Genomic DNA, 57,671 nt, shown 5'->3' on the forward strand with positions numbered 1-57,671 from the left:
GACGTTCGGCGAGCAGGTCGGCGAGGCCGAGGCCTTTGCCATCATGGACCGCGCGCTGGAGCGCGGCGTGGACTTCTTCGACACGGCCGAGATGTATGCCGTGCCCGCACGCGCCGAAACCTGCGGCGCCACCGAAACCATCATCGGCCGCTGGTTCGCCCAGCGCCCCGGCGCGCGCGCCAAGGTGGTGCTGGCCACCAAGGTGGCCGGTCCTTCGCGGGGCATGCCCTGGGTGCGTGACGGCAAGGGCATGACGGCGGCCGACATCGCCGCCTCCTGCGAAGGCAGCCTGCGCCGCCTGGGCACGGACGTGATCGACCTCTACCAGATCCACTGGCCCGAGCGCAATGTGCCGGCCTTCGGCCAGCTGTACTACGACCCGGCCAAGGAAAGCTCGCAGACCGGCATCCACGAGCAGCTCGAGGCGCTGGGCCGCCTGGTCCGGGAAGGCAAGGTGCGCCACATCGGCCTGTCCAACGAAACGCCCTGGGGCGTGCACGAATTCGTGCGCCTGGCCGAGCAGCACGGCCTGCCGCGCGTGGCCTCGGTGCAGAACGCCTATTGCCTGCTCAACCGCAGCTGGGAAAACGGCATGGACGAAAGCTGCCACCGCCTGGGTGTCTCGCTGCTGGCCTATTCGCCGCTGGCCTTCGGCCTGCTCACGGGCAAGTTCGACGTGCATGCGCCCACCGATCCCGCTGCGCCTCAGGCCGCACGCATTGCGCGCTACGAGTCCGTGCGCAAGCAGCGCTGGGGCCGGCCCGAAGCCCTGGCCGCCGCGCGCCGCTACAACGCGCTGGCGCGCGAGCACGGCATGACGCCCACGCAGCTGGCACTGGCGTTTTGCTACACCAAGTGGCAGGTGGCCAGCACCATCATCGGCGTGACCTCGGTGGCCCAGCTCGATGAGGACCTGAACGCCTGGGGCACGCAACTGTCGCCTGAACTGCTGTTGGCCATCGACGCCATCCGCTGGGAAGTGCGCGACCCTGCGCAATAGGCCTAGGCTCCGCGCCTTCAGCGGCTGCACTCGCCCTTGAGCGCAGCGGCCGCCAGCATGGGCAGGCTCAGCAGGCCCATGCCGCCGCCCTTGAACTCGCCCTTCATGCAATCGCCCTGGGCGGCCTCGCGCATGCCGCTGGCCAGCGGGTCCTCGCGCTGCGCATGGATCTGGGGCCTGACCAGGCCCTGCCGGGCCGCCGACTGCACGGCCTCGCGGCCTGCGGCCGAGTCCAGCAGGCGGCCCATGGCCCTGGCGCTGCGCGCGGTGTCCGGGACGGCCTCGGTGTCGGCGGGGACAGACGCTTGCGGCGCGGCGGCTGTCGCGGCCTGCTCCGTGGCCTTTGCAGCCCCTGCGCCTTGCCTTGAAGGCGGTGCGACGGCGGCGGTGTCCGGCCGTCGCGCAGGCTTGTGCCTGGGCGCGGGCGCGGGCGCCGGTCCGGGCCGGGCAGCCGCTGGAGCAGGAGAGGGTGCCGGCGTCGGCGTCGAAGTCGGCGTCTCGACCCAGACCACCTGAAGGCGGTGCGCCTCGGCCTGCCCGGTGCCGGGCCGCGCAATGTCCGGGGCCAGACCCTGCCACAGCAGCGCCCCATGCAGCAGCAGCGACAGCAGCAGGCCCGCGATCAGCCGCAGCCGCCCGCTGCTCAAGCCTCGGGCCCTGCCACCCATTCCAGCAGGTCGCCGGGCTGGCACTGCAGTGCCTCGCAGATGCGCTCCAGCGTGTCGAAGCGCACGCCGCGCACCTTGCCGCTCTTGAGCAGGGAAATATTCTGTTCGGTGATGCCGACCATCTCGGCCAGTTCGCGCGAGCGCATCTTGCGGCGCGCCAGCATCACATCGAGGTGGACGATGATGGGCATGCTCAGACGAATCCCGCGTTCTCGTCAGCGATGCGCCGCGCCTGCAGCATCACATGGGCGATGGAGACCAGCACCACGCCGAGCAGGACCAGCAGGCCATCGTGCCAGTACAGGCCCAGCGTGACGAAGCGCTGCCCTGGCGGATTGCCCATGCTGGCCGCCACCGACATCAGCGCGCGCGTGAAGGGCAGGGCCAGCGCGCCCGCCAGCACCGTCCAGGCAAAGCGCATCAGGGCGTGCTGCGCCTGCTGGCCGAAGACACGGCCCTGCAGATACTCGCCGAACAGTGTCCACAACTGGCGCAGCGCATACAGCCCGCAGCCCACGGGCAGCAGGCTGACCAGTGCGGTGCGCCAGCGCGCAGCCATGTCCAGCGGCTGGCCGGGCGGCATGCCCAGCAGGCCTTCCGCCTGGCCCGAAAGATCTTGCGGCGACAGCAGGGCGGCTGCCGGCAGGGACAGCAGCGCGACGGCACCGAGGGCAATCAGGATGCGCGCCGCCAGGGAGTGGCGCCTCAGGGCGTTGCCCGCGGCGTGGGGCGTATAGTTCATGGCACAGCCTTGTATTGATGAATCGATAAAAAATTATTGTAAAACGATAAAAAATTCATGTCCAAGAAAAACTCTCATGTCAGCGAGACACCGGCCACGCAGCTGCTGCGCGCCCACAAGGTGGAGTTCACCGAGCATCCCTATGAGTACCTGGAACACGGCGGCACCGAGCACAGCGCGGCCAGCCTGGGCCTGGACGAGCACATGGTGGTCAAGACCCTGGTGATGCAGGACCAGGACGCCAGGCCGCTGATCGTGCTCATGCACGGCGACTGCAAGGTCTCCACCAAGAACCTGGCGCGGCAGATCGGCGCCAAGAGCGTGGAGCCCTGCAAGCCCGAAGTCGCCAACCGCCACAGCGGCTACCTGGTCGGCGGCACCTCGCCCTTCGGCACGCGCCGCGACATGCCGGTCTATATCGAAGAGAGCATCCTGGCGCTGCCGCGCATCGCCATCAACGGCGGGCGCCGGGGCTTTCTGGTGCAGCTGGACCCGCAGGTCTGCGTGCAGCTGCTGGATGCACGGCCCGTGCACTGCGCGCTGGCAGAATAGATGCCCTGAAGAAATGAACATGACTTGCGCACACGGGAAGGCGGCCACCGCCTCCAACGGGTTCGCGCAGGTCCTGATGAAAAACATGTGTCGGCGATCAGGGAGGGCGGGCCATCATGGCCGGCCGGATCGCGCGCCGGCGCTCCACAGACCGGCCAAGGACTTCAATTGAACGCGCTCTACCCCCTTCTCGCCACCGTGGCGGCCTACCTGATCGGCTCGCTGTCGTTCGCCGTCATCGTCAGCCGGGCCATGGGCCTGAATGATCCGCGCACCTATGGCAGCGGCAACCCCGGCGCCACCAATGTGCTGCGCTCCGGCAGCAAGGCGGCCGCAGCCGTCACCCTGCTGCTGGACGCCGCCAAGGGCTGGCTGCCCGTGGCCCTGGTGCAATGGTTCGGCAGCCGCTTCGGCCTGGGCGACGGCACGGTGGCCATGGTGGCGCTGGCCGCCTTCCTGGGCCACCTGTACCCGGTGTTCTTCCGCTTCAAGGGCGGCAAGGGCGTGGCCACGGCACTGGGCGTGCTGCTGGGCATCAGCGTCTGGCTGGGCCTGGCGGTGGCGCTGACCTGGCTGATCATTGCCGTGTTCTTCCGCTATTCCTCGCTGGCGGCCCTGGTGGCCTCCGTGTTCGCCCCCGTCTACTACCTGCTGTGCAGTGGCGTGGTCTGGTATGCCGAGACGCCGATTGCCGCCGCCATCGTCGCCATGGCGGCCCTGCTGATCTGGCGCCACCGCGAGAACATCCAGCGCTTGATGGCCGGCAAGGAATCCAGGCTGGGCAGCAAGAAGGCCGACCCGGCAGCCGCCGCGGCCAAGCCCGGCACGGCCAAAGGCAAGCCGCATTGACCGCCGCCACCGCGCTGCGCTCCACGGGCGCAGCTTGCGTGAATGGCGTGGCCGGCCAGCCGCGCTCCAGGCCCTCTCACCACTGACGACCTTCCCACATGGCATCGAGTCCATCGCAGCGCGTCTACCGCGCACCTTGCCCCGGCTGCAGCGCGCCCGTGGAATTTTCCAGCGCGCAGGCCAGCTACGCCGTCTGCGAGTTCTGCCGCAGCACCGTGGTGCGCCAGGGCGATGTGCTGCAGCGCCGCGGCTCCATGGCCGAGGTCTTCGAGGACTACAGCCCCCTGCGCATCGGCGCCACGGGCCAGATGCTGCGCAACGGCAAGCCCGAGCACTTCACCCTGGTCGGGCGGCTGCAGCTCAAGAGCGAGGCGGGCGCCTGGAGCGAATGGGTGGCCGCGTTCAGCGATGGTGCGCTGGGCTTCCTGAGCGAGGACAACGGCCAGTTCGTCTGGTCCTGGCCCTGGGAGGCCGAGGCCCTGCGCAACGGGCCGTTCAAGGCCTCCGACTGGCTGCTGGGCTCGCAGCGCGTGCTGGGCGGCAAGAGCTTCACGGTCAGCAGCGTGCAGAACGCGCGGCTGGTATCGGCCCAGGGCGAACTGGCGCAGCTGCCCGAGCCCGGCACGCCGTACCGGCTGGTGGAGCTGCGCAGCGAGCAGGGCCAGGTCCTGTCCGTGGACTTCTCGTCCCAGCCGCCTGCGCTGAGCCTGGGCGAACGCGTGGTGCTGGACGACCTCAGGCTGCAGGGCCTGCGCGACGGCGCCTCGCTCAAGGGCGAGCAGGGCAGGCACTTCAACTGCCCCAAGTGCGGCGCCGTGGTGCCTGTGCGCTTTTCCACCACCAAGAGCCTGAGCTGCCCCAGTTGCGGATCGCTGGTGGACCTGAGCCAGGGCATTGGCAAGGAACTGTCCTATGCCGAACAGAACGAGCCCGTGCGCCCCGCCATCCCCCTGGGCAGCAAGGGCGCATTGGAAGGCCTGCAGTGGCAGGTGGTGGGCTTTCAGCACCGCATGGGCGAGGAGGCCGGCGACGACGAGAGCTTTGGCTGGGAGGAATACCTGCTGTTCAGCCAGAAGGCCGGCTTCGCCTTCCTGGTCGATTCCTCCGATGGCTGGAGCATGGCCCGCGTGACCACGGGCGTGCCCAAGCTCTCCAAGAACCGCAGCACGGCCAAGTACATGGGCCGGCAGTACCAGCTTGAATCGCGCTACACGGCCGAGACCACCTATGCGCTGGGCGAGTTCTACTGGCCCGTGCAGCGCGGCCAGACCACGCGCAATGTGGACTATGTGAGCGCAGGCGCGCAGAACAAGGCCTTTCTGGCCAGCGAGACCGAGAACGGCGAGACCACCTGGTCGCATGGCAGCGCCGTCTCGGCCACCACGCTGGCCACGGCCTTCGGCCTCAAGCAGCTGCGGGACCGCTCGCAGGTCGGCGTGATGTCGGGCAGCCGCTTCGGCCTGTGGACCATCGTCATCGGCGTGGTCATCCTGTGGCTGGTGTTCGTCATGCTGCGCGGCTGCATGTCGCGCCCGAACTGCAACCCGAACACCGATCCCAACTGCAACAGCTACACCCGCAGCAGCGGCGGCTCCTGGGGTGGCTACACCTCGGGCGGCAGCCACAAGTAAACAACGGAGAAACTGATCATGAACTTCGACTGGTTCAACCCCGCCGCCTTCTTCGGCTCGATCCTCTATGCGCTGGTGGGCGTGGTGGTGTTCTGGCTGTGCTTCATCATCATCGACAAGATCACGCCCGTGGACATGTGGGCCGAGATCGTCGAGAAGCACAACAAGGCGCTGGCCATGGTGGTGGCCGCCATGTGCCTGGGCATCAGCATCATCGTCGCTGCCGCCATCCACTGAACGGGGCCGCCTGGCCCCCCTGCACTCCCCATCTCCCGCCGACACGCAGCCCGCCTGAAAAGGTGCGGCTGCGCTGTGCATGGCGGCGTTGCTGCGTGGCAACAAATTCCTTGTTGATAGTGAGTTTGCAAATGATATTCGTTTGCATTCTAAATAGAATCGCCCCCTTCATTCGAAGAGAGGGTTTCCATGACAGACCATCAAGCCGCCCGCAGGGCAAGGCTTTCAGCGGGTGTGACCGCTGGCATCATCACCACCGCGCTGGCGGGCGCGGTCCATGCCCAGGAGGCCGCTCCAGCCGATCCGGCCCAGACGCAGACGCAGCCGCAACAGGCCCACACCCTGCCCACGCTGCAGGTCAACGCCTCCCAGTACGACCCTGACGACGTGCGCCCCGAAGGCGTGACCACGGCGACCAAGACCTACCTGGCGCCCAAGGACATCCCGCAGACCATCGATACGCTGGAGGTCAACAAGTACAAGAGCTACGGCATCAACGACCTGGCCACCATGCTGGACGGCGTGCCGGGCGTGAACACCACTTACGACATGCGTGGCGAGGGCGTGTACATCCGCGGCTTCAAGGCCGACGAGAGCGACATCTACCGCGACGGCGTGCGCGAAAGCGGCCAGGTGCGCCGCAGCACGGCCAATGTGGAGCGCATCGAGATCCTCAAGGGACCGGCCTCGGTGCTCTATGGCCGCAGCGCGGGCGGCGGCGTGGTCAACATGGTGAGCAAGCAGGCGCGCTTCGACGCCAAGAGCAGCATCACGCTGCGTGGCGGCTCCTGGGACAACGTGGGCGGCACCATCGACATCAACCGCGTGCTCAACGAGAACGTGGCCGTGCGCCTGACGGCCGACCGCGAGCAGGCCCACAGCTTCCGCGAAGGCATACGCAACCGCAACGAGATGGTCTCGCCCAGCATCCTGGTTGACACCCGCACGGGCTGGCGCTGGACCGGCCAGTACACCTATGACAACGTCTGGCGCGTGCCCGATCGCGGCCCGGTCTATGACCAGTTGCCAGCCGGCGTTTCCATCCGCAAGGGCTTCGCGGCACCGGGCGACTACGTGGAAGATCGCCTGCGCGTGCTGCGCTCCGACCTGTCCTATGACTTCAACAACCGCTGGAACCTGCGCTGGGTGGCCAGCAAGCGCGAGGCCAGCCAGGACTTCGACCACTATTTCGCCGGCACCTACCGCGCCGCGACCGGCAAGATCACGCCCAACTACGCCTGGCAGCAGACCCGCAACACCACGCTGTCCAACACGCTGGACCTGACGGGCAAGTTCAGCACGGGCAGCATCAAGCACGATCTGCTGGTGGGCCTGGAGGCCAGCGAGGAAGAGCGCGCGCCGCGCGTCGGCCAGCCCGGCAGCACCTTCTCCTACGATCCGTTGCAGCCCATCGTCTGGCCCAGCCGTCCGGCGCAGGGCAATCCGACCCAGGACAACTATCACAAGGGCAAGGGCCAGGCGCTGTACATGCAGGACCTGGTCAGCCTGACCGAGCAGTGGAAGCTGCTGCTGGGCCTGCGCTACGACAGCTACGACTTCCAGAGCACCAACAGGATCGCCAACCTCACGCGCAAGACCGACGGCAACGGCTTCAGCCCGCGCGTGGGCGTGGTGTGGCAGCCGGTGCGTGAGCACAGCTTCTATGCGTCCTGGAACAAGAGCTATTCGCCCTATGGCGGCCGCGGCATCCTGACCGTGGAAACCGCCGTGGGCGCGGTGCCGGACGATGAGCCCCAGTACTCGCGCCAGTCCGAGGTCGGCGTCAAGAGCGACTGGCTGGGCGGCGCGCTGTCCACCCAGGTCTCCGTCTACCAGCTGGAGAAGTACAACATCCGCTACCGCCCCGATCCCGAGAACGATCCCTACACCTGGGCCATCCGGGGCAAGGACCGTTCGCGCGGCATCGAGTTCAGCGCGGCGGGCCGCGTGGCCAGTTCCTGGTATGTGCGCGGCGGCGTGGCCTTCATGGAGGCCAAGGTGGCTGAAGACGCGCAAAACCCCGCCAACGTGGGCCTGTACCTGCGTGACACGGCCAAGCGCAACGGCAACCTGTTCCTGCGCTATGCGCCCAAGGGACCCTGGTACGGCGAAGTCGGCGTGACCTACACGGGCAGCCGCTTCACCAACGCCGCCAACACGGCCCTCCTGCCCGGCTACACGCGCTGGGATGCGCTGGTGGGCTGGCGCCAGGACGCCTGGACGGTGACCGTGGCGCTGTCCAACCTGTTCGACAAGCAGTACTGGCGCTCCAGTTCCATGCCAGGCGCACCGCGCAGCGTTCTGGTCAGCGCCAACTACCAGTTCTGACGGCGGCGCCCGAGGCGCTGCGCTCCTTCCTGCTTTGCACGGTGTCCGTTGCACGCGGGAAGGGGCGCATCGCGCACAATACCGGCCGTGCAAACCTCAGCCCCTCTTGCCGGCGCGCAGCCGGCGCGTCCCATCGACATCGCCCTGCTGGTCAGCGTTTTCGTGATCGCGGCCTGCGGCCTGCTTTACGAACTGGCTGCGGGTGCGCTGGCTTCCTATCTGCTGGGCGATTCGGTCCTGCAGTTCTCCACCATCATCGGCAGCTACCTGTTCGCCATGGGCATCGGCTCCTGGCTGTCGCGCTATTTCGAGGACCATCTGCCCGCGCACTTTCTGCGCATCGAGCTGATGGTGGCCCTGGTCGGCGGCGCGCTGCCGGCCACGCTGTTCATTGCCAATGCCTACGCGCCCGGCGCGTTCCGGTTCCTGCTGTACGGCATGGTGCTGGTGGTGGGCACGCTGGTGGGGCTGGAGATTCCGCTGGTGATGCGCATCCTCAAGCGCAATGTGACGCTCAAGGACCTGGTGTCCCAGGTGCTGACCTTCGACTACCTGGGCGCGCTGGCCGTGTCGCTGGCATTTCCGCTGCTGCTGGTGCCAAAGCTGGGCCTGGTGCGCACGGGGCTGCTGTTCGGCTTCATGAATGCGGCGGTGGCGGTCTGGGCACTGCTGCTGTTTCGGCATGAGCTGCGGCGCCCGCGTGCCCATGCCCTGGCCTGCGCGGCCGTGCTGGCCCTGCTGGGCACGGGCATCTGGGGCGCCGACCATCTGACGCGCCTGGCCGACGACCATTTCTACCAGGACCGCATCGTGCTCTCCAGCAGCTCGCCCTACCAGCGCATCGTGGTGACGCAGGGGCGCCAGGGCGCGCGGCTGTACCTCAACGGCAACCTGCAGTTCGCGCAAAGCGACGAGTACCGCTACCACGAGGCCCTGGTCCACCCCGTGATGGCCGCGCATGGCGCGCCCAAGCGCGTGGCCGTGCTGGGCGGCGGCGACGGCATGGCCGTGCGCGAGGTGCTCAAGTACCCCTCGGTGGAGTCGGTCACCCTGGTGGAGCTGGACCCGGCCATGACGGACCTGTTCAAGGACAACGCCATGCTGCGCCGGCTCAACGGCGAAGCGCTCAGCGATGCGCGCGTGCACATCCTCAATACCGATGCCTTCCACTGGCTGCAGCAGGGCGGCGATACCTTCGACGTGGTCATCGTCGATTTCCCCGACCCGACCAATTTCGCCATCGGCAAGCTGTTCACCAACAGCTTCTATGCCTTGCTGGACAAGCGCCTGGCGGCCAGCGGCTACGCCGTGGTGCAGACCACCTCGCCCCTGATCGCACGCAAGAGCTACTGGACCGTGGTGCAGACCATCGAATCCATCGGCCTGCAGGCCACGCCCTACCACGCGCATGTGCCCAGCTTTGGCGAATGGGGCTTCGTCATCGCCAGCCACCGGCCTTGGCGCGAGCCCGATGCCCTGCCTGCGGGCCTGCGCTTTCTGAGCGCGCAGACCATGGCGCTGATGTTCGACTTCCCGCTGGACATGGCGCGTGTGCCGGCCGAGGTCAACCGCCTGTCCAACCAGGTGCTGGTCAACACCTACGAGCGCGAATGGGGCAGGGTGGAGCGTTGAGCACCGGCCTCTCGCCCCTGTGGAGGCGGCGCCAATGGCTGCAGGGCCTGGCTGGCGGCGCGGCCCTGGGCCTGGGCCTGTCCGGCTGCACGCCAACGCCACCGCGGCTTGAAGACCTGCCCGGCGGATTCAGCGGCGTGGCGCTGGAGCGCGGCCATGCCTTGCGCGCGTTCTGGCAGCGGCTGGCCCAGGGCCTGGCGCTGCCGGCGCCGGCCGTGGTGCACCGTGCCAAGGTGGTGATTGCCGGCGGCGGCATGGCAGGACTGGCCGCCGCGCGCGCACTGGAGCTGGCGGGTGTGCAGGGCGTGGCCCTGCTGGACACGCAGCAGGCCATGGGCGGCAACAGCCAGGGCGGCAGCATTGCGGGCCTGCCCTGTCCGCTGGGTGCCCACTATCTGCCCCTGCCCGGCGACGATGCGGCCGAGGTGCAGGACTGGCTGGAGGCCCTTGGCCTGCGCCAGCGCCGTGCGGGCCGCTGGCAGTACGACGAGCGCCATCTGTGCCACAGCCCGCAGGAGCGCCTGTTCTGGCAGGGCGCCTGGCATGAGGGCCTGCTGCCCGTCGATGGCGTGGCGCCGCGCACGCTGGAGCAGTACGAACTCTTTGCGCGCAGCGTGGCCCAGGAGATGGACAGGGCGGCGTTTGCCATGCCGTCCATCCGTGTCTGGCAGCGCGAGGGCCGGCTGCCCGCCGCCCATGCCGCGCTGGACGGCCAGACCATGCAGGCCTGGCTGACCAGCCAGGGCATCGATGATGCGCAGCTGATCTGGTATCTGGAGTACTGCTGCCGCGACGACTTTGGCGCGGGCCTGGCGCGCGTATCGGCCTGGGCAGGCATTCACTATTTCGCCAGCCGCCATGGCTTCTCGGCCCCGCGCCGCCAGGACGAGCGCACGGCAGAAGAGGCCGGCGACGCCGTGCTGACCTGGCCCCAGGGCAATGGCTGGCTGTCGCAGCAGCTGGTGGCAGGGCTGGGCTCCACCGACCTGCAGACGGATTGCAGCGTGCTATCCATCGCCGAAGGTGCCGACGGTGTGGAGATCGACGTCTACCACCATGGCCGCCAGCAGCACGAGCGCTGGCTGGCCGCGCGCTGCGTCGTGGCCCTGCCCAGCTTCATCGCGGCTCGCGTGGTGCGCGATGCGCCGGACTTCCTGCGCGCGGTGGCCGGCCGACTGGACTGGGCGCCCTGGCTGGTGGCCAACATCCATCTGCAGCGGCCGCTGGCCGACCGGCCCGGCGCCGATCCTGCCTGGGACAACGTGCTGTTTGCCGATCCGAATGCGGGCGGTCTGGGTTACGTGGACGCGGGCCACCAGGGCCTGGACCGGCTCACGCCCCGGCCCACGGTGCTCAGTTACTACCAGGCGCTGGGCGACTGGCCTGACGGGCGCGCGCAACTACTGGGCCAGCCCTTCGGCTTCTGGCGGGACCGCATCGTCGGCAGCCTGCTCGTCCCCCATCCCGACCTGCTGCACAAGGCCACGCGCATGGAGATCACGCGCTACGGCCACGCCATGGCCATTCCCCGGCCTGGCGACCAGCAACTGCTCAGCCAGGTGGCGCTGCAGTCGCTCCACCGGGGCCGCAGCGCGCAGTGCGCCGGCGAGCGCGTGACCCTGCTGCCCACGCCGGGCACGAGACGCCTGTGGTTCGCGCATTCCGACTGGGCCGGCTACTCGGTGCTGGAAGAGGCCTTCACGCGTGGCCACCATGCGGGCCTGTGGGCCGGAGCGCGGACCTGAGGCTGTTCGCGGTGGCCACATGCGCGGGGCAGGCGCTTCAGATGTTGCCCGGCACCTGCACCATGCGGTACAGCGACTGGCTGCCGCGTGCGGCCAGCACGCCCAGCTGCGCCAGCGTGCGCGGGTCCAGCTCCAGCGTGATGGCGGCGCGCGCCAGTGCCGAGCGGATGCGGGGGCCGTCCTCGCCTTCATGGATGACGGGCGGATAGAGGCTGGCGCCGTCGGCGCCGATCACGCTGGCCACCAGCGGCGGCTGCGGCGGCTCGCCACGGCGCAGCACCACGGCGATGTCGCCGTTGTCCAACCGCACGTAGGTGCCGGGCGGGCACAGGCCCACGGCGCGCACCAGCGCGAAGCCCACCTCGTCGGAGTAGCGCTGCTGCTGGGTGAGTGCGCGCAGCGACTCGGCGGCGCTGCGGCCTTCGCGTGACTTGCGCGGGCTGATCAGGGCCGCGTAGCGGTCCACCGTGCCCAGGATGCGCACCAGGCGCTGCACCGGGGGCAGTGTGGCCAAGGGCTGCTGGGGTACGGCTTCATGGTGGCGGGCCACCAGTTCCAGCCACAGCGCGTCGTTGACGAACAGACGCGCCAGCAGGGCCTGGCTTTGCAGCGGATGGCGCTGCACGGCCTGCTGCTGGGCGGGGGTCAGCGGCTCGCGCTGCAGCGCCAGTTCGTCCTGCAGCGCGTTCATGCCGATGTTCATGGTCAGCGCGCCGCGTACCAGGGTGCGGTGCTCGGTCTCGTTCAGGCGCAGCTCGCGCGCCAGCACATGGCACAGGCAGGCGCAGACCAGGGCATGGGAGGCGCTGTAGCCCACGGTGGAGGAGCAGGCGCGCTGGAACATCAGGTACAGCGCGGCATCGCTGTCGTGGGCGATCAGCTCCTGCAGCCACAGGTCGATCTGCTGCAGCTTGACCAGGAAGCCCTGCACCTGCAGCGGCGCGGACAGCAGCACGGACAGCGCGGCCTCCAGGTCGGACCACAGGCCCAGCAGGTCTTCGTAGGAATCGTCGGGGCGTCGGCTCATCGGTGGCGGGGTGCGGAAAGCGGGGCGCGTGCAGGCCGCATCAGCGCCGCTCCAGCACCATCTCGCTGCCCTGGCGGGTCATCTGGACGTGGGCCAGAAAGCTGTTTCCCAGCAGCACATAGGGCATGGCAAGAGGGGCGACCACGGCGTCCACGCCAAAGACCTCGACATCGCCCACGCGCACCGAGTCCAGCCGCAGGCTCCAGCCCTGGGCGTCGCCGTTGGCGGTGCGCATCATCACGGGCTGGCCCTTGAGAAAGGGCAGGCCCATGCGTTCGGCGTCGGACCGGCCTATGGCGACCGAGCTGGCGCCCGTGTCCACCATGTACACCATGGTCTTGCCATTGATCTGGCCGCGTTCGATGAAATGGCCCCGGTTGTCGGCCTTGAGCACCACGCGCCGGCCAAGCGCGGGATCGCCCGCTGCCGCGCCCCGGCCGCCCAGGCTGATGGGCGCTTCGCCCAGGCGCAATGTCTGGCGGCGGCCCTTGATTTCCACCTCGGCCGTGTCGCCCGATACCTGCAGCACGCGCACGTCCTGCAGGCTGTCGCCAGCCGCCAGAGCGCGTGGCGTGCCGCCGTCGATGACCAGCAGGGCCTTGCTGCCCAGCACGCCGCGGAGTGCCACGGACTGCGCTGTCGCCGGTGGCGGAGCCAGCACGGCCACGCCGGCCAGGCTCAGAAGTACGGCACGCAGGTGGCGCATGGGGCTTGTGATGGAGGGGCGGATGCCGGGCGATCAGTCGCGGAAGTTGTTGAAGGACAGGGGATGGTCGGCCAGGTCCTTGCGGATCAGGGCCATGGCCGCCTGCAGGTCGTCGCGCTTGGCGCCCGTGACGCGCACGGCGTCGCCCTGGATGGCGGCCTGCACCTTGAGCTTGCTGTCCTTGATCAGCTTTTGCAGCTTCTTGCCCAGCTCGGCCTCGATGCCGTTCTTGACCTTGATGGTCTGCTTGAGCTTGTCGCCGCCGATCTTCTGGGCCTTCTGGATGTCCAGGAAGCGCACGTCCACGCTGCGCTTGGTCAGCTTGTTGCGCAGGATGTCCTCGACCTGCTGCAGCTGGAAGTCGGCATCGCCGAACAGCGTGATTTCCTTGTCCTTGAGTTCGATGGCGGCCGAGGTGCCCTTGAAGTCGAAGCGCGTGCCGATTTCCTTGGCGGTGTTCTCCACGGCGTTCTTCACTTCGACGAAGTCGGCTTCGCACACGGTGTCAAAAGAAGGCATGGCAAATATTTCCTGTAAATGTTCTGAAAAAGTATCGCAGCGCGGGACCGGGCGATGCGGGCACGGTGCCGGAGGCGTGGGGACGCGGTGCGACAATCCGGCTGATGTTAGTCGAGAAAAATGTTCCGCTGCAGCATTGCAACAGCTTCGGCATCGCCGCCCGTGCCCACACCCTGGTGCGTGTGCGCAGCGATGAGGATATTCGCCATTTCCTGGCCGATCCGCTGTGGGGCCGCCAGCCCGTGTTCGTGCTGGGCGGCGGCAGCAACGTGGTGATCACGGGCGATGTCGATCCCGTGGTCCTCAAGATGGAGATAGCGGGCATGCGCCTGCTGCGCGAGACCGATCGCCACTGGATCGTCGAGGCCGGTGCCGGCGAGCGCTGGCACGACCTGGTGGCCTGGACCCTGTCGCAGGGCTATGGCGGCCTGGAGAACATGGCGCTGATTCCCGGCACCGTGGGCGCATCGCCGGTGCAGAACATCGGCGCCTACGGGCTGGAGCTGCAGGACCGCTTCGAGTCGCTGGATGCCATCGACCTGGCCACCGGTGAATCCTTCACGCTGGATGCCGCGCAATGCGCCTTCGGCTACCGCGACTCGGTGTTCAAGCACGCCCCGGCCGAACCCACGCCCGTGGCGCGGGCGCGCATGAGCGGCGTGCCGCCGCGCGGCATGGGCCTCAAGGGTCGCGCCGTGATCACGCGCGTGCGCCTGGCCCTGCCCAAGGACTGGAAGCCCGGCCTGGGCTACCTGGACCTGCAGCGCCGCCAGGCCGAGGCCGGCGTGGCCGAGCCCACGGCCCGCCAGATCTTCGACTGGGTCTGCGAGATCCGCCGCGCCAAGCTGCCGGACCCGGATCAGATCGGCAACGCCGGCAGCTTCTTCAAGAACCCGACGGTGACGCCCGAGCAGTGCGCCGACATCATTGCGCGCGAGCCCAAGATCGTGCACTACCCCATGGACGACGGCTCCATCAAGCTGGCCGCCGGCTGGCTGATCGATGCCTGCGGCTGGAAGGGCAAATCCATGGGCCGCGCCGGGGTGTATGACAAGCAGGCCCTGGTGCTGGTCAATCGGGGCGACCGGCACAGCGTGGACCGCAGCGTCACCGGCGGCGAGGTCATGACGCTGGCCGGCGCGATACAGACCAGCGTCTACGAGCGATTCGGCATCCGCCTGGAGCCCGAGCCCGTCGTGGTCTGATCGATCGACGGCCTCAAGAAAACAGCGGCCCGCAGACCATGGAGGCCTGCGGGCCGCTTTGCTTGCTTTGTATCAGCGCTTCAGTGCTTCAGCGCATCAGTGGGCGGAGTGGCTGCTGCGCCAGCCCATGTAGTCCTTGTCGGTCATCAGCACCCACAGCGCCAGCACCATGACCACCACGCCGGACACCACGGCATTGCGCATGGCGTCCATCTGGCCGGCAAAGCCCAGCACCCAGGGCGAGATCACCATCCACAGCCCCAGCAGGCCTTCGGTCCATTCCTCCCACGCGCGGGGCATGAAGATGGCCCCCAGCGCAGCGGCAATCAGCGCCAGGCCGATGACCACGCCATTGGCCGTGGGCGCCATCTGGTCCTGGAACCCGAGCACCCAGGGCGAGACCGCCAACCAGGCTCCCAGCAGGACATTGATCGGGTCCTGCCAATGCTTCATGTATTTCATGGCTGCACCTCCTGCCGCCACGACGAATGAGGGCGGCAATTCGTTGGATCAAGGCTGCAGCATGCAGGTTCCATGAGGATTTTTGTGAAAGTGCCTGCTTACCAGGGCATCTCGCCCTTGTTCACCTTGGCGCCAATGTCCAGCGACAGCGCCATGCCGGCCTGCGGGTAGGCCTGCTTCATGGCGCCGATCAGCTCGGCACTGTTTGCGGCCTTGGCGGCGGCGGCCTCGAAACGCTGGAGATAGTCGCGTGTATAGGCGATGGCGCTGGCGTCCATGGCGGTGCCGGCCTGCATGTGGCCGGGCACGACGACGGCGGGCTTGAGGGCCTGCATCTCGTCCAGCTGCGCCAGCCAGGCCTTGCGCTCGGCGCTCTTTTGCGTGTCCGCCGTCCAGACATGCAGGTTGCCGAACACGCCCACGTTGCCGACGATGGCCTGCAGCGCAGGCACCCAGACATAGGGGCGATGGGCCAGCGGGCCGGTGGTGCCGCGCAGCTCCAGCGTCTGGCCGTCCACGGTCACCGTATTGCCCTGCAGGGCCTCGGGCAGCACGGGATGGCTGGGGGCGTTGGCACCCATCTTGGGGCCCCAGAAGGCCAGCTTGCCCTGCAGCTTGGACTCGATTTTCTCGCGCACGGCGGGCGTGGCCACGACCTTGGCCTGCGGGAACAGGTTCTTCAGCACCTCGGCGCCGAAGTAGTAGTCGGGGTCGGCATTGCTGATGAGGATGGTGGTCAGCTGTTTGCCGCTGTCCAGCACATTGGCGGCAATGCGCAGGCCGTCGGCGCGGGTGAAGCCGCTGTCCACGACCACGGCCTCCTTGGCGCCGGTGATCAGGGTGGAGGTCACGGCAAAGCTGTGTTCGTCGGCCTGGTAGACCTTCATCTGCAGCGGGGCGGGCGCCTGGGCATGGGACAGGCCGGCCGACAGGGCCAGGGTGAGCGAAAGCACGGTGGTGCGAAGCATGTCGATTTCCTTTGAAAAAAGCACAAGACAGAAAACGGGTGGCAGCGCCGTGCTGCCATGGGTGGTACTTTAGTTTTTGAAATCGAGCAGATAAACCGCAGAATATGCGCTTGTTTGTTGCAGAAATCGAGCAGATCCATGGACCGATTGCTGGCGATGCAAGTGTTTGCCACGGTGGCCGAATGCGGCAGCTTCACGGCGGCGGCCGAGCGGCTGGACCTGTCGCGTGCCATGGCCACGCGCCATGTGGAGTCGCTGGAGCAGTGGCTGGGCGCGCGCCTGCTGCACCGCACCACGCGCCGCGTCTCGCTCACCGATGCCGGTGCGCAGTGCCTGCGCTACAGCCAGCAGATGCTCGCCCTGGCCGATGAGGTGCAAGGCGAAATGCGCACGGGCGACAGCCAGCTGCGCGGCCTGCTGCGCGTGACCTGCAGCATGTCCTTCGGCCATGCGCAGATGGCGCCGGCCATTGCGCAGTTCATGCGGCTGCACCCGCACCTCAAGATCGACCTGCTGGTGGACGACGGCGCGCTGGACCTGGTGCAGCAGCGCATCGACCTGGCCATACGCATCAGCGCCGATCCGGGCGCCGCACTCATCGGCCGGCCGCTGGCCGTGTGCGAATCGGTGCTGGTGGCCTCGCCCGCCTACCTGGACGCGGCAGGGCGGCCGCAGACACCGGCCCAGTTGCAGGCCCACCGCTGCCTGGGCCATATGCGCGTGGGCCGCAATGTCTGGCAATTGGCGCGGCGTGACGATGAGAGCGATGAGCAGCAGATCGCCGTCACCACCTGGTTCAACGCCAACGAAGCCACCGTGCTGGCCGCCGCTGCCGTCGAGGGCGCGGGCATCGCCTTCCAGCCTACCTACCTGGTCCAGCCCATGCTGAAGGCTGGCCAGCTGGAGCTGGTGCTGCCGGACTGGCGCCCGCAGCCGCTGACCGTGCATGCGCTGTACAGCTCGCGCCGCCACCTGCCGGTGGCCGTGCGCGCGCTGCTGGATTTTCTCGTGCAGCGTTTCGAGGGCGCGCGCTGGTAGCAGGGGCGTAAAAAAAGCCGCCTTGCGGCGGCTTGTGGGATGCAAGTGTGCGATTTTCTGGCCCATGGCGTCGCGTGCTTGGCGGGCGCGTCCCATGCCAGGGATGCCGAGCAAGGGCCGCCCCGCAGCGAGGGCGTCGTCCCCCTCCCTCGCGAAGCGAGTAGAGAGGGGGAAGCGGCGTCAGCCGCTCAGGGGGTGTAGGTCATTCCTTGCCGCCCAATTGGGGCAGGGCGGTGCTGGTGCCCAGCGACAGCAGGCCGGCCTTGGAGTAGATGGCCAGCTTGTCGCGCGTGTCCATCAGGTCCAGGTTGCGCATGGTCAGCTGGCCAATGCGGTCGGCGGGGCTGAAGGGCGCGTCCTCGACCTTTTCCATCGACAGGCGCTCGGGAGCGTAGGTCAGGTTGGGCGATTCGGTGTTCAGGATGGAGTAGTCGTTGCCGCGGCGCAGTTCCAGCGTCACGGTGCCGGTCACGGCGCGGGCCACCCAGCGCTGGGCGGTTTCGCGCAGCATGATGGCCTGCGGGTCGAACCAGCGGCCCTGGTACAGCAGGCGGCCCAGGCGCAGGCCGTTGATGCGGTACTGCTCGATGGTGTCCTCGTTGTGGATGCCGGTCACCAGGCGCTCGTAGGCGATGTGCAGCAGGGCCATGCCGGGGGCTTCGTAGATGCCGCGGCTCTTGGCTTCGATGATGCGGTTCTCGATCTGGTCGCTCATGCCCAGGCCGTGGCGGCCGCCGATGCGGTTGGCTTCCAGGAACAGCTCCACGGGGTCGGCGATTTCCTTGCCGTTGATGGCCACGGGGCGGCCTTCGTCAAAGGTCACCGACACTTCCTCGGCCTTGACCTCGACCTCGGGCTTCCAGAACGCCACGCCCATGATGGGGTTGACGATGCGGATGCCGCTGTTCAGGAACTCCAGGTCCTTGGCCTCGTGCGTGGCGCCCAGCATGTTGCTGTCGGTCGAGTAGGCCTTCTCGGCGCTCATCTTGTAGCCGAAGCCTTCCTTGGTCATGAAGGCCGACATCTCGGCGCGACCGCCCAGCTCGTCGATGAAGGTCTGGTCCAGCCAGGGCTTGTAGATCTTCAGCGCGGGGTTGGTCAGCAGGCCGTAGCGGTAGAAGCGCTCGATGTCGTTGCCCTTGAAGGTCGAGCCGTCACCCCAGATGTTGACGTCGTCTTCCTTCATGGCGGCCACCAGCATGGTGCCGGTCACGGCGCGGCCCAGGGGCGTGGTGTTGAAGTAGGTGATGCCGCCCGTGGAGATGTGGAAGGCGCCGGCCTGGATGGCGGCAATGCCTTCGCCGGCCAGCTGCGAGCGGCAGTCGATCAGGCGGGCCTGCTCGGCGCCGTACTCCATGGCCTTGCGGGGGATTTCGTCGTAGTCGGCCTCGTCGGGCTGGCCCAGGTTGGCCGTGTAGGCGTAGGGCAGGGCGCCCTTGTTCTTCATCCAGCGCAGGGCAGCGCTGGTGTCCAGGCCGCCCGAGAAGGCGATGCCGACCTTCTGGCCGACGGGAACGTTTTGCAGGATGGTTTCCATACGATGCTTCTCTCAATAACGATGGCGGCTGGCGTGCGGGACGCGGCTGCCGGAAAACACGGAAGGCGCCTGGGCGCCGTCAGGTCGAATGCGTCGGTCTGCTCAGGCGCTCAGGCGTAGTGGCAGATGTAGTGGTAGGCCTCGGTCACGCGGATGTCGAACTTGGAGTTCGCAGGCACCTGGAAGGACTCGCCGGCCTTGGAGGTCAGCCACTGGTCCGAACCGTCGAGCTTGTACTCGCAGGAGCCGGCCACGCATTCCATGATCTCGGCAGCGGCCGTGCCGAAAGTCAGCTGGCTGGGCAGCACCACGCCGGCAGACTTCTTCGTGCCATCGGCCAGCGTGAAGCCGTGGCTGATGCATTTGCCGTCGAAATAGACATTGGCCTTGGTGGTCAGGGTGATGCCAGAGATGGTTTCGGTGGTCATGGAAGCTGGGCAGAGGGTGGACTAAACCGCCCATTTTAGGCCAGCACCCGGCCGCTGCCCGTACGTGCTGGCCGCCGCCATGCAAAAAGCCCCTTGTCGGGGCTTGCGGGGCGAGCGCATGGCGGCCTCAGCGGCGCCAGCCATGGCGGTAGCCGCCGCGCCAGCCGTGATAGCTGGGGCGCGAGGCGTAGTACACGCCGGCAGCAAGGGCTGCACCAATCACCACGGGCGCCACATAGTCACCGGCCGAATACACCGGTTGCACCGGCTGGGCCGGGTAGTAACCACCGTCGTAGTAATTGTTTTCATAGACCACGGGCGGCGGCACGGGCGTGGTGGAGTACGCGGCCTGGGGCGGCTGGTTGGTGCTGTAGTAACCATTGCTGCCGTAGGCGCCGCTGTTGGCTGCGGGCTGCACGCTCAGTGCAATCCAGTCGCCAGGCGGCGTGGCGGTCCGCGTCGTGTAGTTGCGGCCCGCGTACTCATAGACCACGTCGTAGGCCACGGCGCGGTTCTGGTAGTAGGTCTGGGTGGTGCAGTTGCGCACCGTTTGGTATTGGGGCTGCTGTCCCGAGGCTTCAGCCTGGTTGCCCAGCATGGCGCCGCCAATCACGCCGGCTGCCGTGGCCGCAGCGCGTCCGCCGCCGTGGCCGATGGCGTTGCCCACCACGCCGCCCGCCAGGGCACCCAGCACGGCGCCCGCGCCCGAAGTGCTGCGCTGGCCCGAGTAGACGTTCTCATCGCGGCAGACCTGCTGGGGCACGGCCACCTGTTGCGTCACCGGGGTCACGGAAAGCACCCGGCCTTGCTCCTGGGCCAGGGCTACGGTGGCGGTCGTGGCCGCCAGCGTCAAAAGAACCAGGGATTTCATGATTGCACTCCTGTTGCGCTGGCGGTACTTCCTGCCAGGCTCCATGCAAGTGTATTCCTCGGGCCCGAAAAGCAGTTTGCGGCCGCGTAAATCCACGTAATAAGCTGTTCCAGGCTTGACGGCAGTGTTAGCGCTTGCCCTCGTGGGCCAGCTCTGCCCAGGCGTCGGGCGCAAAACCCACGGTGATGCGTCCCTGCGGCCATTGGACGACCGGGCGCTTGATGACGCTGGGCTGCTGCTGCATGAGGGCTGCGGCACCGGCCGCATCCTGGGCGCCGGCCTGGGTGTCGGCATCGAGCTTGCGCCAGGTCGTGCCCTGGCGGTTGAGCAGCTTTTCCCAGCCCACGGCCTGCATCCAGGCAGGCAGTTGCGCGGCAGGGACGCCCTGTTTCTTGAAGTCGTGGAATTCGTAGGCGATGCCCTGGTCGGCAAGCCAGGCGCGGGCCTTCTTGACGGTGTCGCAGTTGGGAATGCCGTAGAGCGTCACAGTGTTTGAGGTGGTCATGATTGGTTGCAGTTGCCGCAGTCCGCGGATGGCGAGGACCCCATAAGGACACTGTCCCTGGGTAACAATAGCGCGCAGTATGCACACCTCATTTCCCACATTGGATGCATGGCTCGCATATTGCGAGCGCCTGCACCCCAAGAATATCGCGCTGGGCCTGGATCGCGTGCGCGAAGTCGCCCAGCGCCTGGACCTGCGTTTCGACTGCCCCGTGATCACGGTGGCGGGCACCAATGGCAAGGGCTCGACCTGCGCCATGCTGGAGGCCGTGGCGCTGCAGTCGGGCTTTCGTCCCGGCGTCTACACATCGCCGCATCTGGTGCATTTCGAGGAGCGCTGCCGCGTGGGCGGCGAGATCGTGAAGGCCGCCGAGCTGCTGCCGCAGTTCGAGGCCGTGGAGCAGGCGCGCGTGCAGGGCACGGAAGTGGCGCTCACCTATTTCGAATTCACCACGCTGGCCATCCTGCGGCTGATGAGCCAGTCCAGGCTGGATGTGGCGATTCTCGAGGTGGGCCTTGGCGGGCGGCTGGATGCCACGAACGTGATCGATGCCGATTGCGCCGTCATCACCAGCATCGACATCGACCATGTGGAATTCCTGGGCCCGGACCGCGAGAGCATCGGCCGCGAGAAGGCCGGCATCATGCGCGCCGGCCGGCCGGTGGTGGTCAGCGATCCCATGCCGCCGCAAAGCGTGCTGGACCATGCACAGGCCATTGGCGCCGATCTCTGGCGCCTGGGCCAGGACTTCAATTTCTCGGGCGACAAGCAGCAGTGGGGCTGGGCCGGACGCGGGCGGCGCTATGCGGGCCTGGCCTATCCGGCGCTGCGCGGCGCCAACCAGCTGGTCAATGCATCGGGTGCGCTGGCCGCGCTCGAAGCCATTCGCAGCCGCCTTCCGGTCACGGCCCAGGCCGTGCGCACGGGGCTGGCCATGGTCGAGCTGCCAGGGCGTTTCCAGATCATTCCGGGCCAGCCCACGCTGGTGCTGGACGTAGCGCACAACCCGCATTCGGTGGCGGCGCTGACGGCCAACCTCGATGCCATGGGTTACTTCCCCTGCACGCATGCGGTGTTCGGCGCCATGCACGACAAGGACCTGGCGCCCATGCTGGGCAGGATCGCACCGCTGATCGACCGCTGGTACCTGACCGACCTGCCCACGCCGCGTGCCGAAAGCGCCGAAGTGCTGCGCCAGAAGATCGAAGCCTTGCCGCCCGCGCCCGGCGTGCCCCGCGAGCTGTCGGTGGCCACGTTCGCAAACCCGCAGCTGGCGCTGGATGCAGCGGTTCTGGCCGCAGGTCCCACTGATAGAATCGTGGTCTTTGGCTCGTTCTTCACGGTGGGCGGCGTGCTGCAGGACGGCCCGCCCCGGCTGAACGCCAAGCATCTGGGCACCTGAATCCAGTGATCCGCACCGCAGGCGGCCATCGTGGCCGCTGTGGTGGCCGATATGAACGAGTCCGCACTCCATGGCATTTTTCAATTTTCGTTGGCCCGGCAAAAAAGACGACGGTGATTCGTCGTCCGCATCGAGGCGGCCCACACGGCTGGGACAGGCGGAAAGCGTCGATGTCATGCGCCGCCGGGCGCGCCACCGCCTCATCGGCGCTGCCGTGCTGGTCCTGGCGGGCGTGGTCGGTTTCCCCCTGCTGTTCGACACCCAGCCGCGTCCGATTCCCGTAGACATCCCCATCGAGATTCCTGACCGCGACAAGGTTGCGCCCCTGGTCGTGCCCGGCGCCAATGCCGTGGACGCCCATTCGCATGGCGCGGCTGCGCCGACGGGCCGCGTGTCGGCCCAGGCCTCGCTGGGTGCCGATGAGGAAGAGGTTCCCATGGGCAGGCCTTCGGCGCCGTCCGTGCCTGTGGCCCCTCCCGTTTCCCAGGTGGCTCCGGTCAAGCCTGAAGCGAAGCCCGAGGCAAAGCCGGAGCCCAAGCCCGCCGCCAAGCCTGAGACCAAACCCGAGCCCAAGCCGGAACCCAAGCCCAAGCCTGAGCCGGCCAAACCCGAGCACAAGCCGGAGCCCAAGCCCGAGCCGAAACCCGAGCCCAAGCCAAAGCCCGAACCCAAGCCCGAGCCGTCCAGGAGCGACGATGCCGCGCGTGCCCGTGCCCTGCTGGAAGGACGCAGCGCGCCCGCCGCTTCAACGGCGGCCGCGGCGACGGACGAACGCTTTATCGTGCAGGTCGGTGCCTTCTCCGACGCCGGCAAGGCCCAGGAAATCCGCGCCAAGCTGGAGCTGGCGGGCCTGAAGACATTCACGCAGGTGGTGGACACCAAGGACGGCAAGCGCACGCGGGTGCGTGTGGGCCCGTTCAACGGCCGGGCCGAAGCAGACAAGGCGGCGGCGCGCGTCAAGGGCCAGGGCCTGCCGGCGTCGGTGATCAAGCTCTGACGCGGTGACGTACATCTTGCAAAGCAGCACGGGCGCACAGAAATAGCGTATGTCCACGGTGGACTGGGTTTTGCTGGCCTGCGTGCTGGCCTCGATGCTGCTTGGCGCCTGGCGCGGGCTGGTGTACGAGGTGCTGTCTCTGCTGGGCTGGCTGGTGGCCTTTGTCGTGGCCCGCATCTGGGCGGCCGACGTGGCGCTGTGGCTGCCCATGCAGGACTGGGACATGCAGCTGCGCTACGCCGCAGGCTTTGTGCTGTTGTTCGTGCTGGCGCTGTTCGGCTGGGGCCTGGTGTCCTGGCTGTCGCGCCGGCTGATCGAGGCGGTGGGGCTGAGGCCCGTGGACCGCACCCTGGGCGCGCTGTTCGGCGTGCTGCGCGGGGCGCTGCTGGCCCTGGTGGCAACGATGGTGATCAGCTACACGCCGCTGCACCAGGGGCAGTGGTGGCAGGATTCAGCCTTGGCGCCATGGCTGATGCAGGCGCTGGCTGTGGTTTTGCCACAGCTGCCGCAGGAATGGGGACGCTATCTGCCGGCTGCATGACAAGGCGCTGCAGCGCAGGAGTCGGCTGGCAGAAACAGTTTGGATAGAGAAATCGGGCGCAGGCGTGGCCAATGGGTGGCTGCTACGGCCCAGACAGCGAAGGGCGACCTTCGCAAACGGATGGAACGCAACTATGTGTGGAATCGTTGGTGTAGTCAGCACCGCGCCCGTGAATCAACTGATCTATGACGCCCTGCTGCTGCTGCAGCACCGTGGCCAGGATGCCGCAGGCATCGTGACCCAGCAGGAGCGCAAGTTCTTCATGCACAAGGCCAAGGGCATGGTGCGCGACGTGTTCCGCACCCGCAACATGCGTGCCCTGCCGGGCACGGTGGGCCTGGGTCAGGTGCGCTACCCGACGGCCGGCAACGCGACCAGCGAGGAAGAGGCCCAGCCCTTCTACGTGAACGCGCCCTTCGGCATCGTCATGGTGCACAACGGCAACCTCACCAATGCCAAGCAGCTGCGCGAGGAGCTGTCCGACACCGACCACCGCCACACCAACACCGAGAGCGACTCCGAAGTCCTGCTCAACGTGCTGGCCCACGAGCTGGCCCGCGCCAGCAGTGGCGCGCCGCTCAAGAGCGAAGACGTGTTCCAGGCCGTGAGTGCCGTGCACAAGCGCATCAAGGGCTCGTATGCGGTGATCGCGCTGATCGCCGGCTACGGCCTGCTGGCCTTCCGCGACCCGTTCGGCATCCGCCCCCTGTGCATGGGCCGCGGTGCCGACGGCTCGGTGATGCTGGCCAGCGAGTCCGTGGCCCTGGAAGGCACGCTACACCAGCTCGAGCGCGATGTCGCCCCGGGCGAGGCCGTGTTCGTGCACAGCGACGGCCAGGTCGAAACCCGCCAGTGCTCTGAAAAGAGCGAGCTGCACCCCTGCGTGTTCGAGTACGTGTACCTGGCCCGCCCGGACTCCGTGCTGGATGGCATCTCCGTCTACCAGGCCCGCCTGAACATGGGCGAGACGCTGGCCAAGCGCGTGGTCTCCACCGTGCCGCCCAACGAGATCGACGCCATCATCCCGATTCCCGAATCCAGCCGCCCCAGCGCCATGCAGCTGGCCCAGCTGCTGGGCATTCCGTACCGCGAAGGCTTCGTCAAGAACCGCTACGTGGGCCGGACCTTCATCATGCCGGGCCAGTCCTCGCGCAAGAAATCGGTGCGCCAGAAGCTCAACGCCATCGGCAGCGAGTTCAAGGGCCGCAAGGTGCTGCTGGTGGATGACTCCATCGTGCGCGGCACCACCTCCAAGGAAATCGTGCAGATGGCGCGTGATGCCGGTGCCGTCAAGGTCTACCTGGCCTCGGCAGCGCCTCCGGTGCGCCATCCCAACGTCTACGGCATCGACATGCCCACGCGCGCCGAACTGGTGGCGCATGGCCGCACGGTCGAGGAAATCCGTCAGGTCATCGGTGCCGACGCGCTGATCTACCAGGACGTGGCTGCCATGAAGCAGACCGTGGGCAAGATCAACCCGCAGGTGCAGGGCTTCGAGGCCTCGTGCTTCGATGGCGTCTACATCACGGGCGACATCTCCGAGGACGAAGTCACGGCACTCAATGAAGGCCGCAACCGCGGCGGCGAGGAAGAGTCCAGCGACGCCTCGCGCCTGTCCCTGCCCAACGCCCAGGAAGCCTGAGCCCGAGCCCGAGTCCGAGCGATTGGGCTTCAGTGACAATACGGGGGCGGGCCTGAGGCCCGCCCTTTTTTGACAAATGAGCTAAAAGCGCTGGTGCTGGAGGACTGCAGGCTGCAACGCCCAGCAAGTCCCCAGGTGACAAGTGTTTCTAGCTCCTTTTTTCCGGGCACCGCCGCCATCGGCGGGCCGCGCCCGACCCCAAGGACCATCAACGTGACGAACAAGACACTTCCCGAAGGCCTGCATCCCGATACGCTGGCCCTGCGCGTGGCCGTGGAACGAAGCCAGTGGGGCGAGCACAGCGAAGCCCTGTACATGACCAGCAGCTTCGTGCAGCCCGACTGCGCAACGGCAGCGCGCCGCTTCGCCAACGAAGAGCCTGGCTACACCTACAGCCGCACCTCCAACCCCACGGTGACCAGCTTCGAGCAGCGCCTGGCCGCCATGGAAGGCACGGAATGCGCCGTGGCCACGTCCACCGGCATGTCGGCCATCCTGCTGGTGGCGCTGACCACGCTCAAGGCGGGCGACCATGTGATCTGCTCGCAGTCCATGTTCGGCTCCACCATCAAGCTGCTGGGCGGCGAGATGGCGCGCTTCGGCATCGAGACCAGCTTTGTCTCGCAGACCGATGTGCAGGCCTGGAAGGCCGCCATCCGTCCCAACACGCGATTGCTGTTCGCCGAGACGCCGACCAACCCGCTGACCGACCTGTGCGACATCGCCGCGCTGGCCGAACTGGCGCACGCCCATGGCGCGCTGCTGGCGGTGGACAACAGCTTTGCCTCGCCCGCGCTGCAGCGGCCCGCCCAGTTCGGTGCCGACCTGGTCGTGCACTCCGGCACCAAGCTGCTGGACGGCCAGGGCCGCGTCATGTCGGGCGCCGTCTGTGGCACGACGGCACTGGTGGACAAGGTCATGGGGACCTTCCTGCGCAGCGGCGGCCTGAACCTGGCGCCGTTCAACGCCTGGGTGGTGCTCAAGGGTCTGGAGACGCTGTCACTGCGCGTCAAGGCGCAAAGCGCCGCCGCGCTGGAGCTGGCCACCTGGCTGGAGGCCCATCCCAAGGTCGCCCGTGTCTACTACCCGGGCCTGGCCAGCCACCCGCAGCACGAGCTGGCCATGCGCCAGCAAAACGGCATGGGCGGCGGCGTGCTGTCCTTCGACGTGGTGGGCGAGGGCGCCGAGCAACTGCGCGCCAACGCCTTCCATGTGGCCGACAGCACCCTGGTGTGCTCGATCACGGCCAACCTGGGCGACGTCAAGACCACCATCACCCACCCGGCCAGCACCTCGCATGGCCGCCTGAGCGAAGAGCAGCGCCGTGCCGCCGGCATCGGCCAGGGCCTGCTGCGCATCTCCGTCGGACTGGAATACCTGGGCGACATCAAGAACGATCTGTCCCGCGGACTGGATACCCTGCAATGACACAAAAAGTACGAACCCGTTTTGCCCCGTCTCCCACGGGCTTCATCCACCTGGGCAACATCCGCTCGGCCCTGTATCCCTGGGCCTTCGCGCGCGCCACGGGTGGTGATTTCATCCTGCGTATCGAGGACACCGATGTGGAGCGTTCCACCCAGGCCTCGGTGGACGTGATCATCGAAGGCATGGCCTGGCTGCAGCTGGACCATGACGAAGGTCCGTTCTATCAAATGCAGCGCATGGACCGCTACAAGGAGGTGCTGGCCGGCCTGCAGGCTTCGGGCCATGTCTACCCCTGCTACATGAGCGTGGAAGAACTCGACGCCCTGCGCGAGCGCCAGATGGCCAACAAGGAAAAGCCGCGCTACGACGGCACCTGGCGCCCTGAAGAAGGCAAGGTGCTGCCGCCCGTGCCCGAAGGCGTGCGCCCCGTGCTGCGCTTCAAGACGCCGCAGGGCGGCGTCGTGGCCTGGGAAGACAAGTGCAAGGGCCGGATCGAGTTCCAGAACAGCGAGCTGGACGACCTGGTGATCGCGCGTCCCGATGGCACGCCCACCTACAACTTCTGCGTCTGCGTGGACGATATGGACATGGCCATCACCCATGTCATCCGTGGCGACGACCACGTCAACAACACGCCGCGTCAGATCCACATCTTCGAGGCGCTGGGCGCCAGCGTGCCCGTGTTCGCCCACCTGCCCACCGTGCTCAACGAGCAGGGCGAGAAGATGAGCAAGCGCAACGGCGCCAAGGCCGTCACCCAGTACCGCGACGAAGGCTACCTGCCCGACGCCATGGTCAACTATCTGGCCCGCCTGGGCTGGAGCCACGGCGATGACGAAATCTTCAGCCGCGCCCAGTTCTTGGAGTGGTTCAACCTCGACCATCTGGGCCGCAGCGCAGGCCAGTTCGACGAGGCCAAGCTGCGCTGGGTCAACGCCCAGCACCTGAAGGCCCTGGACGATGCGGCCCTGGCAGAGCTGGTGCGCCCCTTCGTGCTCAAGACCGGCCTGGACCAGGCCCTGCTCGACGCCGACGACCGCCTGCCGCGCATCTGCGCCCTGTTCAAGGACCGCTGCGAAACCCTGGTCGATCTGGCCGGCTGGGTGCGCCTGTTCTATGTGGACGCCTTCGACCGCAACGCCGAAGACCTGGCCAAGCATGTGACCGACGCCGTGGCGCCCGCCCTGGACGCCTTCGCCGAAGGCATCGCCTCGGTGGAGTGGAGCAAGGAAGCCATTGCCGCTTTGATCAAGGAAGTGCTCAAGGCCCAGGGCCTGAAGATGCCGCAACTGGCCATGCCGGTGCGCGTGCTGACGCTGGGCACGGCGCACACGCCTTCGGTGGACGCGGTGCTGGAGCTGCTGGGTCGTGAAAAAATTCTGGCCCGTTTGAAAAACCGCTAAAAACCTGTCTATAATTCGAGTCTCTGATGCAAACGCAGCAACTAACAAGAAGCAGCGATTGCAGCATGAAGGGGGTATAGCTCAGCTGGGAGAGCGCTTGCATGGCATGCAAGAGGTCATCGGTTCGATCCCGTTTACCTCCACCAAAATTGAGACTTGGGTATTTACGCAAGTTCTAGGATTGACCCTATCGTCTAGAGGCCTAGGACATCACCCTTTCACGGTGAGTACCGGGGTTCGAATCCCCGTAGGGTCGCCAAGTTTGCAGCACTTGGCTCGAAAGAGCGCAAAAGCTGTCTGCCAGGAGTGGTAGTTCAGTTGGTTAGAATACCGGCCTGTCACGCCGGGGGTCGCGGGTTCGAGTCCCGTCCACTCCGCCAAAATTTGCCGCTTGGTATGTAAGCGCCTTTGAAAAACGAAGGCGCTTTTTTATCGGCGGATCATAGGCTGTGACCCTATCGTCTAGAGGCCTAGGACATCACCCTTTCACGGTGAGTACCGGGGTTCGAATCCCCGTAGGGTCGCCAAGTTTGCAGCACTTGGCTCGCAAGAGCACAAAAGCAGCCTGCCAGGAGTGGTAGTTCAGTTGGTTAGAATACCGGCCTGTCACGCCGGGGGTCGCGGGTTCGAGTCCCGTCCACTCCGCCAGTATCGGATTTTTGGGGGTATAGCTCAGCTGGGAGAGCGCTTGCATGGCATGCAAGAGGTCATCGGTTCGATCCCGTTTACCTCCACCAAAATTGAGACTTGAGTATTTACGCAAGTTCTAGGATTGACCCTATCGTCTAGAGGCCTAGGACATCACCCTTTCACGGTGAGTACCGGGGTTCGAATCCCCGTAGGGTCGCCAAGTTTGCAGCACTTGGCTCGAAAGAGCGCAAAAGCTGTCTGCCAGGAGTGGTAGTTCAGTTGGTTAGAATACCGGCCTGTCACGCCGGGGGTCGCGGGTTCGAGTCCCGTCCACTCCGCCAGATTCCTTGTGCAAACCCAGCGTTTGCGCAGACAAGAAGCCACCGCAAGGTGGCTTTTTTGTTTCTGCCGCGTGCAGCTCGCCTGCATGGCTGCCTCGCTTGGCGGCAGGCAAGCATGTGCGAAAAGCGGGCTTTGCCACAGATTTTTTAAGGGCAAACCCGGAACTTTGCCTCAACATTCGTAACAATAGATGGTGTCCCGATCACGGGACATTCACTTTCACTGCTCCCGCCTTCGTCTCGCCCCATGCGCCTTGCGCCATCGTTCCTGTTTTCCTTGCTGATGCTGTTGTCCATCTTCTGTGGACAGGTGGCGGCGTCGGCATCGTCCGATGGACTGGAAAGCGATGGCTTGCTGGCGCACCACCCCATCGTGACCATCGATGAGGAATTCCTCGAAGAGCTCGCGGAAGTCGAGGAAGACGACGAGACGGAGTTTGCCGAGCTGACGGCACACGGCGGCAATACCCGCCAGCTGCTGGCCCTGCTGGCCTGTGGCGAGGACCGCTCCGCCGAGATGTACTGGCCGCCCGAGCCCATCGCCGTGCAGGTGGTGTCGCTGTGGGCCCCGCCTTCGACCTATTCCCAGGCGCACCTGTCGCCCGCTCCGGGCCAGCTGCTGCGCCCTCCAAGACCTTCCCTGCTCGGCTGACCGCATATTGCGGCGCAGGCATGCCCTGCGCCCCTTGCGCCCCTTGTCGGCTGACGCATCCCACTGCCTGATCACTGCTCGTGCGCGCCTTGCTGGCGCGCATGCCATGCCGTCGTCCGCGCGCTGACTGCGCACGGCCCGGCCATGCCCGTTCCCGCGTTGTCCGCAGGGGAGGGCCCATCTCTTACTCAACCCCTCGACTGTCGTTTCGCGGCAGATGCATGCCATGGTGAATCCAACGGTATTGGCGGGAATGGCCCCCGCTCGTTTTCCATCCTTTTCGCGCAAGGCCTTGCAAGGCGCGATCTGCAGCCTGCTGGTGGGCTGGAGTGCCGGTGCCTCGGCACAGGCATCCCAGCCTCCCATGACCCAGGCGGCACCCGCCGCGGCTGCCGCCGCCGAGGCCGCAGCGGCCCGCGTCCCGGTCACGCCTAAGGCCGCATCGACAGCTTCAACGGCTTCTGTGGCTTCGGCCGCCGCACAGCGCCTGCCCCAGCTGAGCCTGAACGAGGTCGTTCGCGCCGTGCTGGACCACAACCCCGATCTGCGCGCTGTCGAGCAGTCGCGGACCACGGCGCGCGCAGGCGTGGTCAGCGCCTCGGCGCTGCCCAATCCCAAGCTCGAATGGAACCAGGGCCGCAACAGCGCCCGCGTGCCCGGCGCGGCGGCCGGCACGGTGCAGGGCTGGGCCGTGGCGTTGCCCATCGAGAACCCCGCCGTGCGCGGTGCGCGCGTGGAGGCCGCGAGGGCAGGCGAGCAGGGCTCGGTGCACTTCGTGGCGACCACGCGCAATGCGCTGGTGGCCCAGGTGCGGCTGCGCGCCTACGAAATGGTGCTGCGCGAGGCGGAGGTCGAGGCCGCCAAGGAGGCGGTGCGCCTTCTGGAGCAGGCCCATGAGCGCGTCCGCGTGCGCGTGGATAGCGGCGAGGCGGCCCGCTACGAAATCATCAAGGCCGATGCCGAAATCATCCAGGCGCGCCAGCAGGAGCAGACCGCAAGGCTGCGCGCCGAGCAGGCGCAGCTGTCGCTGGGCCGCCTGGCCGCAGGCCAGCTGCCCGTGCGCTTTCGCCTGGATGTGTCGCTGGAGGACCCGTTGCGCATCGAGGACATGGGGGAGATCGATCCCATGGAGCATCCCGAACTGCGCCAGCTCAAGGCGGAGGTCGAGCGTGCCCAGGCGCGGCTTGACGGGGCCAAGGCCTCGCGCTGGCCGGGCGTGGAGCTGCGCTACGGCCAGACGCGCGAGCCCGACGTGCGCCTGAACACGGTGGGCGTAAGCATCCAGATCCCCTTGCTCGACCAGCACCGCGGCCCCATCGACGAGGCGGCCTCCGAGCTGGAGCGCGCGCGTCTGCAGCTGGAAGGCCGGCAGATCGAGCTGCGCCAGCAGACGCTGCAGGCCTGGAAGGAGCTGGAGATGGCACGACTGCGCACCCAGGCACTGAGCCAGGGTTCGGTGCGCGAGGCCGAGTCGGCCCTGCGCGTGGCCGAGGCCGCCTACCGCTTCGGCGAGCGCGGCATTCTCGATGTGCTCGATGCGCAGCGCGTGCTGCGCTCCATCCGTGCAGACCTGCTCGATGCGCGCTACCAGCTGCAGGCGGCGCGCATACAGCTCGAATACCTCGCGGGCCGCTACGACGATCCGTCCGCGCTGTGAAGCGCGCCGTCCCTGCCTCACACCCGAAATCAGAAACGAACATGTCCTTGAATATGCATCCGAAACCCATCGCCGCCCGCGCAGGCAGCAGCACCTTGGTGAATTCCCTGGCCCTGGCCGGCCTGCTGGCCGCAACGCTGGCGCTGAGCGCCTGCGGCAAGAACGAAGAGGCCGAAGCCAAGGCGGCGCCCGCAGCGGCCGCTGCCCAGGAGCAGGACCCGATGGAGGTCCGTGTGACCGCCGAGATGGCTCCCAACTTCGCCGTCAAGCCCGTGGCGCAGGCGCAGATCGCGCTGCTGCAGGAGGTGTCTGGCCGCATCGAGGCCAATGAGCGCCAGGTCACCCGCATTGGCGCGGCCGCCACGGGGCGCGTGACCGAGGTGCTGGTCGAAGTGGGCGACCGCGTGCGCGCGGGACAGGTGCTGGCCCGCGTGGCCAGCCCCGAGCTGACCACCGCCCAGCTGGCCTATCTGCGTGCACACTCCGCCGCCACGCTGGCCGAGCGCGGCGTGGAGCGCGCGCGCCAGCTGATCGCCGCTGACGTCATCGGCTCGGCCGAGCTGCAGCGCCGCGAGTCCGAGCTGTCGATTGCCCGCGCCGAGCAGCGCGCTGCCGGCGACCAGTTGCGCCTGATCGGCATTCCCGACAGCGCCATCGCCCAGCTGCGCGACAAGGGCACGCTGCAGTCGCATGCGGCCGTGCTGTCCACAGGGGCCGGCGTGGTGATCGAGCGCAAGGTCAGCTCCGGCCAGGTGACCCAGCCCGGTGATCCGCTGTTCACCGTGGCCGACCTGAGCAGCGTCTGGGTGGTGGGCGCGATTCCCGAGCAGATGGCCAGCGGCGTGCGCGCCGGCCAGGCCGTGGAGATCGCCGTGCCCGCCCTGGGCGAGCGCGTGCTGTCCGGCCAGATCGTGCATGTGGGCGACACCGTGACGCCCGAGACCCGCACCGTCACCATCCGCACCCAGGTGGACAACACCGAGCGCGACCTCAAGCCCCAGATGCTGGCCACCATGCGCATCCAGGGCGAGGTACGCCAGCTGCTGGCCGTGCCGGCCGAGGCCGTGGTGCGCGAGAACGATCGCGACCATGTCTTCGTCAAGAAGGGCGAGAACCACTACCGCCTCACGCCCGTCGAGCTGGGCACCGCCAGCGGCGGCATGCGCCCCGTGAACAAGGGCGTGGCCGATGGCACGGTCATCGTCACCACGGGCGCCTTCCACCTGAACAACGAGCGCAAGCGCGCAGAGCTGGAGTAAGCCCATGATCGCTTCCATGATCCGGGCCGCACTGAGCCAGCGACTCATCGTGATCGTGCTCTCGCTGGTGCTGTGCGGCTTTGGCCTGCGCGCCGCCATGAATCTGTCGGTGGATGCCTTTCCTGACGTGACCAACGTCCAGGTCCAGGTGGCCACCGAGGCGCCAGGCCGCTCGCCCGAGGAAATCGAGCGCTTCGTGACCGTGCCGCTGGAAATCGCCATGACCGGCATGCCGGGCCTGGTGGAGATGCGCTCGCTCAACAAGAGCGGCCTGTCCATCATCACCCTGGTCTTCACCGATACCACCGACGTGTACTTTGCACGCCAGCTCGTCACCGAGCGGCTGATGGAGGTCACGCCGCGCATGCCCGAAGGCATCATCCCCGTGCTGGGGCCGGTGTCCACGGGCCTGGGCGAGGTCTACCAGTACACGCTGGACCATCCCGACGACGGCAAGCGGGCCCTCACGCCCGAGGAGCTGACCGAGCGCCGCACCATCCAGGACTGGGTGGCGCGCCCGCTGCTGCGCTCCATTCCCGGCGTGGCCGAAATCAACTCGCAGGGCGGCTACGTCAAGCAGTACCAGGTGGAGGTCGACCCCGGCCGGCTGCGCCACTACGGCCTGTCCGTGCGCCATGTGGTCCAGGCCATCGCCGACAACAACGCCAACGCCAGCGGCGGCATCCTGCCCCAGGTCACCGAGCAGTACCTGATCCGCGCCGTGGGCCTGATCCAGTCGCTGGAGGACATCGGCAACATCGTTCTCAAGCAGGATGGCGGCGTGCCGGTCTTCGTGCGCGATGTGGCCGAGGTCCAGCTGGGCCAGGAAGTGCGCCAGGGCGCCATCATCAAGGGCGGCTATACCGAAGGCGTCTCCGGCATCGTGCTGATGATGCGCGGCGGCAATGCCAAGGAAGTCGTCACCCGCGTGAAGGAGCGCGTGCAGGAGATCAACTCCAAGGGCATGCTGCCCGGCGGCCTGCAGATCGTTCCCTACTACGACCGTACCGACCTGGTCGACTCGGCGCTGTGGACCGTGGGCAAGGTGCTGATCGAGGGCATCCTGCTCGTGGTCGTGGTGCTCTTCGTCTTCCTGGGTGACGTGCGCTCCAGCCTGATCGTGGTGGCCACGCTGATCATCACGCCGCTGACCACCTTCATCATGATGAACCGCTGGGGCATCTCGGCCAACCTCATGTCGCTGGGAGGGCTGGCGATCGCCATCGGCCTCATGGTCGATGCCACCGTGGTGGTGGTGGAGAACGTGTTCCACAAGCTCGGCCAGGCCGGCGACAGCATGGGCGCACGCGTGCGCACCGTGCTCTCGGCCACCACCGAGGTGGCCACGCCCACCATCTTCGGCATCGCCATCATCATCCTGGTGTTCCTGCCGCTGATGACGCTGCAGGGCATCGAGGGCAAGATGTTCGGCCCGCTGGCACTGACCATCGCGATCTCGCTGGCGGTCTCGCTGGCCGTGTCGCTGTTCCTGTCGCCCGTGCTGTGCTCGTACTTCCTCAAGGGCGGCGCGGACCATGACACGCGCCTGATCGCCTTCCTCAAGCGCCACTACCTGCGCCTGCTGGACCTGGCCACCGCGCGCAACCGCGCCACGCTGGCCGTGGCCGTGGCTCTGCTGCTGGGCTCGCTGGGACTGTTCCCGCTGCTGGGCAAGTCCTTCATGCCCACCATGAAGGAGGGCGCGCTGACGCCGCAGATCAACCGCGTGCCCAGCATCTCGCTGGACGAGTCCATCCGCATGGAAATGGCGGCGATGAAGGCCGTGGCCGAGGTGCCCGGCGTGCTCAGCGTGGTCTCCAAGCTCGGACGCGGTGAATCGCCGGCCGATCCCGCAGGCCCCAACGAGTCCGACCCCATCGTGCTGCTGGACCCCGAGTCCGATCGCACCCAGGACGAGATCGACGAAGACATCCGCCAGCGCCTGTCCTCGATCCCGGGCGTACAGATCGTGCTGTCCCAGCCGATTTCCGAGCGCGTGGATGAAATGGTCACGGGCGTGCGCTCGCAACTGGCCATCAAGGTCTTCGGTGACGAGCTGGACGATCTGCGCGATGTCTCCGAACAGGTGGCCCGCATCCTCAAGAGCGTGCCGGGCAGCACCGACATCCGTGTCGAGCGGCTGTCGGGCCAGCAGGCGCTCACGGTGGATATCGACCGCAAGGCCATTGCCCGCCACGGCCTGAACGTCACCGACGTGCAGGGCGTGATCGAGTCGGCCATCGGCGGCAAGGACGTGACCACGGTCTACGAGGGCGAGCGCCGCTACAACGTGGTCGTGCGCTTCCCCGAGCCCTTCCGTGGCTCGCCCCAGGCTGTCGGCGCCACCTTGCTGACCACCAGCACCGGCGCGCAGGTTCCGCTCAACAGCGTGGCCCGCATCGAACTGGTGGACGGACCCGCGCAGATCAGCCGCGAAGGCGGCAAGCGCCGCGTGGTCGTGGGCGCCAACGTGGAAGGACGTGACCTGGGCGGTTTCGTGACCGAAGTGCAGCAGCGCATCGACAGTGAAGTGCAGTTGCCCGACGGCTACTACTTCAAGTACGGCGGCCAGTTCGAGAACATGGAGCGCGCCATGGGCACGCTGCAGGTGATCGTGCCGCTGACCATCGTGGCCATCTTCTTCCTGCTGTTCGTGCTGTTCAATTCGGTCAAGCTGGCCGGGCTGATCATCCTGGTGCTGCCCTTCGCCTCCATCGGGGGACTGATAGGCCTGTTCGTCACGGGCGAATACGTGAGCGTGCCGGCATCGGTGGGCTTCATCGCGCTGTGGGGCATTGCGGTGCTCAACGGCGTGGTGCTGGTCAGCTGCATCCGCAAGCTGCGCGAGGATGGAATGGACGTGGCCGAGGCCGTGCGCGAAGGCTGCGTGCAGCGCTTCCGCCCCGTGATGATGACGGCCACCGTCGCGCTGCTGGGCCTGGTGCCCTTCCTGTTCGCCACCGGCCCCGGCTCGGAGGTGCAACGCCCGCTGGCCATCGTCGTGATCGGTGGCCTGATCTCGTCCACCCTGCTTACGCTGGTGGTGTTGCCGACCCTGTACCGCTGGTTTGACGAAAAACCGCTGGAAGCCTGATGAAGGAGACACTGCAATGACCATGAAGGAAATCCGGGCCATCGTGCGCCCCAGCCGCCTGGAGCGCCTGCGCGACGCGCTGCGTGCCATTCCCAACTTCCCCGGCGTGACGCTGTTCCGTGCCGAGGGCTTCACGGCCCCGGCCGCCATCGACAAGCGCAGCGTGAAGGAGGAGTTGACCGACTTCTCCGACAAGATCATGGTCTGCGTGCTGGCCGAGGCCTCCATGGTCGAGCCCATCCGCGCGGCCATCACCACGGCCTGCCATTCGGGCCAGGTCGGCGACGGCCTGGTCTGGGTGGTGGACATCGCCGAGATCCACCGCATACGCGATGGGCAAAGCCTGGCCTGACCCGGGCTTGAGCAGGGCGCCGGAATGCAGGGCGACATAAAAAAGTCATGCATTCCGGAATTGCCCCCAAAACGCTGTGCTACAATTTTTGAATCGCAGCAACGAAGCAGTGCAACGTTGCAGCAAGGGGGTATAGCTCAGCTGGGAGAGCGCTTGCATGGCATGCAAGAGGTCATCGGTTCGATCCCGTTTACCTCCACCAAAAATTGAGACTTGAGTATTTACGCAAGTTCTAGGATTGACCCTATCGTCTAGAGGCCTAGGACATCACCCTTTCACGGTGAGTACCGGGGTTCGAATCCCCGTAGGGTCGCCAAGTTTGCAGCACTTGGCTCGAAAGAGCGCAAAAGCTGTCTGCCAGGAGTGGTAGTTCAGTTGGTTAGAATACCGGCCTGTCACGCCGGGGGTCGCGGGTTCGAGTCCCGTCCACTCCGCCAAATTCCTTGTGCAAACCCAGCGTTTGCACAGACAAGAAGCCACCGCAAGGTGGCTTTTTTTCGTCTGCAGGTTGCAGCAGCAGGCGCGCTCCGTTCGCTTTTCCTGCCTGCGCACCCAGCACCTTCGGTGCCCCCGCACTGCGCTTGGGGCATCACCAGTCCGTCATGATCCAGGCCCATCATCCATGGCGAGGGAAAGCCATGGGGACGGGAATCCATAGGCATCGGCTGCCGATTTTCCAGTGCCGATAGCCGTGTCTTCGTTTGCCTTGGCGGGACGTCTTCCAGACAGGTACGAGATGCCGATCCAGACCCGGTTTTGTCGCCGGAGCTGTTAATGCTTCTCATTTCATGTTCTGGAAAACGTTAAAGGAGCACCACTGCATGCCTTGGTCCCGGTTCAAGTTTCAGCACGTCTGCAAGGCCGCACAGCCCTTGCCGATCCTGTTCCAGGACGCATGGGCCCGGCGAGGTCGGCCGCCGCCATGAAGCCGGTATGAGGCCGATCTAAGGCCCGTCTCCCCAAGTCACGCCGATGCGCATCGGCGTGCACTGATGCCCTGCGGTCAGCGGCCGTGCCGCCGCTTTCCGCCTGTGCCGAGTCCCGTTCCCGTCTTTTTGCACGGGCGGCGCGCCGGCAGTCCATCGACCTGCGGTCGACATTTCCCCTTGACGTTCTTGCCTAGCTTGCGAGAGGAACTGCATCGTGTCCTTGAATCACACACATTCTTCGCTGGAAGAGGTTTTCATTGCTTCGCGTGGACAGTTGGTGAGGGTCGCGCGAAGAATTCTCAGGAATCCCGAACTGGCCGACGACGCCGTGCAGGACACCTATCTGCGCGTTGCCGAGATGCGCAGCGATGCCGAGATCGCCAAGCCTGCCGCCTACTGGACGCGCGCCGTCTGCAACATGGCGCTGGACTACCTGCGCCGCCAGGAGCGCGAGAACAGCTACCGCACCCACGGCGTGGATGTGGAGACGCTGGAGATACCGGACAGCCGCTCGCCCGAGCGCCTTTTGTTCGAGTCCCAGGCCATACGCCTGATCGACCAGGCCCTGGACGAGGTGCCGCCCAAGACCCGCGAGACCTTCGAGCTGTACCGCATCAAGGGCCTCACCCAGCGCCAGATCGCCGAGCACATGGAGTGCGCGCTGGGCCTGGTGAACGCCAGGATTGCCGACGCCTGCAAGGCCATCCATGTCCACCGCTCGCTGCTGGACCACCATTGAACGGTGCAGCCCGGCGCATGACCCGGAACCGGCGCGCACGCGGCGTGAACAGTTTCGGATTCGGAACGTCATGTTCAACAGAGGCGCAGTACCGGATCGCCGCGATCCGGTACTGGCCTCACCGATGTTCAACCGCATAAAGGACGCCTGCATGTCTACAAGCTGCTTCGACCGCGAAGACGAAACCTTCATCGTTCTGGTCAACCACGAGGAACAGTATTCCATCTGGCCGCACTGGAAGGCCGTGCCCGGCGGCTGGACCGCCGTGGAGGGCGTGAAGGGCGACAAGAAAACCGTGCTCGACTACGTGGACGCCACCTGGACCGACATGCGGCCCAAGTCGCTGCGCGTGTGGATGCAGCAGCAGGAGCAGGCGGGTGCCGGCGCCGCGCTGCAAAGCGATACCGATCCCGTGATCGAAACCGCAGCGGGCTGACGCGCATGCACGAGCCGCTGACCCTGCTGTGCCTGCCGTGCGCAGGCGCCAGCGCCACCATGTACCTGCGCTGGCGCAGGCTGCTGCCCCACTGGATCCGCATTGCGCCGGTGGAGCTGCCGGGGCGGGGCAGCCGGCTGGGCGAGCCTGCGGTCGAGGACTTCGGGCAACTGGTCTCGCTGCTGTGCGCCGAGCAGCGCCAGGCCATGCGCGGCCGCTTTGCGCTGCTGGGCCACAGCATGGGCGCGCTGCTGGCCTTCGGCATGGCGCGGCAATTGCGCGAGCAGGGCAGGGAGCTGCCGCTGGCCCTGATTGCCTCGGGCAGCCCGGCACCGGCCTGCCGCGATCCCGAGCGCTTTGCGGGCAAGGGCGACGATGCGGCGCTGATTGCCGATCTGCGCAGGCAGGGCGGCACGCCCGAAGAGGTGTTTGGCAGCCCCGAGCTCATGCGCATCACGCTGGATGTGCTGGGCTCCGACTACCGCGTCTGCGAGAGCTTCGGCCATGTGCCCGCTGCGGGCCTGCCGCTGCCGGTGCACGTCTTTGCGGGGCGGCAGGACGACATCGAGGCGCCCCGCGTCCAGGCCTGGTCGCAGGAGGCCGCCGGGGCCTTCACGCTGGACTGGTTCGAGGGCGGGCATTTCTTCATCAAGCAGCGCGAAGGCGATGTGCTGGCCGTGCTGGCGCAGCGCCTGGCCGGGGCCCAGTCACTCCAGGGGGAAATCCATGCAGCTCGTGTCCGTGCGTGAGGCCATGAGCCAGGGCATCGAGGTCTTCAGGCTGGACCTGGACCTGAGGGCCGAACTGAGCGACAGCCTGCCGCACCTGACCCCCGAGGAGCGCGGTCGCGCCGCGCGCTTCGTGCGGGCCGCCGACCGGCTGCGCTTCGCGCAGACGCGCGCTGCCACGCGGCGGCTGCTGGGGCGCAGGCTGGGCTGCTGCCCGGCCGATGTGCCGCTGGCGGTCGGCGTCCACGGCAAGCCCTTTGTCGACGAGGACCCGCTGCGGGCACCGCTCTTCAATGTCTCGCATTCGGGCGGGCATGCGCTGATCGCGCTGGCCGATCCCGGTGGCGTGCTGCACCTGGGCGTGGACATCGAGCAGCACAAGCCCGACCTCGATGCCGAGGTCATGCTCGACGCCGTCTGCACCGACCAGGAACGCGCCAGCGTGCGCCGTGCGCCTGATCGGCTGGCGGCCTTCTACCAGCGCTGGGTGGGCAAGGAAGCCGTGCTCAAGGCCATCGGCATCGGCGTGGCCGACCACCTGCGCTCCATAGGCATCAGCCCGGGAGGGGACGGACGGCTGGCCATCGCCTGCGCGGTCCCCGACTGGAATGGTTTTCAAGCGATGGCGCTGCCAGCGCCGCCGGGCTACGCGGCAGCTCTTGCGTGGCGCACCAAGGAATCGACATGAACGAAACCCTCCAGCGCTTCGAGCGCAAGGCCCCCGCGGGCTCTCTGCTTCCCCAGCTCATGACGCCCGCCCAGCCGGGCCAGGACCTGCTGGCCGCGCTGCCGCCGCTGCGCCGCGACATCGACGAGGCGCTGCTGACCACGGGCGGCGTGCTGCTGCGCGGCTTTGGCGTGCCCGATGTGGAGACCTTCCAGCGCTTCGCCTCGGCCTTCGGCCACCCGCTGCTCAAGTACGAATTCGCCTCCACGCCGCGCAGCGCGGTCGAGGCCTCCAGCGGCGCGGGCGTCTACACCTCCACCGAATACCCGGCCCACCAGAGCATTCCGCTGCACAACGAGCAGGCCTACACGCGCGAGTGGCCCATGAAGATCTGGTTCCACTGCGTCACCGCATCGCCCGAGGGCGGCGAGACGCCGATTGCCGACAGCCGTGCGGTCTACCGCCGCATTCCGGCGCGCATCCGCGAGCTGTTCGAGCCCGGCATCCTGTACGTGCGCAACTTCGGCGAGATGGACGTGCCCTGGCAGAAGGTCTTCAACACCGAAAGCCGCGCCGAGGTCGAGGCCTTCTGCCGCCATGCGCGCATGGACTGGGAATGGAAGGAGGACGACGGCCTGCGCACGCGCCAGCTCTGCCAGGCCATGGAGAGCCATCCCGTCACGGGCGAAATGGTCTGGTTCAACCAGGCCCACCTGTTCCACATCTCGGCGCGCGAGCCCGAGGAGCGCGAGGTGCTGGAGGAGGTCTACGGCATCGAGAACCTGCCGCGCAACACCTTCTTTGCCGACGGCTCCACCATCGGCGACGACATCTTCGCCGAGGTGCGCGCCGCGCTGGATGCCGAGACCGTCAGCTTCCCCTGGGAGCAGGGCGACGTGCTGATGCTGGACAACATGCTCGTGGCCCATGCCCGCTCGCCCTTCAAGGGGCCGCGCAAGGTCATCGTCGCCATGGCCGAGCCGCGCAGCAATCTGGACCGTTTCTGAGAACCCGGGAGGCAGCTGACATGCTGAGTGGACAAAGTGCAATCGCGGCAGCAGGCCAGGCGCCGGCCAGCCTGGTCGAGCATCTGAGGGGCCTGGCGCAGCAGCGGCCCGACGACATCTGGCTCACCGTGGCCGCCGTGCAGGACGGCCGCGTGGTCGAGCGCAGCCACAGCTACGGCGAGTTCGACCGCCGCGTGCGCGCGCTGGCCGCCCGGCTGCAGCGGCTGTGCCCCGTGGGCGCGCGCGCCCTGGTGATGATGGACAACGACGAGCACTACGCCGCCAGCATGCTGGCCTGCTTCTACGCGGGCGTGATCGCCGTGCCGGTGCCGCCGCTGGAATCGCTGCGCGTGCAGCACCTGGAGCGGCTGCTGGGCATCGTGGGCGACGCGGATGCGGCCTGCGTGATCAGCACGGCCGAAGTGATGCAGGCCCTGCCCGGTGCCGATGCGCGCTTTGGCAGCATTGCCGCCGTGGCCGCCGACCAGGTGGACCTGGCCGATGCCGAGGCCTGGCGGCCCCATGCCCCGGCTGCCGACGACATCGCCTTCCTGCAATACACCTCGGGCTCCACCTCGGCGCCCAAGGGCGTGATGGTCAGCCACGGCAACCTCATCGCCAACGAGGCCGCCATCCAGCAGCGCATGGACATCGGCGCGGGCGACCGCTTCATGTCCTGGGCACCGCTGTACCACGACATGGGCCTGATCGGCGGACTGCTGCAGCCGCTGTACAGCGGCCTGCCGCTGGTGCTGACCTCGCCGCGCCTTTTCCTGGAAAGCCCCGTGCGCTGGCTGGAGCTGATCTCGCGCCACCGCGCCACCATCAGCGGCGGCCCCGACTTCGCCTACCGCATGTGCCTGGAGCGCATCAAGCCGTCGCAACTGGCGCAGCTGGACCTGTCGAGCTGGCGGCTGGCCTACACGGGCGCCGAACCCGTGCGTGCCGACACCGTCACGGCCTTCGCGCAGCGCTTTGCCGCCTGCGGCCTGCGGCCCGACGCGGCCTATGCCTGCTACGGCCTGGCCGAAGCCACCCTGTTCATCACCGGCGGCAGTTGCGGCGCAGGCGCCACGATCACGTCCTTCGATACCGAGGCCCTGGGCCAGGGCCGGGCCGAGGAAAGCCCCGGCGCCTCGCAGACCACCCCGCTGGTGGGCTGCGGCCCCGCCGTTCCCGGCCATGCCGTGGCCATCGTCGATCCGCACAGCCTGCAGGTGCTGGAGCCCGGCCGCGTGGGCGAGATCTGGGCGCACGGCCCCAGCATCAGCCAGGGCTACTGGGGCAAGCCGCAGCAAACGCAGCAGGCCTTTGTCGAGCATGCAGGCCGGCGCTGGCTGCGCACGGGCGACCTGGGCTTCGTGCATGCTGGGCAGGTCCATGTGGCGGGCCGCATCAAGGACCTGATCATCGTGCGCGGGCACAACCTCTACCCGCAGGACATCGAGCGCGTGGTCGAGGCCGAGGTCGAAGCCGTGCGCAAGGGGCGCGTGGCCGCGTTTGCAGTGGAAGGGCCGTCGGGCGAGGGCATAGGTGTGGCCGCCGAGATTTCGCGCGGTTTGCAAAAGCTGGTGCCGAGGGAGACGCTGGTCGACGCACTGGCTGCCGCCGTGGCCACGGCCTTTGGCGAGGCGCCTGTCGTCGTGGTCCTGCTGGAGCCCGGCGCGCTGCCGCGCACATCGAGCGGCAAGCTCCAGCGCCAGGCCTGCAAGAAGGGCTGGGCGCAGCGCAGCCTGGAGGCCTATGCGGTCTGGGAGAACGGCGCCTTTGTGGACGCAACGGCGGACTCTGTGGCAAATGACGGTGCAGACCCAGCCGTCCCACTGCGCGATGCCACCGAGACTGCGCTGACCATGCTCTGGTGCGAAGTGCTGCGCCGTGCCGAGCTGCCTGCGGGCGATCCGCAGTTCTTCCTACTGGGCGGCAACTCCCTCTCGGCCGTGCAACTGGCTGCACGCGTGTCGCAGCAGTGGGGCGTGGACTTTGCGCCAGGCCTGCTCTTTGACCGGCCCCGGCTTTCGGCGTGCGCGGCTGCATTGCGCGAACTGCAGGCGGCAGGACCCGGAACTGGCATCCCTCGTCCTGGCCCTGTGGCGCGCGGCCCCGGTGCAAGCCAGCCCCTGTCCCACGCCCAGCAGCGGCAGTGGTTTCTCTGGCACCTGGATCCTGCGGGCACGGCCTACCACGTGGCGGTGGAGCTGCAGCTGGGCGGCACGCTGGATGCGCAACGGCTGCACACGGCCCTGGAGCGCCTGGTGGCACGCCACGATGCGCTGCGCACCGTGTTCCTGCCTGCCGCCGACGGGTCGGCCCGGCAGCATGTGCTGGATAGCGGCGGCCTGGAGTTCCAATGGCTGGACCTGGACCACGAGCCGCAGCGTGCCCCTGAAGAGGCACGCCGCCTGCACGCCAGGCCCTTCGACCTGGGCAAGGGCCCGCTGCTGCGTGCGCTGCTGATGCGGCTTGGGCCGGATGACCACCGTCTGGTGCTGGTCATGCACCACATCGTGTGCGACGGCGTATCCCTGCAGAACCTGCTGGACGAGCTTGCGCAGCAATACCTCCATCTGGGTGATGCGGCGGCGGCCGCCGAGCCCGCTGCCCCCGCATTGCAATACGCCGACTACGCAGCCTGGCATGCGGCCTGGCTGGATGGCGGCGTGCGCCAGCGGCAACTGGCCTACTGGCGCGGGCAACTGGGCAGCGAGCATCCCGTGCTGGCCTTGCCCAGCGACCGGCCGCGCGCAGCCGTGGCCCGCTACTCGGCTGCCCGGCATGGCTTCGCGCTGCCTGCGCCGCTGGTGGATGCGCTGCGCTTGCGCGCTGCCCAAGCCGGTGCCAGCCTGTTCATGGTGCTGCTGGCAGGCTGGCAGGCCGTGCTGCACCGCCATACGGGCCAGCAGGTGCTGCGCCTGGGCGTGCCCGTAGGGGGCCGCCAGCATGCGGGTACGCAGGGCCTGATCGGGTTCTTCGTCAACACCCTGGTGCTGCAGGCCGAGGTCGATGGCCGCACCCCGCTGGCCCAGGTGCTCAATGCGGCCAGGCGCGCCACGCTGCAGGCCCAGGAGCACCAGGACCTGCCTTTCGAGCAACTGGTGGAAGACCTGCAGCCCCAGCGCAGCCTGGCGCATCCACCGCTGTTCCAGCTGATGTTCAACCATGTGCATGAGGACTTGCGCGGCTTCGAGCGCATGACGGGCTGCATGGCCGAAGCGGCTTCCGTGCCCGGAGGCACGGCGCAGTTCGAGCTGTCGCTGGAAGTGCGTGAACGCGCAGGCGGCGCCGTGCGCGTGGGCATGGACTATGCGGCCGAGCTTTTCCTGCCCGCCACCATGGAGCGCCTGGGCCAGCACTATCTGCGCATGCTCGAGGCCCTGGCCCATCACCCCGAGGCGACTGTGGGCGAGGTGGATCTGCTGTCGGAGGAAGAACGTGCCGAGCTGGTGGCCTGGCAGTCTGGGCAGAGCGGGCAGAGCGGGCAGAGCGGGCAGGGCGGCCATGCCGTCCCCGAGCTGGTCCATGCCGCCTTCGAGCAGCAGGCGCGCCGCAACCCGCAGGCCACGGCCCTGGTCTTTGGAGAAGACTCCTGGAGCTATGGCGAACTCAATGCGCGCGCCAACCGCCTGGCCCACCATCTGATCGCACTTGGTGTGCGGCCCGAAGTGCAGGTCGGCATTGCCATGGAGCGTTCGCTGGACATGGTGGTCGGCCTGCTGGCCATCATGAAGGCTGGTGGCGCCTATGTGCCCATGGACCCCGAGCACCCGGCCGAGCGCCTGCGCTACATGGCCGACGACAGCGGCATCGGCGTGCTGCTGACGCAGTCGGGTCTGGTCGCAAGGCTGCCGCTCGCGCTGCAGCCGCTGTCCCTGGCGGTGGACGCCATCGATCTGTCCTCCCGTCCGGCCCATGACCCGGGCGTCGCGCTGCACGGCGAGAACCTGGTCTACGTCATCTACACCTCGGGCTCCACCGGCCGCCCCAAGGGCGCGGGCAACCGCCACCGCGCGCTGTGCAATCGCCTTGCCTGGGGTCAGCAGCACCAGCCGCTGGCCGCGCAGGACACCGTGCTGCAGAAGACACCGTTCAGCTTCGATATCTCGTTCTGGGAGTTCTTCTGGCCGCTGTCCACTGGCGCCCGGCTGGCGCTGGCAGGGCCCGGGGAGCACCGCGATCCTGCGCGCATCGCGGCCCTGGTCGAACGCCACGCCGTCAGCTGCATCCACTTCGTGCCGTCCATGCTGCAGGCCTTTCTGTCCAGCGGCCATGCCCCGTCCTGCACAGGACTGAAGCACATCGTCTGCAGCGGCGAGGCCCTGCCGGCCGAGCTGCGCGACCGCGCACTGGCCCTGTTGCCGGGCGCGCGCCTGCTCAACCTCTACGGGCCGACCGAAGCCGCCATCGAGGTCACCTACCACGACTGCCGCGAGCCTGGCCCGCAGGCCGTGCCCATCGGGCGGCCGCTGGGCAACGTGCAGGTGCATATCGTCGACGCTGGCCTGCAGCCCGTGCCGCGCGGCGTGGCCGGCGAGCTGCTGCTGGGCGGCCTGGCGCTGGCGCGCGGCTACTGGGGCCGGCCCGCGCTCACGGCCGAGCGCTTTGTGGCCAGCCCTTCGGCGCTGGCCGGCGAGCGTGCCTACCGCACGGGTGACCTGGTGCGCTGGAACGAGCACGGCGAGATCGAGTACCTGGGCCGGCTGGACCACCAGGTCAAGATCCGCGGCTTCCGCGTGGAACTGGGCGAGATCGAGGCCGCCCTGCTGGCCGTGCCAGGCCTGCGCGAGGCGGTGGTGGTCGCAGACTCTGCCGAAGGCGGCAGCCGGCTGGTGGCCTACCTGGCCGGTGAAGGTGCCGCGCTGCAGGACCTGGCTGCACTCAAGGCGCAGCTGGGCCGCAGCCTGCCCGACTACATGGTGCCCTCCCTCTTTGTGCGCCTGGACACGCTGCCGCTCAACAGCAACGGCAAGGTGGACCGCAAGGCGCTGCCGGCGCCCGCGCCCCTGCCTGCATCGGGCGATGGTGCGCAGCCGTTCGAGGCGCCCGAAGGCGGTGTGGCCGAGACCATTGCCACCATCTGGCGCGAGCTGCTGCAGCTCGAACGCATAGGCGCCAACGAAAGCTTCTTCGACCTGGGCGGGCATTCGCTGCTGCTGATACGCGCGCACCGGCAGATCGAGGATGCGCTGGGCAGCGGGCTTTCTGTGATCGACATGTTCCAGCACCCGACCGTGGCCACGCTGGCCCGCCGCATCGAGGCGCAGCGCGGCGCGGGGGCGGCCCAGGAAGGGCTGAAGGACCAGCAGGAGTTGCAGGATCAGCAGGCCGACGCACGCGCCCAGCGCCGCCGCGCCGCGCTGCTGGGCCGCCGTGGTCTGACCGAGGAGGTGAACTGATGCGTGCTCAGGATGCGGGCTACAGCGGCGTGGAGATCGCCATCATCGGCATGGGCGGGCGCTTCCCGGGCGCGGACAGCGTGGACGCGCTGTGGCGCAACATCCGCGAAGGCCGCGAATCCGTGACCGCCTTCAGCGACGAGGCCCTGCGCCACCAGGGCACGGAACAGGCCCTGCTGGACGATGCCGCCTGCGTGAAGTCCGGCGTGGTGCTGGAAGGCCTGGACTGGTTCGATGCCGGCTTTTTCGGCTACACGCCGCGCGAGGCCGGCCAGATCGATCCCCAGCAGCGCGTCTTCCTCGAATGCGCCTGGCAGGCGCTGGAGCATGCGGGCTATGACGCCGAGCGGCTGGACGTGGCGGCCGGCGTGTTCGCGGGTGCGGGCGCCAATCTCTACCTCATGCGCCATCTGCTGGGGCGTGCGCAGTGGAGCGGCGGCATCGCCGAGCTGATCGCCCTGCTCAACGGCAACGCGGCCGACGCCCTGTGCACGCGCGTGGCCTACAAGCTCAACCTGCGCGGCCCGGCCGTGACCGTGCAGACGGCCTGCTCCACCTCGCTGGTGGCCGTGCACATGGCCTGCCAGTCCTTGCTGGGCATGGAGTGCGACATGGCCCTGGCCGGCGGGGTGTGGCTCAACCTGCTGCAGGGCGCGGGCTACCTGCACCAGCCGGGCGCCATTCTGTCCTCGGACGGCCATTGCCGCGCCTTCGATGCGCGTGCCGACGGCACCATGCTGGGCAGCGGCGCGGGCGTAGTCGTGCTCAAGCGCCTGGACGAGGCACTGCGCGACGGCGACACCGTCCATGCCGTGATCCGGGGCAGCGCCGTGAACAACGATGGCGCGCGCAAGATCGGCTACAACGCGCCCAGCGTGGACGGCCAGGCCGAGGCCATACGCGCCGCCCAGGCCATGGCTGGCGTCGATCCCGCCTCAGTGGGGTATGTCGAGGCCCATGGCACGGGCACCATGCTGGGCGATCCCATCGAGATCGCGGCGCTGACCCAGGCCTTTGGCGGGGCTGGGGGACTGACGGGGCGTGCGCCCGGTCACTGCGCACTGGGATCGGTCAAGACCAATGTGGGCCACCTGGACGCCGCTGCCGGAGTGACCGGCCTGATCAAGGCCGTGATGGCGCTGCGCCACCGCACCCTGCCGCCCAGCCTGAACTTCTCCACGCCCAACCCGCGCGTGGACTTCGCTGGCAGCCCCTTCCGCGTCCAGACCACGGCGCAGGACTGGCCTGCCGGCCCGCTGCCCCGGCGTGCCGGCGTGAGCTCCTTCGGCATGGGCGGCACCAATGCGCACATGGTGCTGGAGGAGGCTCCGGCCACGCTCCCTGCCGATCCATCGGAAAGCGCAGGGCGTACGCCCCAATTGCTGCTGCTGTCGGCGCGTACGCCGCAGGCGTTGCAGGCCTCGGCCAGCCAGCTGGCCAGACATCTGGAGCAGCACCCGGGCATGGCCCTGGCCGATGTGGCCCACACCCTGCGTGTGGGCCGCAAGCGCCATGCGCATCGGCTGGCCGTGCTGGCCCATGGAGTGACCCAGGCCATCGAGGCGCTGGACCATCCGGCGCCCCTGGTGCATTTCACGGGCAGCGTGCTCTCGCCCCAGCCCGGCCTGGCCTTTCTGTTCCCCGGCCAGGGCGCCCAGCACGCAGGCATGGCGCGCAGCCTGCATGCGCAGGAGCCGGTGTTCCGCGACATCGTGGACCGCTGCTGCGAGAGGGTGAGGACGCAGACCGGCATGGACCTGCGGCCCTGGCTGCTGGCGCAGGCCGACGATGCCCAGGCCGCGCAGGCGCTGGCGCGCACCGAGGCCACGCAGCCTGCGCTGTTCATCGTCGAGTACGCCATGGCGCGGCTGTGGATGTCCTGGGGCCTGCAGCCCGAGGCCATGCTGGGCCACAGCATCGGCGAGTATGTGGCGGCCTGCATCGCCGGGGTCTTCTCGCTCGACGATGCGCTGGACCTGGTGGTCGCGCGCGGCCGCATCATGCAGGCCACCGAGCCCGGCGCCATGCTGGCCGTGGGCCTGCCTGAGGCCGCGCTGCAGGACTGGCTGTGCCGGGGCTGCGATCTGGCCGCCGTCAATGCGGCCGATCTGTGCGTGCTCTCGGGCCGGCCCGACGCCATTGCGGCCGCCGAGCAGGCCCTGGCCGGCACGGGCGTGCTGCTGCGCAGATTGCAGGTGTCGCACGCCTTTCATTCCGCGTTGCTCGATCCCGTGCTCGACGCCTTTGCGCACCAGCTGGCCAGCGTGCGGTTCAACCGACCTGCCATGGCCTTCATCTCCAACCTCAGCGGCCGCTGGATCCGCGACGAAGAGGCCCAGGACCCCCGCTACTGGCTGCAGCATCTGCGCGGCACGGTGCGCTTTGCGCAGGGCCTGGACACGCTGCTGGACCAAAGCGACCGCATCCTGCTGGAAGTGGGCCCGGGCCAAGGCCTCAGCGGCCTGGCCCGGCGCAATCCCAAGGCTGGCGCACGCACCGTGCTGGCATCGCAGGCAGCCGCCAACCGCGAAGAACTTCAGGCCGACCAGCCCGCGCGCTGCCTGGCCCAGCTTTGGGCGGCGGGCGTTGGCGCGGCCAAGGCACCGCTGCTGAACAGCGCACAGGGCGCGCGCCGCGTGCCCTTGCCCGGCTATCCGTTCGAGCGCGAATCGCACTGGGTTGCCGCCACGGTGCCGGCCTCTGAGGCCGCTCCTGCTGCTCCCGGTGGTCTGCACGGCACCGATCCCCGGGGCTGGCTGTATGCCCCTGTCTGGCAACGCTCAGCGCCCGTTGTACGGGCCGCCGCGGTACCCGCCGGCGGCTGCATGCTGCTGCTGGCCGAGGCCGGATCGACACTGGCCGAATCCCTGGCGCAGGCCTGGTCCGACACCCAGCCCGCGCCCGTGGTCCGCATCGAACCCGGTCCGCTCCATGAACGCCTGGGGCCTGCCCGCCATGCGCTGCGCATGACCGAGCGCAGCGACTGGACGCGCGCCCTGGGGCAGATAGCGGCCGAGATCGGCCCGGTGGCCTGCATCTGCGATCTGTGGAGCCTGGGCACGCTGGATGACGCACAGGCGGCTGAGCGCTGCCTGCTCGGCCCGCTGGCCCTGGCCCAGGCGCTGGAGGCCGTGTCTGCCGCATCCGCTGTGGGCGCTGCTGGCCGGCAGCAGATGCTGCTGGTCACGGATGGGCTGGAGGACGTGACAGGGACCGAATCCCTGCAGCCCGCCAAGGCCATGCTCCATGGCCCCTGCCTCGTGATTCCCCAGGAGCTGCCGGGCATGGCCTGCCGCATCGTCGATGTGCTGCCTGTGCAGAGCGGGCATGCCCAAGGGATGGCAGCGCTGGCGCAGCGCATCCTGGCCGAGTTCAGCGAGCCCGCACCGGCCTGCGTGGCCTTGCGCGGCCCGCACCGCTGGACCCGGCGCTACGAGCGCATTGCGGGGCAGACGGCACCCGCCGTCACGCCAGCTGCGCCAGCCACCGCGCCGCGCCTGCGCCGTGGCGGCTGCTATCTGATCACGGGCGGCCTGGGCGGCATGGGGCTGGCGCTGGCCCGGCACCTGGCCGAGCACTGGCAGGCCCGGCTGGTGCTGCTGGGCCGCTCGGCGCTGCCTGAACGGGGTCAGTGGCAGGCACTGGCGCAGGATGCGCAGACGGAACCTGCGCTGCGTGCCCGGCTGCAGCAGTTGCTGGAGCTGGAACGGCTGGGCGCCCAGCTGTGCCTGGTGCAGGCCGATGTGGGCAGCGAAGCCCAGCTGCGCACCGCGTTGGAACAGGCGCAGCGCGCGTTCGGCGGAATGCATGGCGGCATCCACGGCGTCATCCACGCCGCCGGCCTGGCCGGCGACGGCATGCTCGCGGACAAGCGGGCACACGAGGTGATGCAGGTGCTCGCGCCCAAGCTCCAGGGCACGCGGGCCTTGCTGGCCGCACTGGCCGGGCAGCCGCTGGACTTCATGCTGCTGTGCTCTTCCCTGGCCGCCGTGGCGGGCGGCCTGGGCCGCATCGACTATGCGGCCGCCAATGCCTGCCTGGATGCGCTGGCCGTGGCCCATGGCCGCACGGCCGGCTGGCCGCTGATTTCCGTGGGCTGGGACGGGTGGCGCGGCGTGGGCATGGCGGCAGGCACGTCCATGCCCGAAGGTGTGGGCATCGCACCGGAGCAGGGCGTGCATCTGTTCGAGCGCATCCTGGCCGGCCCTGTGCAGCCCCATGTCTGCGTGTCCACCACCGATCTGGAAACGCGTCGCCATGCGGACCTCGCCGAGTTGCTGGACCAGGCCCTGCCTGCAGCAGCGACAACGGCAGCGACGGCGGGGCCTGCGCCCACCCAGGCGCGGCCCGGTGGCATGGCCGGCTTCGTGGCGCCCGAGGGCGACCTGGAGACCGGTCTGGCCGCGCTCTGGAGCGGCTTCCTGGGCGTGGCTCCCGTGGGCGCCGAGGACAACCTTTTCGAACTCGGCGGCGACTCGCTCATGGCCATACAGCTGCTGGCGCGCGTGCGCCAGGCCTATGGCGTCGAAATCCATCCTGCGGCCTTGCTGCGCACGCCCACGGTGCGGCGCCTGGCCGAACTCGTTGAAACCCGGTTGATCGAGGAAATCCAGGCGCTGGACGCCGAAGCCGAGCCCGCCCCGACCACCGCATCGCCGATTTATTCGTGAAGATCGCCATGACAGCACCGCAAGATATTCAGTCCCTGCGCGCCCGGCTCAGCCCCGAGCAGCGTGCCCAGCTCGATGCCCGCCTGCGCGGCGGCGGCAGCCCGGCCGTGCGCGCTGGCCAGGACATTCCACGCCGCGATCCGGCCAGCCCGGCCCTGCTGTCCCATGCCCAGCGCAGCCTCTGGCTGACCTGGCAGCTGGCGCCCGACAGCCCGGCCTACAACCTGGCCGGCAGCCTGGACATGGAAGGCCCGCTGGACGCGGGGGCGATGGCTGCGGCGCTGGACGATCTGGTGGCGCGGCACGACATCCTGCGCACGCGGATCACGGCCGGCGACGATGGCCAGGCGCTGCAGGCGGTGCAGCCGATGCAACCGGACGGGGCCACGTCGCTGCAAATGCCTGTGGTCGATATGCCAACGCAGGCTGCGCTGGAAGACGCATTGGCCGGCTTCGCGCAGACGCCTTTCGCCCTTGACCGCCAGGCGCCGCTGCGCGCCTGCCTGTACCGCCTGGACGCGCAGCGCCATGTGCTGGCGCTGTCGCTGCACCATATCGCGGCGGACGGCTGGTCGCTGCGCATCCTGGTCGACGAGCTGCTGCACTGCTACGAGGCCCGGTTGCGCGCGCAGCCCCCCGCACTGGCGCCCATGGCCATCCAGTTCGCCGACTATGCGGCCTGGGAACGCCAGCGCCTGGACGGCGGCGAGCGCGAGCGCCAACTGCGCTACTGGCGCGAACGCCTGGGTCAGGAACACGCGCCGCTGGAGCTGCCCCTGAGCCATGCGCGCGGCGCCGTGACCGGCGCGGCCGAGGGCCGGCACCGCTTTGTCTGGCCCGCCGAGCTGTCCGATGCGGTGCGCGCGCTGGCGCGGGCGCGCGGCGCATCGCTGTTCATGGCCATGACGGCCTTGCTGGACCTGTTGCTGTACCGCCTGAGCGGCCAGCGCCGCATCCGCGTGGGCACGCCCATTGCCAATCGGGGCAAGGCCGAGACGCATGGGCTGATCGGCTATCTGCTCAACCTGCAGGTGCTGCAGGTCGATGCCGCACCGCAGATGGACTTTGGCGAACTGCTCGAACAGGTGCGCCAGGCCGTGCTGGATGCGCAGCAGCATGCCGACCTGCCGTTCGACATGCTGGTCGAGGCGCTGGCGCCCGAGCGCCTGCCGGGCGTGCATCCGCTGTTCCAGGTCAAGTGCACGCAGCAGGACGCCATGGAGCGCGAGCGCAGTGCCGCCGGCGTGCGCGTGCGCATGCAGACACTGACGGCAGGCCAGGCGCATTTCGACCTGAGCCTGGACTTCACCGACCGGGCCGAGGGCATCGAATGCGTGTTCATCCACGACACGGGCCTGTTCGATGCGCAGCGCATCGCCGTCTTCGCGGACAGCCTGACCCGCTGCGCCCGGCAGGTTGTGGCCGCGCCCGATGCCGCGCTGGCGGCCATTGCGCTGGCCGACCCGGTTGACGTGGCTGACGGCGGCGAGGATCCCCAGGCCGCAACCGTGCTTGCGCTGTGGAATGCCGCTGTTGAACGCCAGGGCCTGGGCATGGCGCTGCGCGCCGAAGCGCGCACCGCATCCTTCCTGCAGCTGGACCGCGCGGCCAACCGCCTGGCCGCGCAGCTGCGCGCGCAGGGCCTGGGACAGGAAACCCGCATCGGCGTGCTGGCGCCGCGTTCGCCCGAGCTGGTGCTGGGCATGCTGGCCGTGCTCAAGGCCGGCTGCGTCCATGTGCCGCTGGACCCCGAGCTGCCGGCCGAGCGCCTGGCCTACCAGCTGCACGACTGCGGCGCACGCCTGCTGCTGGCGGCGCAGCCCGTGGCGTGGCAGCCGGCGATTCCTGTCTGGCCGCTGGCACTTTCCGACGACATGGAGCCTGAAGCCACCACGCAGGAGCCAGTCACGCTCCACCGCGATCAGGCCGCCTACCTCATCTACACCTCGGGCTCCACGGGCCAGCCCAAGGGCGTGGTGATCAGCCACGGCGCGCTGGCCAACTATGTGCAGGGGGTGCTGGCCCGGCTGGACCTGCCGGCCAGCGCCTCCAGCATGGCCATGGTGTCCACCGTGGCCGCCGACCTGGGGCATACGGTGTTGTTCGGCGCGCTGTGCTCTGGGCGCCTGCTGCACCTGATGGCCCCCGAGCGCGCCTTCGATCCCGATGCCTTTGCGGACTACATGCACACGCACCAGGTCGATGTGCTCAAGATCGTGCCCAGCCATCTGCAGGCCCTGCTGAACGCTGCCCAGCCCGCGCAGGTTCTGCCACGCCATTGCCTGGTGCTGGGGGGCGAGGCGACGGGCTGGGCGCTGCTGGAGCGCATCACCGCGCTGCAGCCCGCTTGCCGCGTGCTCAACCACTACGGCCCCACCGAGACCACGGTGGGCACGCTGACCCAGTCCGCAGACCAGGCCGACCGTGCAGCCGCCAGCCTGCCGATGGGCGTGCCGCTGGGCGGCACCGTGGCCCATGTGCTGGATGCGGCGCTGCAAGCCGTGCCTGCGGGCCTGCCGGGCGAGTTGTTCATTGGCGGAGCGGGTCTGGCGCGCGGCTACCAGGGCCGGCCTGCGCTCAGCGCGGAACGCTTTGTGGCCAGCCCCTTCGAGCCCGGCCTGCGCCTGTACCGCACGGGCGACCAGGTGCGTCAGCGTGCCGACGGCAGCCTCGAATTCCTGGGCCGTCTCGACGGCCAGGTCAAGATCCGTGGCTTCCGTGTGGAGCCCGGCGAAGTTGCCCAGGCGCTGCGCGAGCAGCCTTCCGTGCGCGAGGCCGAGGTGCTGGCTCTGGCCAGCGAAGACGGCCAGCTGCGGCTGTGCGCCTATCTGGTGCGCGAACCGGACCAGCCGGGCGACCATGACGGCCTGCGTGCAGCGCTGGGCGCCCGGCTGGCCGACTACATGCTGCCAGCGCACTTTGTCGATCTGCCTGCCATGCCGTTGACGGCCAACGGCAAGCTTGACCGCCGCGCGCTGCCAGCTCCTGTGCCGCAGGCGGCAACGGCTGCCACCGACGGGGGCCAGGCGCCCCAGGGAGCCACCGAGCAGCTGCTGGCCGAGATCTGGGCGCAGGTGCTGCGCACCGAGGCGCCCGGCCGCCATGACAACTTCTTCAGCCTGGGGGGCGACTCCATCCTGGCGCTGCAGATCGTGGCGCGCGCACGCAAGCGCGGCCTCAAGCTCACGCCCAGGCAGCTCATGGAGCAGCAGACCATTGCCGTGCTGGCCGCAGCCACGGGCGGTGCCGTGGCGGCCGCACCAGCTGCGCCCACCGCCCCGGCAGCCCCGGCCGCTGAAGCCGGTGCAGCATTTGGCCTGACGCCTGTGCAGCACTGGTTCTTCGAACAGGCCTTTGCGCAGCCCCACCACTGGAACCAGTCTGTGCTGCTGACTTTGGGCGAGGTGCCGGACCTGGCGCGCCTGCGCACGGCGGTCGATGCCGTGGTCACCCAGCATGAGGCGCTGCGCCTGCGCTTCGCCTGCAAGAACGGGCGCTGGACGCAGTGCGTGGGTGCCGCCCCCGCGCAGGCGCCGTTCGAAACCCAGGACCTGTCGGCCGAGCGTGACGCGGGCGCGGCCATTGCGCGCACCGCCGCAGCGCTGCAGACGACGCTGAGCCTGGAGCGGCCATTCAAGGCCGTGTGGCTGGATCTGGGCGGCACGCGCTCGGGCCGGCTGCTGTTGATCGCCCACCATCTGGTGGTGGATGCCGTCTCCTGGCGCATCCTGGTCGAGGACCTGCAGACCGCCTATGCGCAGCTGGGCAAGGCCCAGGCTGTCGATCTCGGCCCGCGCACCAGCGCCTTGCGGGAATGGGCGCAAGCGCTGCAGTCGCGCGCCGCACAGTCCGCAACGCAGGCCGAACTGGCCCATTGGACCGAGACGCTGGCGCAGGCCGGCGCGCCGCTGCCCGGCCACGCCGCAGGCAGCAACACCGTCGCGGACACGGTCACGGTGGAGTGCAGGCTGGGCGAGGACCTGACCGAACAATTGCTCAGCGAAGTGCCGCCGGCCTACCGCACCCAGATCAACGACGTGCTGCTGACGGCTCTGGCACGCACGCTGTGCGCCTGGGACGGGCGCGACAGCGTGCTGGTCGAACTCGAAGGCCATGGGCGCGAGCCCTGGAGCGAGGACATGGACCTGGCCCGCAGCGTGGGCTGGTTCACCACGCTGTACCCGGTCTGCCTGCGACCGGGTGCCGACGCCGAGCCGGGCGCGGGCCTCAAGGCCATCAAGGAGCAGCTGCGCGCCGTTCCCGGCAAGGGCCTGGGCTACGGGCTGCTGCGCCATCTGGCCCCCCAAGGAACGCAGCTGCCGAAGCTGCAGCCGCAGCTCACCTTCAACTACCTGGGCCAGCTGGACCAGGCGCTGGACGGTGGCCTGGGCTGGCGGCTGGCGCGTGAGCCGGTGACCGGCCAGCGCGCACCGCAATCGTCGCGGCGCGCCTGGCTGGAAGTGGTGGCCTGCATACAGCGCGGCGAGCTGGTGCTGCAGTGGCACTACAGCGCAGCCGTGCACGATGGGGCGACGGTGCAGGGTCTGGCCGATAGCTTCCTGGGCGAGCTGCAGGCGCTGATCGCGCACTGCGTGGACGGCGGGCGCGGCGTGACGCCCAGCGATTTCCCGCTGGCCGGGGTCTCGCAGCAGCGGCTGGACAGTCTGCCTTTGCCTGCTGCGCAACTTGCCGATCTGTATCCGATGGCGCCGCTGCAGGCGGGCATCTTCTTCCACAGCGTCACGCAGGAGCAGGGATCGGCCTATGTCAACCAGTTGAGGCTGGACATGCGCGGCCTTGATGCGCAGCGGTTCCGGGCAGCATGGGAGGGCGCCTGTGACAGGCACGATGTGCTGCGCACCGGATTCTTCCAGGACACGCAAGGCCTGCTGCAGTGGGTGGCGCGCAAGGCGCAACTGCCCCTGGTGCAGCTGGACTGGCGCGAAGGTCCCGGGGGCGCTGCCACGGATCTCGATGATCTGGCCAGGCAGGAGCGCGAACGCGGCTTCGACTTTGCCGCACCGCCTCTGATGCGGCTGTGCCTGGTGCAACTGGGGCCGGACAGCTTTCATTTCATCTGGACCCGCCACCACCTGCTGCTCGATGGCTGGAGCACGGCCCGCCTGCTGAGTGAAGTCATGGGCCACTATGGCGGCGCCGCCGTGCCTGCACCGGCGGCGCAGTACGGCAGCTATATCCGCTGGCTGGGCCGCAGGGACTGTACCGCCGCGCGAAGCTATTGGCAGCAGCGAATGGCCGCGATTGCCGTTCCGACACGACTGTCCGATGCGCTGGCAGGTGATGCCGTTTCCGGCTATGGCGAACGGACGACGTTGCTGGATGCCGCAGCGACGGCTAGGCTGGCCGCCTTTGCGCGCGCCGAGCGCGTGACCCTGAACACCCTGGTTCAGGCAGCCTGGGGCCTGACCCTGGCGCATTGCCTGAGGCAGACGACCGTAGTGTTCGGCGTGACGGTGTCGGGCCGGCCTGCGGATCTGGCCGGCGCCGAGGAAATCCTGGGACTGTTCATCAACACTCTGCCCATCGTCCTGGAGGTGAACGAGAGCTGCTGCATCGGCGATTGGCTGCGCGCCGTGCAGTCGTGCAATGTGCAGGCGCGGGAACACGAGGCCATTCCCCTGCACGAAATACAGCAACTGGCCGCCTGTCCGGGACAGGACCTGTTCGACAGCATCGTGGTGTTCGAGAACTATCCCGTGGATGAGGCCTTGAGGCAGAAGGGGCAGGACGGCCTGGTCCTGGGCGATCTGTCGAGCCGGGACGAGACGCACTATCCGCTGACCCTGGTGGTGAACCAGGGGAGCCGGCTGTCCATCGGCTACGGCTATGCGAAAGACAGGATTGGCGATGCTGCGGTGGCCCAGATCGCAGCCCGCCTCGAACAGATTCTGCAGGCCCTCACGGCGCCGGGTGCCGAAAGCCTGGGAGCGCTGGATCCCGTGCCGCAGGAGCAGCTGCGTGCACTGAGGGATTTGGGTGCGCCGGGGCAGGCCCCGCCGGGGTCCGGAGACATCTGCCGGCTGCTGGACGAGCAGGCACGAAGGCAGCCGGATGCCGAGGCCCTGGTATTCGGAGACCTCCGCCTCAGCTATGCGCAGCTGCACCAGCGCGCCAACCGCTTGGCGCATGGCCTGATCGGGCTGGGCGTGGGGCCAGATACAAGAGTCGGCGTGGCCACGGAGCGGTCGGCCGACACGGTCATCGGCATGTTGGCCGTGCTCAAGGCCGGCGGCGTCTATGTGCCGCTGGACCCGGACTATCCCCAGGAGCGCCTGGCCTACATGATCGAAGACAGCGGCATTGCGCTGCTGCTCACCCAGAGTGCGCTGCAAGACCGCATCCCTGCCGCGCCATCGCTGCGCCGCCTGTCCATCGATGTCCTGGCGTTCAGCTCCGAGCCCGATCAAGCGCCGCAGCGGACCATCCATGGGGACAGCCTGGCGTATCTGATCTATACCTCTGGCTCCACGGGCCGCCCAAAGGGCACGGCCGTGCCGCACAGGGTGGTTTCGCAACTGGCGGCCTGGCAGATGCAGCGCCTGCCGGGCGCATTTCGCACCCTGCTGTTCGCGTCGCCATGCTTCGATGTGAGCGTGCAGGAAATCATCTGCGGCCTGAGTTCGGGCGCTACCCTGGTCCAGACCTGCGGTGACGACCGCCATGACTTCTCGCTGCTGCTTGATCTCGTGGCGCGCCAGGCGGTCGAGAGGCTCTATTTGCCGTTCGCCGTTCTGCAACTGTTTGCCGAAGCCGCGCTGGCGCGCGGCGAGTCCCTGGGCCATATCCAGGAAATCATCACGGCCGGCGAACAGCTCAAGCTCACGCGGCCCTTGCTCGACTGGTTGGACAGGCATCCGCAATGCCGCCTGGTCAATCACTACGGCCCCACGGAATCCCATGTGGTGAGCGATTTCATCGTCGATCCCTGCAACGCCGCGGAGCTTCCGCCGATTGGCCGTGCGGCTTCCCAGGCCCAGCTGTATGTGCTGGACGGCCAGCTGCGTCCGGTACCCCAGGGCATGCCTGGAGAGCT

General features: G+C 68.2%; 41 protein-coding genes and 11 tRNA genes (2 of these 52 only partly in view). 40 read left to right on the forward strand and 12 right to left on the reverse strand.

What is annotated here, in order from left to right; all coding sequences use genetic code 11:
- Nucleotides 1-1,000, forward strand: the 3' portion of a protein-coding gene (locus tag INR38_RS14060) for an aldo/keto reductase (RefSeq protein ID WP_207442290.1). 62 nt of this gene lie to the left of the window's left edge; only the last 1,000 of its 1,062 coding nucleotides appear in the window; the start codon falls outside the window, past its left edge; it ends in the stop codon at nt 998-1,000.
- A gap of 17 nt (nt 1,001-1,017) precedes the next feature.
- On the opposite strand, the gene INR38_RS14065 is transcribed toward INR38_RS14060, so the two are convergent.
- From INR38_RS14065 to INR38_RS14075, 3 genes are read right to left on the reverse strand one after another with little or no spacing between them, the layout of a single operon-like run.
- Nucleotides 1,018-1,647 carry a hypothetical protein gene (locus tag INR38_RS14065; protein WP_207442199.1) on the reverse strand — a complete coding sequence of 210 codons (630 nt, stop codon included), beginning with the start codon at nt 1,645-1,647 and terminating at the stop codon, nt 1,018-1,020.
- Nucleotides 1,644-1,859: a helix-turn-helix transcriptional regulator gene (locus INR38_RS14070; RefSeq protein ID WP_013801570.1), complete on the reverse strand. Its 216-nt coding sequence runs from the start codon at nt 1,857-1,859 to the stop codon at nt 1,644-1,646. Before INR38_RS14070 ends, INR38_RS14065 begins: the two co-directional genes overlap by 4 nt.
- A 2-nt stretch (nt 1,860-1,861) precedes the next feature.
- Nucleotides 1,862-2,410 carry a DUF2975 domain-containing protein gene (locus INR38_RS14075; protein ID WP_207442197.1) on the reverse strand — a complete coding sequence of 183 codons (549 nt, stop codon included), beginning with the start codon at nt 2,408-2,410 and terminating at the stop codon, nt 1,862-1,864.
- Nucleotides 2,411-2,467: 57 nt separating this feature from the next.
- Here INR38_RS14075 and ybaK point away from each other — a divergent pair, with 57 nt between their 5' ends.
- The 7 genes from ybaK to INR38_RS14110 all read left to right on the forward strand — a co-directional run bounded on the left by ybaK (nt 2,468) and on the right by INR38_RS14110 (nt 11,384).
- A complete protein-coding gene (gene ybaK, locus INR38_RS14080) occupies nt 2,468-2,962 on the forward strand; it encodes a Cys-tRNA(Pro) deacylase (protein ID WP_012206589.1) in 495 nt (164 codons plus the stop codon).
- Nucleotides 2,963-3,130: 168 nt separating this feature from the next.
- Entirely contained in the window at nt 3,131-3,811 is a 681-nt protein-coding gene (gene plsY, locus INR38_RS14085; RefSeq protein ID WP_013801572.1) for a glycerol-3-phosphate 1-O-acyltransferase PlsY, read from the forward strand.
- 98 nt (nt 3,812-3,909) lie between these two features.
- Entirely contained in the window at nt 3,910-5,442 is a 1,533-nt protein-coding gene (locus tag INR38_RS14090) for a DUF4178 domain-containing protein (RefSeq protein ID WP_207442195.1), read from the forward strand.
- An 18-nt stretch (nt 5,443-5,460) separates the two neighbouring features.
- Nucleotides 5,461-5,679, forward strand: a complete 219-nt coding sequence (locus INR38_RS14095) for a DUF350 domain-containing protein (RefSeq protein WP_013801574.1) — start codon at nt 5,461-5,463, stop codon at nt 5,677-5,679.
- Nucleotides 5,680-5,868: 189 nt separating this feature from the next.
- Nucleotides 5,869-8,007 (forward strand): TonB-dependent siderophore receptor, encoded by a 2,139-nt coding sequence (locus tag INR38_RS14100; RefSeq protein WP_207442194.1) that lies wholly within the window; start codon nt 5,869-5,871, stop codon nt 8,005-8,007.
- Nucleotides 8,008-8,094: 87 nt separating this feature from the next.
- The gene (locus tag INR38_RS14105) at nt 8,095-9,639 is read left to right on the forward strand and encodes a polyamine aminopropyltransferase (RefSeq protein WP_034395892.1); all 1,545 of its coding nucleotides are present in this window, start codon (nt 8,095-8,097) and stop codon (nt 9,637-9,639) included.
- On the forward strand, nt 9,618-11,384 hold the full coding sequence (locus INR38_RS14110) for an FAD-dependent oxidoreductase (protein ID WP_207442192.1): 1,767 nt from the start codon (nt 9,618-9,620) through the stop codon (nt 11,382-11,384). Before INR38_RS14105 ends, INR38_RS14110 begins: the two co-directional genes overlap by 22 nt.
- 37 nt (nt 11,385-11,421) lie before the next feature.
- Here INR38_RS14110 and INR38_RS14115 read toward each other — a convergent pair whose 3' ends face one another.
- The 3 genes from INR38_RS14115 to INR38_RS14125 are packed head-to-tail and all read right to left on the reverse strand — an operon-like array spanning nt 11,422 to nt 13,636.
- Entirely contained in the window at nt 11,422-12,411 is a 990-nt protein-coding gene (locus tag INR38_RS14115; protein ID WP_088164174.1) for an HD domain-containing phosphohydrolase, read from the reverse strand.
- Nucleotides 12,412-12,451: 40 nt separating this feature from the next.
- Nucleotides 12,452-13,117 carry a retropepsin-like aspartic protease gene (locus INR38_RS14120; protein ID WP_013801579.1) on the reverse strand — a complete coding sequence of 222 codons (666 nt, stop codon included), beginning with the start codon at nt 13,115-13,117 and terminating at the stop codon, nt 12,452-12,454.
- Between the two features lie 33 nt (nt 13,118-13,150).
- Nucleotides 13,151-13,636, reverse strand: a complete 486-nt coding sequence (locus tag INR38_RS14125; RefSeq protein WP_012206580.1) for a YajQ family cyclic di-GMP-binding protein — start codon at nt 13,634-13,636, stop codon at nt 13,151-13,153.
- 104 nt (nt 13,637-13,740) lie between these two features.
- On the opposite strand from INR38_RS14125, the gene murB reads away from it, so the two are divergent.
- The gene (gene murB / locus INR38_RS14130) at nt 13,741-14,841 is read left to right on the forward strand and encodes a UDP-N-acetylmuramate dehydrogenase (RefSeq protein ID WP_013801580.1); all 1,101 of its coding nucleotides are present in this window, start codon (nt 13,741-13,743) and stop codon (nt 14,839-14,841) included.
- Nucleotides 14,842-14,937: 96 nt separating this feature from the next.
- Here murB and INR38_RS14135 read toward each other — a convergent pair whose 3' ends face one another.
- Together INR38_RS14135 and INR38_RS14140 are read right to left on the reverse strand one after the other, a co-directional pair.
- Nucleotides 14,938-15,303, reverse strand: a complete 366-nt coding sequence (locus INR38_RS14135) for an SPW repeat protein (RefSeq protein ID WP_207442191.1) — start codon at nt 15,301-15,303, stop codon at nt 14,938-14,940.
- A gap of 98 nt (nt 15,304-15,401) precedes the next feature.
- The gene (locus INR38_RS14140) at nt 15,402-16,271 is read right to left on the reverse strand and encodes an MBL fold metallo-hydrolase (RefSeq protein WP_012206577.1); all 870 of its coding nucleotides are present in this window, start codon (nt 16,269-16,271) and stop codon (nt 15,402-15,404) included.
- A gap of 138 nt (nt 16,272-16,409) precedes the next feature.
- Here INR38_RS14140 and INR38_RS14145 point away from each other — a divergent pair, with 138 nt between their 5' ends.
- Nucleotides 16,410-17,309 (forward strand): LysR family transcriptional regulator, encoded by a 900-nt coding sequence (locus tag INR38_RS14145; RefSeq protein WP_207442189.1) that lies wholly within the window; start codon nt 16,410-16,412, stop codon nt 17,307-17,309.
- A 202-nt stretch (nt 17,310-17,511) separates the two neighbouring features.
- Here INR38_RS14145 and argG read toward each other — a convergent pair whose 3' ends face one another.
- The 4 genes from argG to INR38_RS14165 all read right to left on the reverse strand — a co-directional run bounded on the left by argG (nt 17,512) and on the right by INR38_RS14165 (nt 20,650).
- A complete protein-coding gene (gene argG / locus INR38_RS14150; protein WP_013801583.1) occupies nt 17,512-18,846 on the reverse strand; it encodes an argininosuccinate synthase in 1,335 nt (444 codons plus the stop codon).
- A gap of 110 nt (nt 18,847-18,956) precedes the next feature.
- Nucleotides 18,957-19,274, reverse strand: a complete 318-nt coding sequence (locus INR38_RS14155; protein WP_012206574.1) for a pyrimidine/purine nucleoside phosphorylase — start codon at nt 19,272-19,274, stop codon at nt 18,957-18,959.
- A 127-nt stretch (nt 19,275-19,401) separates the two neighbouring features.
- Nucleotides 19,402-20,145, reverse strand: a complete 744-nt coding sequence (locus tag INR38_RS14160) for a glycine zipper 2TM domain-containing protein (protein ID WP_013801584.1) — start codon at nt 20,143-20,145, stop codon at nt 19,402-19,404.
- 127 nt (nt 20,146-20,272) lie between these two features.
- Nucleotides 20,273-20,650 (reverse strand): ArsC family reductase, encoded by a 378-nt coding sequence (locus INR38_RS14165; RefSeq protein WP_013801585.1) that lies wholly within the window; start codon nt 20,648-20,650, stop codon nt 20,273-20,275.
- A 79-nt stretch (nt 20,651-20,729) separates the two neighbouring features.
- On the opposite strand from INR38_RS14165, the gene folC reads away from it, so the two are divergent.
- From folC to INR38_RS14315, 30 genes are all read left to right on the forward strand, one after another.
- Nucleotides 20,730-22,052, forward strand: a complete 1,323-nt coding sequence (gene folC, locus INR38_RS14170; RefSeq protein WP_013801586.1) for a bifunctional tetrahydrofolate synthase/dihydrofolate synthase — start codon at nt 20,730-20,732, stop codon at nt 22,050-22,052.
- 70 nt (nt 22,053-22,122) lie between these two features.
- A complete protein-coding gene (locus INR38_RS14175; RefSeq protein ID WP_099733179.1) occupies nt 22,123-23,049 on the forward strand; it encodes an SPOR domain-containing protein in 927 nt (308 codons plus the stop codon).
- A gap of 49 nt (nt 23,050-23,098) precedes the next feature.
- Entirely contained in the window at nt 23,099-23,590 is a 492-nt protein-coding gene (locus tag INR38_RS14180) for a CvpA family protein (RefSeq protein WP_012206569.1), read from the forward strand.
- Between the two features lie 133 nt (nt 23,591-23,723).
- Nucleotides 23,724-25,232, forward strand: a complete 1,509-nt coding sequence (gene purF / locus INR38_RS14185; protein ID WP_012206568.1) for an amidophosphoribosyltransferase — start codon at nt 23,724-23,726, stop codon at nt 25,230-25,232.
- A gap of 213 nt (nt 25,233-25,445) precedes the next feature.
- On the forward strand, nt 25,446-26,660 hold the full coding sequence (locus tag INR38_RS14190; RefSeq protein WP_013801588.1) for an O-succinylhomoserine sulfhydrylase: 1,215 nt from the start codon (nt 25,446-25,448) through the stop codon (nt 26,658-26,660).
- Complete coding sequence (gene gltX, locus INR38_RS14195) at nt 26,657-28,063, forward strand: glutamate--tRNA ligase (RefSeq protein ID WP_065347882.1); 1,407 nt, start codon at nt 26,657-26,659, stop codon at nt 28,061-28,063. The genes INR38_RS14190 and gltX overlap by 4 nt, the downstream gene beginning before the upstream one ends.
- Nucleotides 28,064-28,133: 70 nt before the next feature.
- Nucleotides 28,134-28,209 (forward strand) — tRNA-Ala (locus INR38_RS14200).
- Between the two features lie 37 nt (nt 28,210-28,246).
- A tRNA-Glu gene (locus tag INR38_RS14205) sits at nt 28,247-28,322 on the forward strand.
- 44 nt (nt 28,323-28,366) lie between these two features.
- Nucleotides 28,367-28,443, forward strand: a tRNA-Asp gene (locus INR38_RS14210).
- A gap of 71 nt (nt 28,444-28,514) precedes the next feature.
- A tRNA-Glu gene (locus tag INR38_RS14215) sits at nt 28,515-28,590 on the forward strand.
- A gap of 44 nt (nt 28,591-28,634) precedes the next feature.
- Nucleotides 28,635-28,711 (forward strand) — tRNA-Asp (locus INR38_RS14220).
- Between the two features lie 13 nt (nt 28,712-28,724).
- A tRNA-Ala gene (locus INR38_RS14225) sits at nt 28,725-28,800 on the forward strand.
- A gap of 37 nt (nt 28,801-28,837) precedes the next feature.
- Nucleotides 28,838-28,913, forward strand: a tRNA-Glu gene (locus INR38_RS14230).
- A 44-nt stretch (nt 28,914-28,957) separates the two neighbouring features.
- Nucleotides 28,958-29,034, forward strand: a tRNA-Asp gene (locus INR38_RS14235).
- A 283-nt stretch (nt 29,035-29,317) separates the two neighbouring features.
- On the forward strand, nt 29,318-29,686 hold the full coding sequence (locus INR38_RS14240; protein WP_224986538.1) for a hypothetical protein: 369 nt from the start codon (nt 29,318-29,320) through the stop codon (nt 29,684-29,686).
- A gap of 226 nt (nt 29,687-29,912) precedes the next feature.
- Nucleotides 29,913-31,343, forward strand: coding sequence for a TolC family protein (locus tag INR38_RS14245; RefSeq protein WP_207442187.1), 1,431 nt, complete (start codon nt 29,913-29,915; stop codon nt 31,341-31,343).
- Between the two features lie 41 nt (nt 31,344-31,384).
- A complete protein-coding gene (locus INR38_RS14250; RefSeq protein ID WP_034395847.1) occupies nt 31,385-32,602 on the forward strand; it encodes an efflux RND transporter periplasmic adaptor subunit in 1,218 nt (405 codons plus the stop codon).
- Between the two features lie 4 nt (nt 32,603-32,606).
- A complete protein-coding gene (locus tag INR38_RS14255; protein ID WP_207442186.1) occupies nt 32,607-35,696 on the forward strand; it encodes a CusA/CzcA family heavy metal efflux RND transporter in 3,090 nt (1,029 codons plus the stop codon).
- 16 nt (nt 35,697-35,712) lie between these two features.
- Nucleotides 35,713-36,048 carry a P-II family nitrogen regulator gene (locus tag INR38_RS14260; RefSeq protein WP_013801593.1) on the forward strand — a complete coding sequence of 112 codons (336 nt, stop codon included), beginning with the start codon at nt 35,713-35,715 and terminating at the stop codon, nt 36,046-36,048.
- A gap of 126 nt (nt 36,049-36,174) precedes the next feature.
- Nucleotides 36,175-36,250 (forward strand) — tRNA-Ala (locus tag INR38_RS14265).
- A 38-nt stretch (nt 36,251-36,288) separates the two neighbouring features.
- Nucleotides 36,289-36,364, forward strand: a tRNA-Glu gene (locus tag INR38_RS14270).
- Nucleotides 36,365-36,408: 44 nt separating this feature from the next.
- Nucleotides 36,409-36,485, forward strand: a tRNA-Asp gene (locus INR38_RS14275).
- Nucleotides 36,486-37,191: 706 nt separating this feature from the next.
- Nucleotides 37,192-37,716, forward strand: a complete 525-nt coding sequence (locus INR38_RS14280; RefSeq protein ID WP_043824402.1) for a sigma-70 family RNA polymerase sigma factor — start codon at nt 37,192-37,194, stop codon at nt 37,714-37,716.
- Between the two features lie 151 nt (nt 37,717-37,867).
- A complete protein-coding gene (locus INR38_RS14285; protein WP_207442181.1) occupies nt 37,868-38,152 on the forward strand; it encodes an MbtH family NRPS accessory protein in 285 nt (94 codons plus the stop codon).
- Nucleotides 38,153-38,157: 5 nt separating this feature from the next.
- On the forward strand, nt 38,158-38,901 hold the full coding sequence (locus INR38_RS14290; RefSeq protein WP_207442178.1) for an alpha/beta fold hydrolase: 744 nt from the start codon (nt 38,158-38,160) through the stop codon (nt 38,899-38,901).
- Nucleotides 38,879-39,568 carry a 4'-phosphopantetheinyl transferase superfamily protein gene (locus INR38_RS14295; RefSeq protein ID WP_043824405.1) on the forward strand — a complete coding sequence of 230 codons (690 nt, stop codon included), beginning with the start codon at nt 38,879-38,881 and terminating at the stop codon, nt 39,566-39,568. The genes INR38_RS14290 and INR38_RS14295 overlap by 23 nt, the downstream gene beginning before the upstream one ends.
- Nucleotides 39,565-40,554, forward strand: a complete 990-nt coding sequence (locus INR38_RS14300) for a TauD/TfdA family dioxygenase (protein WP_043824407.1) — start codon at nt 39,565-39,567, stop codon at nt 40,552-40,554. Before INR38_RS14295 ends, INR38_RS14300 begins: the two co-directional genes overlap by 4 nt.
- 20 nt (nt 40,555-40,574) lie before the next feature.
- A complete protein-coding gene (locus INR38_RS14305) occupies nt 40,575-45,947 on the forward strand; it encodes a non-ribosomal peptide synthetase (RefSeq protein ID WP_207442177.1) in 5,373 nt (1,790 codons plus the stop codon).
- The gene (locus tag INR38_RS14310; RefSeq protein WP_207442176.1) at nt 45,947-50,617 is read left to right on the forward strand and encodes a type I polyketide synthase; all 4,671 of its coding nucleotides are present in this window, start codon (nt 45,947-45,949) and stop codon (nt 50,615-50,617) included. Before INR38_RS14305 ends, INR38_RS14310 begins: the two co-directional genes overlap by 1 nt.
- A gap of 8 nt (nt 50,618-50,625) precedes the next feature.
- On the forward strand, nt 50,626-57,671 hold the 5' portion of the coding sequence (locus tag INR38_RS14315; protein ID WP_207442173.1) for a non-ribosomal peptide synthetase. Its footprint extends 4,027 nt past the window's final position; the window shows 7,046 of its 11,073 coding nt (coding positions 1-7,046); it begins with the start codon at nt 50,626-50,628; its stop codon lies off the right edge, out of view.

It is taken from the genome of Delftia sp. SD018, from assembly GCF_017355445.1.
Classification (GTDB): Bacteria; Pseudomonadota; Gammaproteobacteria; order Burkholderiales; family Burkholderiaceae_C; genus Comamonas; species Comamonas acidovorans.

What these genes read in the sequence shown, in the direction of transcription:
- INR38_RS14070 (WP_013801570.1), bottom strand. Translation starts at nt 1,859, where the DNA reads ATGCCCATCATCGTCCACCTCGATGTGATGCTGGCGCGCCGCAAGATG.
- INR38_RS14075 (WP_207442197.1), bottom strand. Translation starts at nt 2,410, where the DNA reads ATGAACTATACGCCCCACGCCGCGGGCAACGCCCTGAGGCGCCACTCC.
- ybaK (WP_012206589.1), top strand. Translation starts at nt 2,468, where the DNA reads ATGTCCAAGAAAAACTCTCATGTCAGCGAGACACCGGCCACGCAGCTG.
- INR38_RS14090 (WP_207442195.1), top strand. Translation starts at nt 3,910, where the DNA reads ATGGCATCGAGTCCATCGCAGCGCGTCTACCGCGCACCTTGCCCCGGC.
- INR38_RS14095 (WP_013801574.1), top strand. Translation starts at nt 5,461, where the DNA reads ATGAACTTCGACTGGTTCAACCCCGCCGCCTTCTTCGGCTCGATCCTC.
- INR38_RS14100 (WP_207442194.1), top strand. Translation starts at nt 5,869, where the DNA reads ATGACAGACCATCAAGCCGCCCGCAGGGCAAGGCTTTCAGCGGGTGTG.
- INR38_RS14110 (WP_207442192.1), top strand. Translation starts at nt 9,618, where the DNA reads ATGGGGCAGGGTGGAGCGTTGAGCACCGGCCTCTCGCCCCTGTGGAGG.
- INR38_RS14115 (WP_088164174.1), bottom strand. Translation starts at nt 12,411, where the DNA reads ATGAGCCGACGCCCCGACGATTCCTACGAAGACCTGCTGGGCCTGTGG.
- INR38_RS14120 (WP_013801579.1), bottom strand. Translation starts at nt 13,117, where the DNA reads ATGCGCCACCTGCGTGCCGTACTTCTGAGCCTGGCCGGCGTGGCCGTG.
- INR38_RS14125 (WP_012206580.1), bottom strand. Translation starts at nt 13,636, where the DNA reads ATGCCTTCTTTTGACACCGTGTGCGAAGCCGACTTCGTCGAAGTGAAG.
- murB (WP_013801580.1), top strand. Translation starts at nt 13,741, where the DNA reads ATGTTAGTCGAGAAAAATGTTCCGCTGCAGCATTGCAACAGCTTCGGC.
- INR38_RS14135 (WP_207442191.1), bottom strand. Translation starts at nt 15,303, where the DNA reads ATGAAATACATGAAGCATTGGCAGGACCCGATCAATGTCCTGCTGGGA.
- INR38_RS14140 (WP_012206577.1), bottom strand. Translation starts at nt 16,271, where the DNA reads ATGCTTCGCACCACCGTGCTTTCGCTCACCCTGGCCCTGTCGGCCGGC.
- INR38_RS14145 (WP_207442189.1), top strand. Translation starts at nt 16,410, where the DNA reads ATGGACCGATTGCTGGCGATGCAAGTGTTTGCCACGGTGGCCGAATGC.
- argG (WP_013801583.1), bottom strand. Translation starts at nt 18,846, where the DNA reads ATGGAAACCATCCTGCAAAACGTTCCCGTCGGCCAGAAGGTCGGCATC.
- INR38_RS14155 (WP_012206574.1), bottom strand. Translation starts at nt 19,274, where the DNA reads ATGACCACCGAAACCATCTCTGGCATCACCCTGACCACCAAGGCCAAT.
- INR38_RS14160 (WP_013801584.1), bottom strand. Translation starts at nt 20,145, where the DNA reads ATGAAATCCCTGGTTCTTTTGACGCTGGCGGCCACGACCGCCACCGTA.
- INR38_RS14165 (WP_013801585.1), bottom strand. Translation starts at nt 20,650, where the DNA reads ATGACCACCTCAAACACTGTGACGCTCTACGGCATTCCCAACTGCGAC.
- folC (WP_013801586.1), top strand. Translation starts at nt 20,730, where the DNA reads ATGCACACCTCATTTCCCACATTGGATGCATGGCTCGCATATTGCGAG.
- INR38_RS14175 (WP_099733179.1), top strand. Translation starts at nt 22,123, where the DNA reads ATGGCATTTTTCAATTTTCGTTGGCCCGGCAAAAAAGACGACGGTGAT.
- INR38_RS14180 (WP_012206569.1), top strand. Translation starts at nt 23,099, where the DNA reads ATGTCCACGGTGGACTGGGTTTTGCTGGCCTGCGTGCTGGCCTCGATG.
- purF (WP_012206568.1), top strand. Translation starts at nt 23,724, where the DNA reads ATGTGTGGAATCGTTGGTGTAGTCAGCACCGCGCCCGTGAATCAACTG.
- gltX (WP_065347882.1), top strand. Translation starts at nt 26,657, where the DNA reads ATGACACAAAAAGTACGAACCCGTTTTGCCCCGTCTCCCACGGGCTTC.
- INR38_RS14240 (WP_224986538.1), top strand. Translation starts at nt 29,318, where the DNA reads ATGCTGTTGTCCATCTTCTGTGGACAGGTGGCGGCGTCGGCATCGTCC.
- INR38_RS14245 (WP_207442187.1), top strand. Translation starts at nt 29,913, where the DNA reads ATGGTGAATCCAACGGTATTGGCGGGAATGGCCCCCGCTCGTTTTCCA.
- INR38_RS14250 (WP_034395847.1), top strand. Translation starts at nt 31,385, where the DNA reads ATGTCCTTGAATATGCATCCGAAACCCATCGCCGCCCGCGCAGGCAGC.
- INR38_RS14255 (WP_207442186.1), top strand. Translation starts at nt 32,607, where the DNA reads ATGATCGCTTCCATGATCCGGGCCGCACTGAGCCAGCGACTCATCGTG.
- INR38_RS14260 (WP_013801593.1), top strand. Translation starts at nt 35,713, where the DNA reads ATGACCATGAAGGAAATCCGGGCCATCGTGCGCCCCAGCCGCCTGGAG.
- INR38_RS14285 (WP_207442181.1), top strand. Translation starts at nt 37,868, where the DNA reads ATGTCTACAAGCTGCTTCGACCGCGAAGACGAAACCTTCATCGTTCTG.
- INR38_RS14290 (WP_207442178.1), top strand. Translation starts at nt 38,158, where the DNA reads ATGCACGAGCCGCTGACCCTGCTGTGCCTGCCGTGCGCAGGCGCCAGC.
- INR38_RS14295 (WP_043824405.1), top strand. Translation starts at nt 38,879, where the DNA reads ATGCAGCTCGTGTCCGTGCGTGAGGCCATGAGCCAGGGCATCGAGGTC.
- INR38_RS14300 (WP_043824407.1), top strand. Translation starts at nt 39,565, where the DNA reads ATGAACGAAACCCTCCAGCGCTTCGAGCGCAAGGCCCCCGCGGGCTCT.
- INR38_RS14305 (WP_207442177.1), top strand. Translation starts at nt 40,575, where the DNA reads ATGCTGAGTGGACAAAGTGCAATCGCGGCAGCAGGCCAGGCGCCGGCC.
- INR38_RS14310 (WP_207442176.1), top strand. Translation starts at nt 45,947, where the DNA reads ATGCGTGCTCAGGATGCGGGCTACAGCGGCGTGGAGATCGCCATCATC.